Source organism: Ewingella sp. C233 (assembly GCF_055407225.1).
The window spans coordinates 2,360,464-2,418,134 of record NZ_JBUZRI010000001.1 but is presented as its reverse complement, the minus strand read 5'-3'; the positions used below and the strand labels follow the sequence as shown (position 1 = coordinate 2,418,134).

The following is a 57,671-nucleotide window of genomic DNA, read 5'->3' as shown; positions in this document are numbered from 1 at the left end:
CGACGACATAGGCTTTTTTGCCTTCCTGACGTTTAAGAAAATCAGCGGTCGCCATGGCGGAGGTGTAAAACGCGCTTTCAGGCACATCAAGACCGGCGGCGGAGAAGCGATTGGCTAAGTCCTGTGCGGTCTGCGAAGGGTAGTTGGTCAGCACCACCAACGGCATACCCTGTTCCTGAATACGAGCGAGAAACAGGTCGGCGCCCGGTACCGGGGTATTGTCGTGCAACAGTACGCCGTCAATGTCACAAATTACGTTTTTGATCGTCATGTAAACTCATCCATCCTTTGCAATGCGCCAATATAACACGCCTTAACTTTCCATCAGACGTTGCAGCAGCACGCCATTGAGCATAGCCCGCTTGACCAGCGCAAAAGCGCCAATCGCAGACTGGTGATTCAGTTCAGATTTTACAATCGGCAGATTGCGGCGGAAATCCTTTAATACCTGGGTGTTTATACAACTCTGGATGGCCGGCAGCAGCACTTTTTCTGCGTCGGTTATCTCTCCGGCGATCACGACTTTTTGCGGATTGAACAGGTTGATGGCAATCGCTACGCCTTTGCCCAAATGGCGGCCGACATACTCGATGACTTCGCAGGCCAGCCCGTCACTGCGGTTGGCTGCTTTGCAGATGGCACCGATGGAACAGTCGTCCAGCGTCAGTTTGCTTGGATAACCTTGGGTCAACAGATGACGGACGCGGTTTTCTATTGCTGAGTTAGCGGCCACCGTTTCCAGACAGCCAAAGTTACCGCAGTGGCAACGCTCACCTAACGGGTCAACCTGAATGTGGCCAATCTCGCCGACGTTACCGTTGCTGCCGAGGAATATCTGCCCGTTAACGATGATCCCCGCACCGGTACCGCGGTGTAAACGAACCAAAATGGAGTCCTGACAGTCGCGTGTTGCACCGAAATAGTGCTCTGCCAGTGCCAGACTACGGATATCGTGGCCGACAAAACTGGTGACTTTAAATTTTGCTTCCAGCGCATCGACTAATTTCCAGTTACCCACACTGATATGCGGCATGTAGCGCACGATACCTTTGTTCGGGTCAACCAGGCCGGGGAGGATCACTGAGATAGCGATCAGCTCGCGGATTTTTCGCTGATTTAATTCGATGAACTGGGCGATAGCGGCGATCAGGGCGTTTTCCAGCGTCTCCTGAGTGCGTTCCGGCAGGGCGTAATGCTGTTCTGCCAGGGCTTTGGCGCTGAGATCGTATAATGTGATGGTCGCATCATGGCGGCCAAGACGAATGGCAACGGTATGGAAAGGGCGGGTTTCGGTGATAATCGAAATGGCGCGGCGGCCCCCGGTGGAAGCCTGCTGATCGACCTCTTTGATCAGCCCGCGCTCTAATAACTGGCGAGTGATTTTGGTGACGCTGGCCGGTGCCAGCTGGCTGTGATCCGCAATCTGTATGCGGGAAATCGGCCCCTGCTGATCAATCAGGCGGTAAACCGCCGCGCCGTTTAACTGCTTAACCAGATCAACGTTGCCGATTTGTGCCTGTCCGCCAGTCGTCATCAATACCTTATCCGCTCAATTAAACTTCGTCACCATTAACGATAGTTTTCGTGATGTTGAAATCATGAGTAAAGGCGGTGAGATTCGCTACTTTTCCGGCTTCAATTGTGCCGAGTTGCCCGTCTACACCTATCGCGCGTGCTGCATACAACGTCGCCATTCGCAACGCTTCGTCCAGCGCAATCCCCACGTGTTCAACACTGTTTTGTACCGCTTCGATCATGGTCAGCGCCGATCCGCTGAGGGTGCCATGCTCGTCTACACAGAGTCCATCACGATAGTATATTGTTTTGCCTGCAAAAATGAACTCTTGAATGTCAGCGCCAGCCGGTGCTGTTGCATCGGTCACCAGAACCAGTTTCTCGCCTTTGAGTTTTTTAGCATTGCGCACGTTTGCCCAGGCAACGTGGTGCCCGTCAACGATGATACCGGTATAAACTTCTGGCGTATCAAAGATAGCGCTGACCAGGCCTGGTTCGCGGCCGGTAATAGCAGGCATAGCGTTGAACAAGTGAGTTGAGAAGGTGATCCCAGCGGCAAAGCCTTTACGCGCTTCTTCGTACGTCGAGTTGGAGTGCCCGGCGGAAACAATGATGCCGGCCGCGCGCAACTGATGAATAAATTTGTCTTCAACCTGCTCTGGCGCCAGCGTCACTTTGGTGATGACATCGGCATTGGCACAGAGATAGTCGATCATCGCGCTGTCAGGCTTGCGGATGAAAATCGGGTTATGGGTGCCTTTTTTCAGCGGGCTGAGGTACGGCCCCTCTAAGTGCAGGCCCAGCGCCTGATTCGGGTATTTTTCCAAATAAGTGCGCATCACGCTGATACCATGCTTCATGTACTCGTCGCTACAAGTAATAAGCGTCGGTAAATAGCTGGTACAGCCTGATTTTTCATTGGCTTGTTGCATGATTTCTAACGTTTCAACGGAAATGGCTTCCAGTGAATCGTTGAACTGTACACCGCCACAGCCGTTGAGCTGCAGGTCGATGAATCCGGGAGCAAGACGTGCGCCGTCCAGATCGCGGGTTTCCATATTGGCCGGCAGATCTGCTGCCGGACAGACACGTTCGATCTTACCGTCTGCAATCACCACCGCGTGGTTATCCAGAACGTCGTGGCCGGTGTATACCCGGCCGTTAATCAATGCGTACATCATGCCCCCTCGTACGTTTGCCCTTCTTCAGTCACGCTGCTGCTGCGTTGGCTGCCTCACTCACTCCGGTCACTTACTTCAGTAAGCTCCCGGAGGTTCGCTTCGTTGCCGCCTTGCCGCAACGTGACTGGCTTTGGGCATAATTTGTTAGTTAAGACCTTTCATGCTTTCCGCTTCTAACTCGCGGAAATACTTAACGGTTTTCATTTTGAGTTCCATGGTGGAAGGCTCATCACAAACGACAACCGCTTTGGCGTGCAGCTGCAGACAGCTGATGGTCCACATGTGGTTAATATTGCCTTCCACAGCGGCCGCCAGTGCTTGCGCTTTCGCATGACCGGTAACCAGGATCATCACTTCTTCGGCATCCAGCAGTGTACCCACACCGACGGTCAGGGCAAATTTTGGCACCTGAGAAACATCGTTATCGAAGAAACGTGAGTTAGCGATACGGGTATCGTGGGTCAGCGTTTTGATACGGGTGCGTGAAGCCAGAGAGGAAGCCGGTTCGTTGAACGCGATGTGGCCATCGTTACCCACGCCACCCATGAACAGGTTGATTTTGCCGTACGACTTAATTTTTTCTTCGTACTGACGGCACTCTTCATTCACATCCGGTGCATTACCGTTGAGCAAGTTTATGTTTTCTTTAGGAATGTCAACGTGATTGAAGAAGTTGTTGTACATGAAAGTGTGGTAGCTCTCAGGGTGTTCCTGCGGCAGACCCACATATTCATCCATATTGAAGGTTACCACGTTTTTGAAGCTGATCTGGCCCGCTTTGTGCATAGCAACAAGGTGTTTGTAGGCTTCAAGCGGCGTACCGCCGGTAGGCAGGCCCAAAACAAAAGGACGCTCTGCAGTTGGCTTGAAAGCATTAATACGTTCAACGATATGACGTGCTGCCCATTTGCCAACTTCGGTCGTGTTATTTAAAGGAATTAATCGCATTACACACCTCTTAGTTTTCAGAACTTGAATATACTGTATGGGATTCTAAAGCTGTGGTTCAAAAGTTCATCATTGTAAGCGTAAACCAGACTTCAGGTTTGCGGAGTGGCATAAAACCACCTAGATTTTTTTAATGATAAAATAAGTTTTGTATGTTGACCAGTGTTGTGGCCTGTTAAGACTGTTTTTTGGTGACAATTATCACAAAAAAGGAGGATTTAATTTGCGATACGAAATAATTTTTTTACACTCGGCAGTGCAGTTGGTGAATTCAGATTTTCTATAAGGTTTTTATAAAGGTAGTAACCATAGTTATTAAACTACTTAGGTGATTCGCTTTGGGCGAATAGGGGGAAATGTTGAACATTCTTAGTTACTTGCAAAAAGTCGGTCGAGCCTTGATGGTTCCGGTCGCTACGCTGCCCGCCGCGGCCATTTTAATGGGCGTTGGCTATTGGATCGACCCGGTAAGTTGGGGTGGTGACAATGCACTGGCGGCACTTTTCATAAAGTCCGGTTCGGCAATTATTGAACATATGTCGGTTCTGTTCGCCATTGGTGTGGCTTACGGTATGTCTAAAGACAAAGACGGAGCGGCTGCACTGACCGGTTTTGTCGGGTTCCTGGTCGTGACCACATTGTGTTCACCGGCTGCTGTATCAATGATTCAGAAAATTCCTCTCGATCAGGTTCCTGCCGCCTTTGGCAAGATTGAGAACCAGTTCGTGGGCATCCTGGTGGGTATCATCTCTGCCGAAGTCTACAACCGCTTCAGTCACGTTGAACTGCCTAAAGCGCTGTCGTTCTTCAGCGGTCGCCGTTTGGTGCCAATCCTGGTCTCTTTCCTGATGATCCTGGTTGCCTTCATCCTGATGTACATCTGGCCGGTGGTCTTCAACGGTCTGGTGAGCTTCGGTGAGCACATCCAAAAACTCGGCTCTGCCGGTGCGGGTATCTACGCGTTCTTCAACCGTCTGTTAATTCCGGTCGGTCTGCACCACGCGCTGAACTCAGTATTCTGGTTTGACGTTGCCGGTATCAATGATATCCCTAACTTCCTGGGCGGTCAGCAATCTATCGAAGCGGGTAAAGCCGTTGTCGGTATCACTGGTCGTTATCAGGCGGGCTTCTTCCCGATCATGATGTTCGGTCTGCCGGGTGCAGCACTGGCTATCTACCACTGCGCACGTCCTGAGAACAAAGCGAAAGTACTGGGTATCATGATGGCGGGGGCGTTTGCTGCCTTCTTCACCGGTATCACCGAACCGCTGGAATTCTCCTTCATGTTCGTGGCTCCGGTTCTTTATGTGATCCACGCCGTGCTGACCGGTATTTCCGTGTATATCGCTGCAAGCATGCATTGGATCGCCGGTTTCGGCTTCAGCGCCGGTCTGGTGGATATGGTGCTCTCCTCGCGTAACCCGCTGGCGACCCACTGGTACATGCTGATCCCACAAGGTCTGGTGTTCTTCGTTATTTACTACGTAGTGTTCCGCTTCACCATCAACAAATTCAACCTGTTGACCCCAGGTCGTGAACTGGCTGTTGCCGGTGACGAAACTGACGGTTATGACGTTGATGTTGAATCTGGTGGTAATAAAACTGACGAAACTGTGGCTCTGGCGCGTCGTTACATCAGCGCGATTGGCGGTTCAGATAACCTGACCGGCATCGATGCTTGTATCACCCGTCTGCGTCTGAACGTGAAAGACTCCGCGCTGGTGAATGATTCCCTGGCTAAACGCCTGGGTGCTTCAGGTGTTATCCGTCTGAACAAACAAAGCGTTCAGGTGATTGTAGGTACGCGCGCTGAAATCATTGCAGGCGCAATGCGCACTGCCATGACGGCTGGCCCGATTGCTGCTGCAACCGCAACCCCTGTTGTGCCAGCGGCTGACGTAAAGCCTCAGGCCGTGCCGAACGGCCCTAAAACAGTAGTTGAAACGCTGGTATCACCGGTGACCGGTGATATCGTGGCGCTGGAACAGGTTCCTGATGAAGCCTTTGCCAGCAAAGCGGTAGGTGACGGTGTGGCGATTCGCCCAACTGACAAAACCGTAGTTTCTCCTGCTAACGGCACCGTGGTGAAAATCTTCAACACTAATCACGCTTTCTGTCTGGAAACAGACACTGGCGCTGAGATTGTGGTGCATATGGGGATTGATACCGTTGCGCTGGGAGGCAAAGGCTTCACCCGTCTGGTTGAAGAGGGCGCAACGGTGAAAGCCGGTCAGCCTGTACTTGAATTGGATCTGGACTTCCTGAACGCCAACGCCCGTTCAATGATTAGCCCGGTTGTGGTCAGTAATATTGACGACTATTCAGGCGTTGCTTCACTGGCGACTGGCTCAGTGGTGGCAGGTCAGACTAAGCTGTTCGACATCCAGGGCAAATAATTCCCTGTCTTGCAGAACTGTTTTGAAGCAAACCGCAGCGGGAAGAGAGCAATCTCTTCCCGTTTTTTTGTTTCAAATCCGGTTAAGCCCTATTTTCTGTAACTAACGGTTGTTTCCCGACGTGGCTTGTTGGAACATAAGCGGTTATCTGTAGAGCCAATGTCGCGTAGAGGAATTGCATAATGAGTGAGGCAGAAGCCCGCCCAACAAATTTTATCCGTCAGATTATCGATGAAGATCTGGCGTCAGGGAAACACAACACGGTCCATACCCGTTTTCCTCCTGAGCCAAATGGTTATTTGCATATCGGCCATGCGAAGTCTATCTGCCTGAATTTCGGTATTGCGCAAGACTATCAGGGGCAATGCAACCTGCGTTTTGACGATACCAACCCGGCTAAAGAAGATATTGAATTCGTTGAGTCCATCAAGCATGACGTGCAGTGGCTAGGTTTCCAGTGGAGCGGAGAGATTCAGTACTCTTCCAACTACTTTGATCAGTTACATGACTATGCGCTGGAACTTATCAACAAAGGCCTGGCCTACGTTGACGAACTGTCACCGGATCAGATCCGTGAATACCGCGGTTCGCTGACGGCACCGGGCAAAAACAGCCCGTATCGAGATCGCAGTGTGGAAGAGAACATCGCACTGTTTGCCAAAATGCGTAACGGTGAATTTGCCGAAGGTGCTGCGTGCCTGCGCGCTAAAATCGACATGGCGTCGCCGTTCTTCGTCATGCGTGACCCGGTTATCTACCGTATTAAATTTGCCCATCATCACCAGACGGCCGACAAATGGTGCATCTACCCGATGTACGATTTCACCCATTGCATTTCCGATGCGCTGGAAGGGATCACCCATTCGCTCTGTACGCTGGAATTCCAGGACAACCGCCGTCTGTATGACTGGGTACTGGATAACATCACCATCCCTTGCCACCCGCGTCAGTACGAGTTCTCCCGTCTGAATCTCGAATACGCCATCATGTCCAAGCGTAAGCTGCAATTGCTGGTGTCTGAGAACGTTGTAGAGAGCTGGGATGACCCGCGTATGCCAACGGTGTCAGGTTTGCGTCGTCGTGGCTACAGCGCCGCGTCTATCCGCGAATTCTGCCGTCGTATCGGTGTAACGAAACAGGACAACAACGTCGAGATGATGGCGCTGGAATCCTGTATCCGTGATGACCTCAATGAAAATGCGCCGCGGGCGATGGCCGTGATCAATCCGGTGAAAGTCGTGATTGAGAACTTCACCGGCGATGCGGTGCAAATGGTCAAAATGCCTAACCATCCGAACAAACCGGAAATGGGTAGCCGTGACGTTCCGTTTACCCGGGAGATTTACATCGATCAGGCTGACTTCCGCGAAGAAGCGAATAAGCAGTACAAACGTCTGGTGCTGGGTAAAGAAGTGCGTCTGCGTAATGCGTTTGTGATTAAAGCTGAGCGCGTTGAAAAAGATGCCGATGGCAATATTACGACCATTTTCTGTAGCTATGATGTTGATACATTGAGCAAAGATCCTGCCGATGGCCGCAAGGTTAAAGGTGTTATCCACTGGGTTTCAGCGACAGAAGGCAAACCGGCTGAATTCCGCCTGTATGACCGTCTGTTCAGCGTAGCGAACCCGGCACAGGCAGAAGATTTCCTGACGACAATCAATCCGGAATCTCTGGTCATTGCGCAGGGCTTTGTTGAGCCTGGTTTGGGTGACGCTCAGCCTGAAGTGAGTTTCCAGTTCGAACGTGAAGGTTATTTCTGTGCTGATAACCGCTATTCCAGCGCTGACCATTTGGTGTTTAACCGCACCGTAGGTCTGCGTGATACCTGGGAAAGCAAACCTGCTGTTTGATTACTCTCTGTGATCACCGTACGAAAAAAACGCAGCTACGGCTGCGTTTTTTTCGTTGAAATTCTGCCTGTGCGTTCTGTTTTATCTGCAATGATTGGATGATAAAAAGCAAAATTATAATTTTCCACGCGAATTAATACCGTTTAAACCTCTTCTGTAGAAATGCTCTCATTTTCGATATATTTCAGTAAAAGGCGCTTTAATGACGTCGATTTGAAGTTATCTATCTGATTTAATTAATTTACCTCTCCTTGTTTTGCATGTTTTAGCTGTTTTCTTAATCTGTAACAGAAATACACATTTATGTGCACTTTGTCATGTTTCAGATATTAATCTTAAATTACCGATTGATAATTCGCGTCGCGAAAAATAGTCTTAACCTTGCTTCTTGTACCGGTTTCGCTGATTGGCGTCCGGTCTGTTACCCGTTTGGGTTTGCGTTAACTTTACATGTCAAAGAGGATTTACTATGTCTAAGCACCTTAACGGGGGCAGGGCTGCGGCTGGCCTGAACCCGCCAGCCAGAATAAAACCTGTCGCCTTAGCACTTGCCGGTACGTTACTTGGCGGCGGTATGATGGCCACGCCTGACGTGCAGGCTGCGGGCTTTATTGATGATTCAACGCTCACCGGTGGCGTCTACTACTGGCAGCGCGAACGCGACCGTAAAGACCTGAATAAAACCAAAGAAGAAACCCGTCCCGACGGCAGCAAAGTGACGGTGAACAACCCCGATTACAATAAGTACGCCACTAATCTTTCACACTCCACGGCTAACCTGAATCTGGACTTCTCCTCCGGCTATGCCTGGGACATGTTTGGGCTCGACATCGCAGCGTTTACCGCCGTTGAATTAGCTGAGGCCAGTGACAGCGGTCATCCGAACGAAATTGCATTTTCCTCCAGCAACCACGCTTATAACGAAGATTACTCCGGTGATAAAGGCGGCGTCAGCCTGTATAAAGCGGCAGGTAAATTTAAATATGGCGACTTTTGGGGCCACGCCGGTTATATCCAGCCGACAGGACAAACGCTGATTGCGCCACACTGGAGCTTTATGCCAGGTACCTATCGCGGTGCTGAAGCCGGTTACAAGCATGATTTCGGCGAACCAGGTGAGCTGAGTTTCTCCTATATGTGGGCGGACAAATACAAGTCACCATGGCATCTGGAGATGGATGATTTCCGTCAGAACGATAAAACAACCGGCGTCTCTTACATCCACTCCCTCGGCGCCAAATATGATTTCAAAAATGATGTCGTACTGGAAGCGGCTTACGGCCAGGCTGAAAGCTACGTCGATCAATACTTCGCTAAAGCCTCTTATAAAATGGAATTGGCGGGTAACCCGCTGACCACCAGCTACCAGTTCTACGGTGCGGAAGACCGCATCAACAACCAGAACGATCCGAACAGTCTGTATGACGGTCTGGCGTGGTTGCAGGCGCTGACTTTCGGCTACACCACCGGTCAGTTTAACTGGCGCCTGGAAGGGACGATGGTCAAGGCTGATGGTAATCAGGGCTACTTCCTGCAACGCATGACACCAACCTATTCCTCCTCTAATGGACGCCTTGATGTGTGGTGGGATAACCGCTCAGACTTCAACGCCAACGGCGAGAAAGCCGTCTATGCCGGTGTGCTTTACGACCTGGCTAAGTGGGATCTTCCTGGTCTGGCCGTCGGCGGTTCCTACGTCTACGCCTGGGATGCCAAACCTAGCAGCAACCCGATGTATGACCAAAGCCAACGCCTGAAAGAGAGCGCCTGGAGTCTGGATGGCCTGTACACCATTCAGGAAGGTCGTGCCAAAGGCACCTTATTCAAACTGCACTACACGCAATACGACAACCATTCCGACATCCCAAGCTGGGGCGGCGGTTACGGCAATATCTTCCAGGATGAGAAAGACGTGAAGTTTATCGTCATCGCTCCGTTCACTATCTTCTGAGGCCCGCTGTCGTGATGAAAAATACTATGAAAATGAAATCAATCAAAAATGGTTTGTTTATGTTGGCTGCGGTCGCGGTACTGAGCGCTTGTGCGGATCCGTCAGCTTCTGCAGAAAAAGCGGAAAAAGCAAAATTACGCCAGTCGTACAGTAACTGTATTAACACCGCAGATGGTGCACCGGACAAACTCGCCACCTGCCAGGCGATACTTGAACAGCTAAAAACCATCAAAGAGCATCAAGCCTTTGCTGAGAAAGAAACCGTTCGCGTCGTGGATTACCAGCGTTGCCTGACTGCACGTAAGACCGGTGATGGCCAAGCCTATGCGCAAGATTGCGGAAAAATCTGGCAGGAAATCAGAGCGAACAATTCGCCTGCGCCAACAAATTAAGGATGATGCTGAGATGGGGAAATTAAAAATAAAAGCGCTGGCTGTCGCCACCCTGATGGGGGGCATGCTTGGCGGAGCCGGCAGTGCGATGGCTGACCAAAAGCTGGTGGATCAACTTAGCCAGTTAAAAGTGAACTATGCGCTGCAGGATAATCAGGCCGGAGAGCATGGGACCCATTGCAGCGTGCTGGGTGCCGACTGGGCATCTTGTAATACGGCCACCATCACGCTGACCAACGCCGGTCAGGAGATCAAAGCCAAAGACTGGGCGATCTATTTCCATAACGTGCGCCGCATTTTAAAAGTGGATAACGATCAGTTCACGATCACGCGCATCACCGGTGATCTGCACAAACTTGAACCGACCGATAAGTTTACCGGTTTTGCGGCCAATCAGACCGTCACCATTCCGATTGTCGGTGAATACTGGCAGCTGTTCGAAAGTGACCTGATCCCGCGCTGGTATGCGACTTCCGGCAATGCTCAGCCAAAAGTGCTGACCAATACCGATACCGAAGATTTACATCAGTTTATTACGCCGTTTAAAGGCGATCAGTGGAAACGTACCTCCACCGATAACAACGTGCTGATGACACCTGCCAGCCGTTTTGTGAAGAACGAAACGCTGGCAGTATTACCGGCTGCAACGCTGCGCGGGCAGATAGTGCCCACGCCGCTGGAAGTTAAGATCCATGCCGGTGATGTTGACCTCGCCAAAGGTGTCGCGTTGGATCTCACCGCGCTGGAAAAACCGGCGGCCGATGCGGTCATCAAACGCTTCAACCTGTTGGGTATTGCTGAAAATCCGTCGGGATACCCGATTCATACGCAAATTTCTAAGGCTAAGTTTGCCGGGAAACAGGCTGTTTCTGGTGCGTATATTCTGAATGTCGGCAAGAAAGGCGCTGAAATAACGGGTTATGATCAGGCAGGGGTATTTTATGGTCTGCAATCGATCCTGAGTTTGGTACCGTCTGACGGCAGCAAAAAAATTGCCCAGCTTGACGCCAAAGATGCACCGCGCTTTGATTACCGTGCGATTTTCCTCGACGTGGGGCGCAACTTCCACACCAAAGCGGCTGTATTACGCCTGCTGGATCAAATGTCGGCTTATAAGCTGAATACTTTCCACTTCCATCTCAGTGATGATGAAGGATGGCGTATCGAAATTCCGGGCCTGCCGGAGCTAACGGAAGTTGGCGGTAAGCGCTGTCACGACCTGACAGAAACGACATGCCTGTTACCGCAACTGGGTTCAGGGCCGGATAGCACCAATAACGGCAGCGGTTTCTTCTCGCGTCAGGATTATATCGACATCGTGAAGTACGCTAAGGCGCGCCAGATTGAGGTTATTCCTGAAATCGATATGCCAGCACACGCCCGTGCCGCTGTGATCTCGATGGAAGCGCGCTATAAAAAACTCATGGAAGAAGGTAAGGAGAAAGAGGCTAACGAGTTCCGCCTGCTGGACCCTACCGATACGTCTAACACCACCGGCGTACAGTTCTACGATCGTCACGGTTATCTGAACCCATGTCTGGATTCGTCAAAACGCTTTGTTGATAAAGTGATTGGCGAAATCGCTGGCATGCATAAAGCCGCTGGGCAGCCGTTAACCACCTGGCATTTTGGTGGCGATGAAGCCAAAAATATCTTCCTCGGCCCAGGCTATCAGGACAAAAATGGCAAAATCGAACCGGGTAAAGGCATTATTGATCTGAGCAAGCAGGACAAACCCTGGGCGCAATCCCAGGTTTGCCAGGCGATGGTAAAAGAGGGCAAAGTGCAGGACGTTGAGCACTTGCCAAGCTACTTCGCGGTTGAAGTCAGCAAGCTGGTGAATGCCCACGGTATTGAGAAAATGCAGGCCTGGCAGGATGGTCTGAAAGATGCCAAAGACGCTTCCTCGTTCGCGACTAAACGTACCGGTGTAAACTTCTGGGATACCCTCTACTGGGGCGGTTTTGACACAGCAAACGACTGGGCCAACAAAGGTTATGAAGTGGTTATTTCTAACCCGGACTACGTCTACTTCGATTTCCCGTATGAAGTGAATCCGCAGGAAAAAGGGTACTACTGGGGCACGCGTTTCAGTGACGAAGCTAAAGTGTTCAGCTTTGCGCCGGACAACCTGCCGCAGAACGCCGAAACCTCGGTTGACCGCGACGGCAACGCCTTCGAAGCGAAAAGCGATAAAGCGTGGCCAGGTGCTCACGGGATCTCCGCGCAGCTATGGAGCGAAGTGGTCCGCACCGATGATCGTATGGAGTACATGATCTATCCGCGTCTGCTGCCACTGGCTGAGCGCGCATGGCACCGTGCGGACTGGGAAATGGATTATAAAGCCGGGCGTGAATTCTCTGGTGGTAAAACGCATCACGTTAACACTGAGGCGCTGCATAAAGAGTGGCTGCTGTTCGCGAACCTGATGGGCCAGCGTGAATTGCCGAAGATGGATGCGGCCGGTGTCGCTTACCGTCTGCCGGTGCCGGGAGCCCGCGTTGCGGGAGGGAAACTGGAGGCCAACGTTTCGCTGCCGGGGCTGGCTATTGAGTATTCACTGGATGGCGGCAAGCAGTGGCAGCGTTACGATGACGCACAAAAACCACAGGTCAGCGGCGATGTTTGGGTTCGCTCCGCGTCCGCCGACGGCAAACGTTTCAGCCGTGCTGAACACGTTGACGGCAAAGTCTGACACTGAATCTCTGCCTTATCAGACCCCGGCTTGCCGGGGTTTTTTTATGTCTGCGGTAATGGTGACATGAAACCGCAGGCATAAAAAAACCGCTTTTCAGCGGTTAATGGATGTTCTGCATGACAGAACGCATGACGGCAAAATTCTGGCTTACAGCGCAGGTTTATCGTTATGCAGGTTTTCGTCTTCGCGGCAGTCACCCAGTTCGCAGTGGCCGTAAAGATAAAGACTGTGGTTGGTCAGTTTGATGCCATGTCTCTTGGCAATTTCGCGCTGACGTCCTTCGATGTACTCATCACGGAATTCGATCACACGGCCACAATCCAGGCAGATCAGGTGATCATGGTGATGTTGCTGGGTCAGTTCGAAAACAGATTTTCCCCCTTCGAAGTTGTGACGGGTCACGATCCCGGCATCATCAAACTGGTTCAGTACGCGGTAAACCGTCGCAAGACCAATTTCTTCACCCATATCAATCAGTTGCTTGTATAAATCTTCCGCACTGACGTGATGACCTTCCGGCGCTTGCAGCACTTCCAGGATCTTAAGTCGCGGAAGCGTGACTTTTAAGCCAGCTTTCTTCAGTGCGGTATTGTTGTCAGTCATGCGGATTCAGTCCTGTTACTATGGTAATCACGTTGAGGCATGAAGCCTGTGATGGCGGTTCATGATGAAACGGTAGTCTGTTAACAAAGATCGCATCTTTCATTGCCATAGCGAAAAGATCGCAACGGCTTGATCAATAGAAAAAACACCTAAACTTAGTGTACCTTGATACCGAAGAAAGTTACAATTTTGTAGCGGTTAAATTGTTAATTTCAGTAATAGTTTGGCCCTTTCAATGGAGAATCAATCACTCAGGAGCGGTATCCTGTCGTTCGATCATTTCGCCAGTTCGTCAGGGCCAATTCAGGCTTAGCCAATAATCTCTGCCAAACTCAACTCTGCTGAAATCTGCTTAACCCAGCCATCCACACGTTCGTTGGTCAGTTCAGGTTGACGATCTTCGTCAATGGCCAGACCGATGAAATGTTTGTCATCAGCCAGACCTTTAGAAGCTTCGAAGTGGTAACCGGCCGTTGGCCAGTGACCGACGATCACCGCGCCGCGTGGCTCGATGATGTCACGCACGGTGCCCATCGCGTCACAGAAATACTCGGCATAATCTTCCTGGTCACCACAGCCAAACAGAGCAACCAGCTTACCTTCGAAATCTATCTCTTCCAGCGTTGGGAAAAAGTCGTCCCAGTCACACTGTGCTTCACCGTAATACCAGGTAGGAATGCCGATCAGCAAAATATCGAATTTTTCCAGATCCTCTTTGCTGCTTTTGGCGATGTCATGTATCTCGGCAACGTCTTTACCCAGCTGCTTTTGGATCATTTTAGCGATGTTTTCGGTGTTACCTGTATCGGATCCAAAGAAGATTCCTACTACGGCCATAAGATTTCTAACCTCTTGTTCTCAATGAAGTGCTCTGCATAGCAGGCAGTAATGCTGCAGATAATAGCAAACTCGCCGCCTGGAGAATATGCCTGTGCATCCCAGTACGGATCGGACAATAAGTCTATCGGGCATTAATGCGAAGCGTTATCGCCTTCGTGTGTTTTATGCCCTTTGTAGGGATATAAGCCTTGTCCCTGCTGGAAATCTGGTTATTCGCAATTGTGAAATAATTTCACCTTGGTCCTAAATTTTACTCATGTAGCGCCGATAGAAGATGCGAGAGGAATCTCAACATAATAAAGAAATCGATGCCCGGAGAGGTGTTCAACCATGTCCCGGGCTGATGCCAGACGGTGATCTGTTTGATTCTCTGCATCCCCGTTAATCTCATAAAAAGAAACGTAAACGTTTCACGAGAGGCACATTGTGCAATTTTTGAAAAACATTACCATCAGGAAAGCGATGTTAGGGATCCTTGGCGTTTTTTGCGTCATGTGGGCTTGCGTTGCGATCTACACCATTTCTTCACTTAACTCACTGACCAAAAATGCTGAAATTAACGTCGCCTTAGTCAATGATCTGACACTGGTACATAAAGGCAGCGACCAGTATTTCCGTTCACAAACCCGTCTGACCCGTGCGATGGCTATGCTTCAGGATGATCCGACGAAAGGCCCTGAAATCTTCGACAGCGCAAAACTGGCGCTGATGAACATGACTCAGGCGCTGGCAGCGTTTAAAAACACGGCCCATCCGGGGCTGGATGATGCGGTGGTACAGGAGCTGGTCACTGACTGGTCTGCATTGGCAGAGCAGGGCGCGACGCCACTGTTTAATGCCGCCCGCAGTAAAAACGTTGAGGCATACAAGCAGATTTCCAATGTGTCGGTGGTTCCTCTGAGCGTCAAATTTGGTGCCTCAGTTGAGAAGGTCAATGGTCTGATCGCCAGTGCGCTACAGAAATCGGAACAGGAATCCAGCCGCCTGACCCGGATGAGCAAAATCATCCTGTTAGTCGCGTTTGGTCTGGGCATTGTGATCCTCTTCCTAACCGATCGCTATCTGGTCTGGGGACTGGTCAATCCGCTGAACAAGATCCGCGACCAGTTTGCGGTCATTGCCCGGGGTGACCTGACGCATGATCTGGAAGAGTTCGGCAAGAACTGCGCCGGAAAACTCATCCCGCTGCTCAACGCCATGCAAGGCAGCCTGATCAATACCGTGCAAACTATCCGTAACTGTACCAATAACATTTATCAGGGAGCGTCCGAAATTTCTGCAGGAAACAACGATCTCTCCTCGCGCACCGAGCAACAAGCTTCCGCTCTCGAAGAGACGGCGGCCAGCATGGAGCAACTCACCGCGACCGTGAAACATAATGCCGACAACGCCCATCACGCCAGCCAACTGGTGGTGGAAGCCTCTGCCACGGCCCGTAAAGGCGGCAACATCGTGGCCGATGTGGTCAGTACCATGAAAGAGATCTCAGGCAGCTCGAAGAAGATTGCTGAGATCACCTCCGTCATTAACAGCATTGCTTTCCAGACCAACATTCTGGCGCTCAATGCCGCAGTAGAAGCCGCGCGTGCGGGCGAACAGGGGCGCGGTTTTGCCGTGGTTGCCAGCGAAGTGCGTAATTTGGCTCAGCGCAGCGCGCAGGCCGCCAAAGAGATTGAACAGCTGATCAGCGAGTCAGTATCCAGAGTCGACAGCGGCTCAAAACTGGTGGAAAACGCCGGTTCAACCATGGATGACGTGGTGCGCTCGATAACACATGTTACTGATATTATGGCTGAAATCGCCTCGGCATCGGATGAGCAGAGTAAAGGGATCAGTCAGGTTGCTATTGCAGTGACACAGATGGATAGCGTCACTCAGCAGAATGCCGCGCTGGTGGAAGAGGCATCACAGGCAGCCGTTTCGCTGGAAGAGCAGGCATCACTGCTCAATAACGCCGTCGCGACATTTAAGCTTAAAGACAGCGTGACGAGGGTCAGCCAGAAGGCAGCCGCAGCAAATAAATCGCCTTTATTGCGCCCGCAAACCGCATTGGCAGATGGCAGAAACAGTGAGAATTGGGAAACGTTTTAAGAAGGAAGTGTGCTGAACATCAGGGAAGAAAAACGTGCGGGTACCGGAAACGGCTACCCGCTTTCGTGTTAGCTATTCTGACCGTTAAGATGTGCGAGCAGCATCTCTTCAATCAGTTCGCTGCGACTGATATTGCGTTCTTCCGCCAGCTTGTTGAGTGTATCAACGGCATCGGCGTTCATTTTCAGCTCTACGCGTCGCAAGCCACTCGCTTTATCACGGCGCAGCTGGTTACGCTTGTTGATTCTGAGCTGTTCATCGCGGGAAAGCGGATTTGTTTTCGGACGCCCCGGACGGCGATCATCTGCGAACAGATCTAGCGTCGTGCGATCCAGTTGTTCTTTTGCCATAGGTAGCGGTAAAACCAGGGAAGTTACATCGGAAAACGGCACGCCGTTTCAGACGATTGCCTTACATATTTCGGGCTAAACACCCTAACCCTTCTTGCCTCCCACAAAACGCTTCGGCGCAGTAAACGCCTTTCTGCGGGGGCAAAATTTCAGCGCGCAATCATACCCCAGCCGCACCGGGGTTCACAACGGTTAAAAGCCCGGAATTATGGCTAAGTGACTAAGTTATGCAGCCTTTTTGCACAATTTATCCCCAGCTTATCCCAGATCAGGCTTCATCGATGAAACGGTGTACAGCACGCAGCACGGCTTCGGGTTTTTCGGCATGAACCCAATGACCGGTTCCGGCGACGACATGTGCCCGCGCCTGCGGAAACTGGCTGGCAATGGCGTCGCGATATTTGTCCTGTACATAAGGCGACAGACCTCCGCGGATAAACAGCGCCGGATGTGGCCACGCAGGGATGTTCTCCCAGCCGGTGATCTTGTCATATTCCGCCATCAGCACCGGCACATTAAAGCGCCATTCGCCCTGCTGGAATGATTTGAGCAGGAACTGAATCACACCTTCTTCTTTTATATACTCGCGCATGCGCTCTGCTGCCGCGCTTCGCTCTGTCGCACCGGCATCGGTAACCGCATTAACGGCGGCAAAAATTTCATCATGTCGGCGCGTCTGGTAATCCACCGGGGCGACGTCAATCACCACCAGTTTGGCAACACGCTCCGGCGCCAGCGCCGTCATCGCCATCGCGGCTTTACCGCCCATGGAGTGGCCGATAACAATGGCTTTTTGGAAACCGGCGTCATCCATAGTTTCCAGTAAATCCCGCGCCATTGCGGCGTAGGACATCTCGTCTGACCTTTCAGACTGGCCGTGATTACGCATATCAACCTGCAACACGCTATGCTGTTGTTTCAGGTCGCGGGCCAGAACGCCGAGGTTGTCCAGCGTGCCGAACAAACCGTGGATCAGCAAAACCGGTAAGGTTTCGCTATCAGGTGTGGCAGATTCTTGCAGGCGATAATGTAATTTCATGGTGAACTTCATGCAGATAAACAATCTCATTAGGTTATCATGAGTGGCGGATAATTTTTAAAACGGAAAGTTTTCTGCCAGATGCCTGAGCGGGATTTCACTACGTGGAGCAGAACAGGCCGGGGCCAGCATGCAGCGAAAGGTAATAATTCTGCTTTTTGCTTCGCGGCACAATTCCCCTGTTCGTAAACGCGTAGAAATTTGTATAATCCTTTTGAACAAATTAAGTAGAAAAAACAGTACTGGAAAAAGATGAAAACTATTGAGGTTGACGAAGAACTCTACCGCTATATTGCCAGCCATACGCAGCATATCGGTGAAACAGCGTCGGATATTTTGCGCCGTATGCTGAAGTTTTCTGCCGGTCAGGAAGTGAAGTCCACACCTGCCGCTGCGGGCGCACCGGTTTCGGGTGCCGCTGCCCAGGAAAAAGCGCCAGCCGTCGCCGCTAATACTGCTCGCGATAAAGTCCGTGCAGTACGTGAATTACTGCTTTCTGATGAGTATGCAGAGCAGACTAAAGCGGTAAATCGTTTCATGCTGGTTCTGTCTACGCTGTATTGCCTGAGCCCTAAAGAATTCGCTGCCGCGACTGATTCTCTTCGTGGCCGCACGCGTACCTATTTCGCCGGTGACCAGCAGACATTGCTGCAAAACGGAATCCATACCAAACCTAAACACGTTCCCGGAACGCCGTATTGGGTTATCACGAATACCAACACAGGCCGCAAACGCAGCATGATCGAACACATCATGCAATTGATGCAGTTCCCCGCGGAACTGACTGACAAAGTGTGCGGTACCCTCTAATTTCAGCGTCAGGGAGAAGCGCCAGTGGCCAATAACCCTCGTGCAGGGCAACCTGCTCAGCAAAGCGATTTGATTAACGTGGCGCAGTTGACGTCACAATATTACGTTCTGCAACCGGACCCGACGAATACTGCTCATGCGGTGAAATTCGGTACGTCCGGCCACCGTGGCAGCGCAGAGCGCCACAGCTTTAACGAAAATCACATTCTGGCGATTGCTCAGGCGATTGCCGAAGTGCGTAAAGAGCAGGGCACCACCGGCCCGTGCTACGTGGGTAAAGATACCCACGCACTGTCCGAACCGGCGTTTATTTCTGTGCTGGAAGTGCTGACGGCGAATGGCGTTGACGTCATTGTGCAGGAAGATAACGGATTCACCCCCACTCCGGCGGTATCTCACGCGATCCTGACCCATAACCGCAAAGGCGGCGCGAAGGCCGATGGTATTGTTATCACGCCATCGCACAACCCGCCGGAAGACGGTGGCATTAAATACAATCCGACCAACGGCGGACCGGCTGATACCGATCTGACCTCGGTGATTGAAAAACGCGCCAATGCGCTGCTAGCGGCAAAACTTGCCGGTGTTCAGCGCCAGACGCTGGATGCCGCTTGGAAAAGCGGTCATCTGACAGCGATAGATTTGGTTCAGCCTTATATTGAAGGTTTGGGCGACATCGTTGACATGAAAGCGATTCAGAAAGCGGGTCTGAAGCTGGGCGTTGATCCGCTCGGCGGTTCCGGTATCGAATACTGGAAACGCATCGCTGCGTATTATGAGCTGGACTTAACGTTGGTGAATGACTCTGTCGATCAGACTTTCCGTTTCATGCATCTCGACCACGACGGCGTGATCCGCATGGACTGCTCGTCTGAATCGGCGATGGCCGGTCTGCTGGCGCTGCGCGATAAGTTTGATCTGGCGTTCGCCAATGACCCTGACTACGACCGTCACGGTATCGTCACGCCGAAAGGTCTGATGAACCCGAACCACTATCTGGCTGTGGCTATCCAGTACCTGTTCCAGCATCGTCCTAAATGGGGCAAAGACGTGGCCGTCGGTAAAACGCTGGTTTCCAGCGCGATGATCGACCGCGTTGTGGAAGACCTGGGCCGTAAGCTGGTGGAAGTGCCGGTGGGCTTCAAATGGTTTGTTGATGGTCTGTTCGACGGCAGCTTTGGTTTCGGTGGCGAAGAGAGCGCAGGGGCTTCGTTCCTGCGTTTTGACGGCACACCGTGGTCTACTGACAAAGACGGCATCATCATGTGCCTGCTGGCCGCAGAGATCACTGCCGTCACCGGTAAGAATCCGCAGGAACATTACGATGAGCTGGCCGCCCGTTTTGGTGCACCAAGCTACAACCGTATTCAGGCACCTGCTACCCACGCGCAAAAAGCCGCGCTGGCGAAGCTTTCTCCTGAACAGGTGAAAGCAGACACCTTGGCCGGTGACCCAATCACCGCACGCCTGACCAATGCGCCGGGTAACGGAGCATCCATTGGTGGTCTGAAAGTGATGACCAAAAATGGCTGGTTCGCCGCGCGTCCGTCCGGTACTGAAGAAGCTTACAAGATCTATTGTGAAAGCTTCCTCGGCGCAGAACACCGCGAAAAAATTGAGAAAGAAGCCGTGGATATCGTCAGCAAAGTACTCGCCGACGCTAAATAACGCCCGATACCTTCTGACAATAAAGCGCTGAATCTTCAGCGCTTTTTTTTTGCCTTTTTTCCAGCCATGAAAAAGATATATCTAAATGCAGATTTGAACTTGCCAGCGGCCAAAATTCGATTTAGTTTAGATATATCGAAATAACTTCGATATATCTAAATGACATCAATTTTAAGGATCGAACCTATGTTCAGTAAACTGTTTGAAGGCCGCCATCGCGGTCACGGATGTGATGAAGAGCGCGGTGATCGTCATTGCCGCCACGATATGCGCCGTGGTGGCCGTCACCACTTTGGCGACCACGGCGATCGCCATGAAAGGGGTGAACGCGGTGAAGGACGTCGCGGCGGACGTGGGGAAGGGCGTCACGGCGAACGCGTACAGCGTCTGTTTGAACACGGCGATCTGCGCCGCGTCCTGCTGGCGCTGGTAGCGAAAAAGCCGAGCCACGGTTATGAGTTGATCAAGGCGATTGAAGAAGCGTCATCTGGCTTGTATGTCCCAAGCCCCGGCGTAATCTACCCGACGCTGACGCTGCTGGAAGAGCAGGATTTCCTCGAAGCGGTGGCTACCGGTAATGGGCGTAAAAGCTATCAAATTACCGAAGCCGGTAAAGTAGAACTGGCGCAGCATCAGGCGGCTGTAGATGTGATTTTCGCCCGGCTGGCAGGCGCTACGCGTCCACGCGGTGGCAATCTGGCGGAAGAAATTTCAGACGCCATGCACCGTCTGAGAAGCGTACTGCGCGCGAACTTTATGCGCGGCGACCTCAGCGCTGAACACGTAGCCCGTGTGAATGCCACGCTGGTCAAAGCGGCCGACAGCATTGAAACCGAATTTGCCGCTATCGACGCCGAACTGGCAGCAAAAGCGGCGCAGGAAAAGCGTGAGGCTTAAGGCAGAAAACGGTAGCCGACCCCTGTCTCGGTCAGCAGATGCCGCGGGCGGGTGGCATCGGCTTCCAGTTTCTGGCGCAAATGTCCCATGTAAATACGCAAGTAATGACTGTGTTCGACGTAATTCGGTCCCCAGACGTGGCTCAGCAGTTGACGCTGGGTGATCACTTTACCGCTGTTGGCCAGCAGTTCCGCCAGCAGACGAAATTCAATCGGCGTCAGGTGTAAATCTTCGCCGTTACGTTGAACGCGGCGATTAATCAGATCAACCGTTACATCGGAGAAGCTCACCAGCGGGCTTTCCTGATTATTACCCGCATGACGGCGCAGGGCGACGCGCACGCGGGCCAGTAACTCCCCTACGCCAAACGGCTTGGTGAGGAAGTCATCGGCTCCGGCGTCCAGCGCGGCAATTTTGTCCTCTTCGCTGGTACGTGCCGACAGCACAATCACCGGAATGGCGCTCCAGTGGCGTAAGTCACGGATGTAAGTCAGGCCGTCACCGTCCGGCAAACCGAGATCGAGAATAATCAGATCCGGTTTGCGGGTGCCGGCTTCAATCAGCCCGCGTTGCAGCGTATCGCTCTCAAAAACCCGCAAGCCTTCCCCCTCCAGCGCTGTGCGGACAAAGCGTCGGATCTCTTTTTCATCTTCAACAATCAAAATATTAATGGGGGATGCAGTCACAGTTCCTCGTTAATGTCAGTGTCCATCTCAGGCAATTTTTCCAGCGGTAACCGGAAGCGAAAACGTGCACCGCCGTTCGGACCGTTTTCTGCCCAAATCCGTCCGTCGTGCACATCAATAATGGCACGACAAATCGCTAACCCCAAGCCCACGCCCGGTATTGCGGACTCTTTATTGCCTCGCGAGAATTTGTCGAAGATGGCGCGTTCACCGCCGGGGGCGATTCCCGGACCGTTATCCCACACTTCCATCTCCAGCCAGTCGTCGAGCGGCGTGGCGCGGATACCAATCGTTGCGCCAGATCCCGCATATTTATGGGCGTTTTCCAGCAGGTTGATAAACACCCGCTCGATCAGGCTGCCGTCGCAGTTCACCAGCAGCAACTCCTCTGGTAGCTCGATTTTTATCTCGTGGGAACTGAGCACAGTTTCCAGCATACGCAGGGCGCTGCCGACGATCTCTTCCACCGACTGCCACTCTTTGCGCAGGTTAAATCCGCCGGACTGAATGCGCGCCATATCCAGTAAATTATTCACCAGCCGCGTGGTACTCAGCACCTGCTGGCGGATCTGATTAGCCTGTGGTGCATGTTTAGAACCTTCCGACGCCAGATCCAGCGTGAGGATCTCCGCCTGACCAAACAGCACAGTCAGCGGAGTACGTAAATCATGGGAAAGCGCGGAGAGCAGCGAGTTACGCAGCTGTTCGCGCTGGGCGTCGAGTCGGGCGGTTTCGGCGCTGGCGGAGAGATGCAGACGGTCAAGGGCGTTGGCGATAAGCACCGTAAACGTCTGCAACAGACGCTGTTGCTCCGGCACCATTAGCTGGCGTACGTTGGCGGGTTCTACCGCCAGCAGGCCACGTGACTGGCCGGAAGCCACCAGTGGCAGCAACTGATAGGGCACACCGGCGAGCGTATCGGTGCCGGCACCGGCGGGCATCTGTTTGTCAAAACTCCAGCGGGCAATGGCATCATCTACCACGATGCTGGTACCTTCGTCAGACCCGGCTGGCTGCAAACTGCCGTTTTCCTGCGGCAATAAAACCGCCGTTTTGGCATGTAAACTGGAGGAGATAAAGTGGCGGCTGGTCTGCGCGATGGCGTCCGGCGTCATCGCCTGGCTCAGCCCTTTCGACATCTCATACAGATGCTGCGCTCGTTTTTCGCGGTGGCGGGCGATACGCGCCTGATAACGCACACCGGCGGTCAGATTGCCGATCAGAATGCCGACAATCAGCATCACCGCAAAGGTCACCAGATATTGTGCGTCCGTCACTGCCAGCGATCCTCGCGGCTGTACGAAGAACAGATCAAAACTGACGACGTTGATCACCGCCGCCAGCGCCGACGGCCAGCGGCCATAAAACAGCGCCACAATCACCACGCCGAGCAGGTAAACCATGACAAGGTTAGCCTGATCAAACGCCGGAACCAGCCACTGGGAAAATACGGTGATCATCGCACACAGCGCGACGGCCACCGCGCAGCCCTGCAATTGACGGCTAAATTTTTCCGCAAAAGTGCGGGCATCGTGCTCTTTACGCGTCGCGACCTGTGGGGCATCTTCCAGCCCGACAATCACCAGATCCAGATCCGGACCGATGCGCGCCAGCCGGTCAGCAAAACTGCCGCCCAGCCTCCAGCGCTGCTCTTTACGGCGGCCCATCATGATTTTGCCCAGCCGGTGTTCACGGGCATAGCGTAAAATCGCCTGCTCTTCCTGAGGGTCTGAAAGGGTCGCGGTTTCTGCCCCCAACTCCTGCGCCAGTTTCAGCGAGCGTAAAATGGCCCGGCGTTGTCCTTCCGGCAGACGGTGCAGACGGGGTGTTTCGACATAAACCGCATGCCAGACGCAGCCCAGACGGGCCGCCAGACGTGACGCCACGCGAATCAGCTTCTCATTGCCGCCGCCGTGACCAATACAAAGCAGCAGTGCGTCGCGGGTATGCCATACGCGGTGAACGCCGCGGTCATCGCGGTATTCGCGCATCTGATCGTCTACGCGGTCGGCGGTGCGGCGCAGCGCCAGTTCGCGCAGGGCGATCAGGTTGCCTTTACGGAAGAAGTGTTCGATGGCGCGCTCAGCCTGACCGGGAATATAAACCTTGCCCTCTTTGAGGCGCTGGCGCAGAGAGTCGGGCGGCAGATCCACCAGCACCACTTCGGTGGCGTCATCAAACAAACGGTCGGGGACGGTTTCACGAATAAGAATACCGGTGACGCCGCTGACCACATCATTCAGGCTTTCCAGGTGCTGGACGTTGACGGTGGTGAACACGTCAATGCCCGCGTCGAGTAGCTCTTCGATATCCTGCCAGCGTTTCGGATGGCGCGAACCGGTCGCGTTACTGTGCGCCAGTTCATCCATCAGGATCAGCGCCGGATGGCGGGCGAGGGCGGCATCAAGATCAAACTCCTGTACCAGACGCCCGCGGTGCTGAATACGTTTTGGCGCTAACTGGCTCAGGCCCGGCAGCATGGCTTCGGTCTCCGCGCGCCCGTGGGTTTCCACCACGCCGATCAGTACGTCCAGACCGGTCGCCCGCAGCCGCTGTGCTTCCTGCAACATGGCGTACGTTTTCCCGACGCCTGCGCAGGCACCGAAAAAGACCTTTAACTGCCCGCGTGGCTTCTCATTGGCAATAGCCAGAAGACTGTCCGGGTCGGGGCGTTGCGATTCTTCAACCATGTTAATCCCTGTTTAATTGAAAGCCGAACGGGCGCAGCATGTTGCGTCTTCCAGTTGTTTCTCTGAAAGGTGCAGCATGTTGCGCCCTGATACGGCTATATGTCCGGCCAGTTACTGTGCTTTCACCTGATCCAAAGCATGATTCAATTGAACCACGTTCACGACGGTCGGGCCGAGGAAATTCACCAGCGGCGAGACGGTATTATCATCAATCAGTTTATTTACCTGCGCCACCGTTAAACCACGGGCGCTGGCAACACGTGGAGCCTGCCACTGCGCTGCTTCCACCGAGATTTGCGGGTCCAGACCACTGCCGGAAGCCGTCACCAGATCCACCGGTACCTGTGGCGAACTTTGTGGATTCGCCAGACGCAGTGCCGCCACGCGATCCGCCACGGCTTTGTCCAGCGCCGGATTGCTGACCGCCAGGTTGCTGCCGCCGGAGGCCATCGGATTATAGGGCGAATCTGACGTTGCTGACGGGCGTCCCCAGAAATAGTTGGTGTGGGTAAAGTTCTGACCAATCAGTTCAGAACCGATCAACACGCCGTTATCGCGGATAAGCGACCCTTCAGCACGGTAGCTAAATGCCGCAGAAGAGATCCCGGTGGTCACAAACGGGTAGATAACCCCGGTTGCCAGCGTCAGGAAAACTGTCATCACAATCGCAGGGCGAAGGTAGCTCATGCATTCTGCTTTGGGTGCCCGATTAACAGACTGAGTACGTAACACAGACATTGTCTCTTCCCCTTAACTTAAATGTAAAACGGTGAGGATCACGTCGATCACCTTGATACCGATGAAAGGCACTATCAGACCACCCACACCATAAATCCATAGGTTGCGGCGCAATAAGGACGCGGCACTCATGGCTTTATAGCTGACACCGCGTAACGCCAGTGGGATCAGGAACACAATCACCAGGGCGTTGAAAATAACCGCCGACAAAATCGCGGAGGCAGGGGAGTGCAGATGCATAACGTTAAGCGCATTCAACTGCGGATAGGTTGCTGCGAACGCCGCCGGAATGATGGCGAAGTATTTGGCAACGTCGTTGGCGATACTGAACGTCGTCAGGGAGCCGCGCGTCATCAGCATCTGTTTACCGATATGCACCACTTCAATCAGCTTGGTCGGGTTGGAATCCAGATCCACCATGTTTCCGGCTTCTTTCGCTGCCTGTGTCCCGGAGTTCATGGCAACCGCGACGTCAGCCTGCGCCAGTGCCGGGGCGTCGTTGGTACCGTCGCCGGTCATCGCCACCAGGCGACCTTCGGATTGGTATTGACGAATCAGTGCCAGTTTGGCTTCCGGTGTGGCTTCTGACAGGAAGTCATCCACACCGGCTTCCGCCGCGATAGCCGCCGCGGTCAACCGGTTGTCACCGGTGATCATCACGGTTTTGATGCCCATTTTACGCAGCTCGCCAAAGCGCTCTTTAATGCCGCCTTTGACGATATCCTTCAGCTCAACCACGCCCAGCACGCGGGCATCCTCGGCCACCACCAGCGGTGTTCCGCCTTTGCGGGCCACGGTTTCTACCAGCCCTTCGATAGCCAGCGGGAAGCTGCCGCCGTTGGTTTCAACGTGACGACGGATAGCATCGACAGAGCCTTTACGGATACAGCGATCACCGATGTTCACGCCGCTCATACGGGTTTGCGCCGAGAACGGAACAAAGGTGGCATTCAGCGAGTGAATGTCGCGTTCACGCAGGTTAAAGCGCTGTTTCGCCAGAACCACAATACTGCGGCCTTCTGGCGTTTCGTCAGCCAATGAAGATAACTGCGCGACATCAGCCAGTTCCTGTTCCGTCACGCCCGGTGCGGGCAGGAACTGTGATGCCTGGCGGTTACCGAGCGTGATGGTCCCGGTTTTATCCAGCAACAGCACGTCTACGTCACCAGCCGCTTCAACCGCACGGCCACTGGTGGCAATCACGTTCGCTTCCAGCATGCGGCTCATACCGGCCACACCGATGGCCGACAGCAAGCCACCGATAGTGGTTGGAATAAGGCAAACCAGCAGCGCCACTAATACCGTCACGGTTACCGGTACGCCGACATGGCTGGCGTCAACGCTAAACAGTGAGAACGGATATAGCGTGGCCGTCGCCAGTACGAACACCAGCGTCAGCGCCACCAGCAGAATGGTCAGCGCCACTTCGTTTGGCGTTTTGCGACGTTTAGCGCCTTCCACCATGGCGATCATCCGGTCAAGGAAGGTGTCGCCCGGGTTAGCGGAGCACTGCACCACCAGCCAGTCAGACAGTACGCGGGTACCGCCGGTGACGGAGGAGAAATCACCGCCGGACTCGCGGATCACCGGTGCAGACTCACCGGTGATGGCGCTTTCATCGACTGATGCGCCGCCGACTAAGACTTCACCGTCGCACGGTACGGTATCACCAGCTTCGATCAGTACCATGTCGCCTTTACGCAGGGAGTCGGCCGCCACTTTGATCACCGGTGATTCCGGGCGCGGTTCATAAATCTTCTTCGCCCAGCTGGTTTTCTGTACCCCTTTCAGGCTCTGCGCCTGGGCCTTACTGCGGCCTTCAGCCAGTGCTTCAGCAAAGTTGGCAAACAGTACGGTGAACCACAGCCACAGTGACACGCTGCCGGTAAACCCGGCGCTGCCGTCGGTTTGTTTGAAAAGAATAGCCAGCCAGATGATCGTGGTCAGAATACTGCCCAGATAGACCACGAACATCACGGGATTACGCCACTGGACGCGCGGATCCAGTTTCTTCACCGAGTCAAGCAGGGCGGTGCGGATCAGGCGCGGTTCAAACAGCGCACGTTGTTTACGAGTCATTTTATTTATCTCACTCATCATCAGTTCAACGGGTTACGCGGCATTATTGGCCGGACCACACCTGCAAATGTTCAGCGACAGGACCAAGGGCCAGCGCAGGAACGAAGGTCAGCGCACCGACCAGCAGAACCGTACCGACCAGCAGGCCGATAAACAGTGGGCCGGAAGTTGGCAGCGTACCGTTGCCCGCTTTCTGACGTTTTTTCGCAACCAGAGAACCTGCAATCGCCAGTACCGGTAAAATCACCCCAAAACGACCAAAGAACATACATACCGCTAACAGAATGTTGTAGAACGGCGTGTTGACGCTCAGGCCACCAAAGGCGCTGCCGTTGTTGTTGGCGGCAGACGAAACGGCATACAGCACTTCGCTGAAACCGTGTGCGCCTGGGTTAGCAATACCGGCCTTACCTGCATCAGTGACTAATGCCAGCGCGGTCCCCAGCAATACCAGTGTCGGTGTGACCAGAATCGCCAGCGCGGTCATCTTCATGTCATAAACGTCAATCTTCTTACCGAGATATTCCGGCGTGCGGCCAATCATCAGACCGGCGATAAACACCGTCAGCAGCACGAACAACAACATGCCGTACAGACCAGAACCCACGCCGCCGAAGACCACTTCACCGATTTGCATCAGCCACATCGGCACCATCCCGCCGAGCGCGGTGAAGGAGTCATGCATGGCGTTAACCGCACCGCATGACGCCGCCGTCGTGACCGCAGCAAAGAAGCTGGAAGCCAGAATACCGAAGCGGCTCTCCTTGCCTTCCATATTGATGTTGCTGGTGGCACCGAGCTGCGTGAAGTGCGGGTTGCCCTGCAATTCGGCGTACATGATAACGACCACCGACACCACGAAGATGATGGACATTGCCCACACCAGCGCATGACCCTGACGGTTATCACCGACCACACGACCAAAGGCGAAGCACAGCGCACAAGGGATGAGGAAAATCGACAGCATCTGCACCATATTGGTCATGGCCGTCGGGTTCTCAAACGGATGCGCCGAGTTAGCGCCGAAGAAGCCACCGCCGTTGGTGCCTATCATCTTGATCGCTTCCTGCGACGCTACTGGCCCCATCGGCAGCGTCTGCTGCAAGCCTTCCAGCGTCGTGACATGCTGATAGGCTTCGAAGTTCTGCAACACGCCCTGGCTGACGTAATAGAGTGCGATCAGCAGACAGATAGGGATCAGCAGATACATCGTGATGCGCCACAAATCGGCCCAGGCGTTACCGATGGTGTGCGCGCAAGGGCGTGCAAACGCACGGATCAGCGCAAAGGCCACGGCAATCCCGGTAGCCGCCGACAAGAAGTTCTGTACGGTCAGACCCACCATCTGGCTGAAGTAGCTCAGCGTGCTTTCGCCGCTGTAAGCCTGCCAGTTGGTGTTACTCACAAAACTGACGGCGGTGTTGAAGGCCAGATCCCATGACAACCCGCCGAAGTTCTGCGGGTTCATCGGTAACGCGCCTTGCGCCATCAGCAGCGCCATTAAAATCACTATCCCCAGAATGTTGAAAACCATGATGGCCAGTGCGTATTGCCACCAGTTCATCTCGGTTTCGGAACTGCCTGCTGTGCGAAGTACCCCACGATCAAAACGCTGTAAAAACCCTATGGGCTGACCTTCAATCAGCTGAGCAATAAAATTTCCCAGTGGTTTAGAGAGCAGCAATAGCACCAGCATAAAACTGGCGATCATTAAAAAACCCGAAGCTGCCATTTTTAAAACTCCTCCGCATTAAGCAGGGCATAAACCAAGTAGCCGAGTAACAACAGGACCAGCAGTGAGCCGCAAATTACGCCAACAGTCACATTCCACCTCCACAGGTGATTTTTATGTTGCAGCGAGGATATGAAAACGCAGGAAAAGATCCTGAAAAGATAAAGGCCCCTCGTGTAAAGAAAGTATAAAAATCCCATCGCGCCTGGTGCCGTCCCTGCGGTGGCTACGCTGACTCACCCCAGTCACTTACCTGAATAGCGCCCGGAGATTCACTCTATTGCCGGCTTGCTACAACGCGAATGGCTAGGGATTGGGCTGAGGAGAGTAAATAACAGGGTTGGCTTATTTATTTTTTCATTGTTGAAACATAAAAATGTATTTATTTAACTTTTATGTAACTCAATTACAGGTGTAGGCCAAAACTGTCGTTTTTTTACGCTTTAAGTGGTCAGATGAGTAGTAAACTTTCATCCGTTGCGGTAAAATTTTGTTCAATTTACAGGTTCAGGGTGTTTCTGAATCTAACTTAAAACTTTCCGAAAGGAGCAACGCTATGTCTGATTACACGCCGTATACGCTGACCCGCATCATCACCCGCCGCGCTCTGGTGCTGGCCGCAGGTTTGCTGGCATTACCGGTGATGCTTTTCCGCCAGGACCGCGCCCGTTTTTACAGCTATTTACACCGTATTTGGCTGAAAACCAGTGACAAGCCAGTGTGGCTGGCGCATGCGGAAGTCGCAGCGCAAGACTTCTACTAAATCCACTAAGTCCTTGACGCTACAGCGGCGTTAGCTTCGCGCCCTCACCCGAATCACTGACTTGAGTCAGCTCATCGGGGTTCATGCACTTGCTGCCTTGCTGTATCGCCAATGACTTAGTGGATTCCTGTGTTCCACCTTTTCAAATTCTTTCCTAAACCCCGGTTAACTGGCCGGGGTTTTTTATTGTCTGAATCTCAAACCTGTACAACATTATTTTGTTGTATAACTTATACTGGATCATAACCGGGGTTGATGAGTGTTTCTTCAGCCCTCTTTCCACAACATCGTCAGGGAGTCGCCAATGAGTGAACATATTCCGGTTGGGATCAGCGCCTGTCTGGTGGGGGAAAAAGTCCGTTTTGATGGCGGTCATAAGCGGCTGGCGTTCGCCGTCGAGCAGTTGGCGCCTTATGTGCGTTTCGAACCGATCTGTCCGGAGATGGCGATAGGCCTGCCGACACCACGGCCTGCGCTGCGTCTGGTCCGGCAGGGTGAGGGTGTCGCCATGCGCTTCAGTAATGATGAAAGCATTGATGTGACGGAGCTGATGCAGAGCTACGCCGAAAAACGTACCGAGTCGCTCGGGCATTTATGCGGGTACATCCTTTGTGCTAAATCGCCAAGCTGCGGTATGGAGCGGGTGCGGGTCTACAGCGCTAACGGGAAAGACGGGCAGAAATGCGGCGTGGGTATTTATGCCGCCGAGCTGATGAAACGTTTTCCGTGGCTGCCGGTGGAAGAGGATGGACGCCTGAATGATCCGGTACTGCGTGAGAACTTTGTCGAGCGGGTATTTGCGCTGTATGAGCTTAACCAGCTACGTGCCGGTGGCCTGACGCGCGGCAAACTGATGGAGTTTCACAGCCGCTACAAACTCTCTCTGCTGTCGCACTCCCAGTTGCAGTACCGGGAACTGGGCCGTTTTGTTGCTGGTATGGCCGGATGGGAATCACTGGAGGATTATTTTACTGAATACCGCCAGCGGCTGATGACGCTGTTACAACAAAAAGCCACGCGCCGTAACCACACCAATGTGCTGATGCACGTTCAGGGTTATTTCCGCCGCCAGCTTAATGCACATCAGCGCCAGGAACTGACCCAGCTCATCGACCGCTACCGTCAGGGTGTGCAGCCCTTATTGGCTCCCATTACGTTGCTCAAACATTACATGTCGGAATATCCCGATGCCTATCTTGCAGGCCAGCGTTATTTCGAACCGTATCCGGAAGCTCTGAGACTGAGATACGGACATTAAGGGATATTTATGACGACGAATTTAGTCTGGTTTCGCAATGACTTGCGCATGACCGATAACCGCGCGCTGCATGCTGCCTGCGAAGATCCGCAGGCAAAGGTGATGGCCGTGTTTGTCGCTACGCCAAAACAGTGGGAAAGCCATGTGATGGCACCGCGTCAGGCGGCTTTTATTTATCAGCATTTACAGGCGTTGCAGGTTTCGCTGGCCGAACGTGGCATTGAACTGTTTTATCACCAGTGCGATGACTTCGCGGCAGGTAATCTTTGGCTGAAAGATTTCTGCCAGCAGCAGAACGTCGATGCGCTGTTCTATAACAAACAATATGAAATCAACGAACGCGAGCGGGATACCGCGCTGGAAAGCGCATTAAAGAGCAGCGTGATCACGCGAAGTTTTGATGACAGCCTGCTGTTACCTCCCGGCTCAGTCACGACCGGTGAAGGCACGATGTACAAGGTCTACACGCCATTTCGCCGGGCCTTTCTTGAGCGCCTGACCGAGTCAGAGAGTCGCTCACTGCCTGCGCCGAAACGCCGCGACATTGACGGCGACGTCGCCCTGCATCCGCTGAACCCGTACGATATGGCGCAGCAGGAGATCGGCGACGATTTTCCGGTGGGCGAAGAAGCAGCACGTGAGCGCCTGCGCACCTTCTGCCGGGAAACCGTGCAGGATTATCTTGAGCAGCGGGACCTGCCCGCCGTGGAGGGCACCAGTTCGCTGTCGCCTTATCTGGCTATCGGCGTACTCTCCCCGCGCCAGTGTTTCAACCGCCTGCGCACCGAATGCCCTGACGTACTTGAACGCCGCGACGGCGGTGCGTTCGGCTGGCTCAATGAGCTGGTGTGGCGCGAATTTTACCGCCATTTGCTGGTGGCCTGGCCGACGCTTTGCATGCATCAGCCGTTTATCGCCTGGACTGACAATGTGCGCTGGCGACATGCACCGCAGGATTTGCAGGCGTGGAAAGCGGGGAAAACCGGCTATCCCATTGTCGATGCCGCGATGCGCCAGCTCAACGCCACCGGCTGGATGCACAACCGCTTGCGGATGATCGTCGCCAGTTTTCTGGTCAAAGATTTATTGATCGACTGGCGTGAAGGCGAGCGCTATTTCATGTCGCAACTGCTCGATGGGGATCTGGCGGCCAACAACGGCGGCTGGCAGTGGGGGGCATCCACCGGCACCGACGCCGCGCCTTATTTTCGTATTTTCAACCCGACCACTCAGGGCGAGCGCTTCGACAAAGACGGGCGATTCATTAAAGCCTGGGTGCCGGAGTTGACCGACGTCCCAGAAAAAGAGATCCACCAGCCGCATCGGTGGGCTGAGAAACAACATCGCGTGCTAGACTACCCGACGCCGGTTATCGATCACTCCCACGCCCGCAAAGACACGCTGGCGGCGTTCGAATCGGCAAAACGAGGGAGTCAGCCCGCGGGCTGACCACCAACAGAAATCTTCACCACACACGGAGCGATGTGATGAGAAACAAAATGTTGGCGCTGATCCTGGCGTGTTCGGCCAGTCAGGCCATGGCCGGTTTTGATGTTGTGGCGCTTGGCGTGCACGGCGGCGTGGAAGAGGGAAATCTCACCTCGTATTTGATTCGCAGCGACGATCAAAAATTGTACCTCGGGCTGGATGCCGGTTCGGTTCTGCCGGGCATCAGCAAGGCGCTGGAAAAAGGCGCATTCCCACAGGTGACGGTGGAAAACTCTGCCCCTTATACCCCGCAGGGCGCAGTGTTTCGTAATCTGATCGGCGGTTACTTCATCAGCCACGGTCATCTGGATCACCTGGCCGGGCTAATCATCAGCTCGCCGGAAGACAGCCATAAACCCCTTTATGGCACGGCAGACACCATCGGCACCCTGCGTCAACACTACTTCAATGGAAAGGTCTGGCCCAATTTTACCGATGCGGGCAGCGGTTTACGCATTGGTACTTACCGGCTGAATTCTCCGCGTCCGGCGCAACGCTTTTCCCTCGGCCTGACAGGGCTGGACGGCGTTATCTATCCGCTGAGTCACGGCGGCACGCCATCGAGTATGATTTTAGTCAGTCGCAAAGATGAGTCATTTGCCTTCTTTGGGGACACGGGGCCGGATCAGGTCGAGAAGTCGAAAAATCTGGAGACGGTCTGGCGCGTGCTGGGAGATGAAGTAAAAGCTAAGCGCCTGAAGGGGATCATCATAGAAACCTCTTATCCGGACGGCGTACCGGACAGCAAACTGTTCGGTCATCTCACGCCGGAATGGTTGCTCAAAGAGCTGAAAGTGTTTGAAACCGCCAGCGGCGGCGCGGGCTCGCTCCAGGGCTTGACGGTTGTCATCAGCCACGTTAAACCAAGCCTCAAAGCGGGAGCCGATCCTGAAACCGAAATCATGCAGCAGCTGAACAAAGGCAATGATTTGGGCGTGAAGTTTGTCAGGATGCAGCAGGGCGATGCGTTGTCGTTGTAACTTATCGTCTATGAGAAAAAGGGGAAACCGACGTTTCCCCGTAAGAAAAACCTAGTCGACCAGCGGGCTCAGTGCCTGCAACAGCGGGTCGAGCTGCGAATTGACCCGCTGATAAACCTGCTGATTGAGTGCGCAATACAGCGCATGGTTTTGTGCATCCGGGGTGAAGTGTTCACCCATGCGCACCATTTTCTGCGTGGCTTGCTCATAATCGCTGAAAACTCCCACGGCCATTCCCGCATTAACTGCGCAACCTACGGCGGCTGAGCCTTTCATGGCATTACGCCGGGTAGGAACGCCAAAGATGTCGGCAAAGATCTGCATGAACAGGTCGCTGTTGGCGCCGCCGCCCGAAATAATCAGATTTTTAAACGGCACGCCTAACTCCTGCGCCATCTTATCCATGTGATTTTTCATGGTGAAAGCGATCCCTTCCAGCATTGAGCGGTACATATGCGCCCGCGTGTGGCGGCCATCAAACCCGATCATCGCGCCTTTGCGGAATTCTGCTTCTGACGGCGGCGCCCAGTCATGTACGGTGAGCAAGCCCTCACACCCGGCGGGAACCCGGCTGGCTTCCTGATTGAGCAGGTCTTCAATACTGAGATCGTTTTGCTGCGCATCGGCCTGAGCGGCAGCGCCGAACTGGTCGCGGAACCAACTGATGGTCCACATGCCGCGCCGTACACCCATGCATTCGTACAGATAGCGGCCCGGCACCGAAGCCTGGAACGGCCAGAAGTGTTGGGCATTTTTGACATTGGCCTGACCGTGTACCATTGCGCCGATGTACGTACCCAGCGAAATCAGCGCCACACCGGGTTCGAGCGTGCCAGCTCCCAGCGCTTCTACTGCCTTGTCGTGCGCGGTGGCAATCACGGGGATCCCGGCCGGCAATCCCAGATGCTGTGCCGCTTTGTCACTCAGATGCCCCAGAACCTCTCCGGGTTTAACAACGTCGAATACGGCGTTTAGCGTCAGGTTGCAGCTTTTCCATTGGGCCGGGTCCCGGCTCCAGTCGAGCGTGTCGTTATCCATCGGCCACCAGCCAATGTAATTGGCGCAGGTATCGCGGAATTCGCCGGTCAGCCGATGGGTAATATATCCAGACGTGGTGGTGACATATTTCACCCCCTGATAAGCGTCGAGGTATTCATAAGGTTTATTCAGGCGTTTATCCATCCAGTTGAGCACCGGATAGGCCAGCTCGCCATTTTCTTTCAGCAGCACGCGGCAGCAACGGATCACGCATACGCCCATTGCCAGAATATTCTGCGGCTTGCCGCCCAGCCTGTTGAAGTTCGCCATCACTTTGTGAAACGCGACGGTGAGAGCGTCCCAAAGGTCATCATCGGGATGCTCCGCAAGCAGCGGAGCCGGGATCTCCAGTTTGCGCAGCGCCTGTTTTCCTTCACACACCACATTGCCATCGGTATCGAAAATGACCACTTTGGCGCTTTGCGTACCGACATCTACGCCCATTAAATACGTCTTATCCATGTTTAAGGCCTCCGATAAAGAAATAAATTTAGTCTGTCAGGTGTATTGATGTCAGCGGCTGCGCTGCTGCAGTGCGGCAGCGTTTAATATTCTTGAACAGCAAGCTGGTGAAGATCAGCACCACGGCGGTAGCGGCTATCCCCATCAGCCACATATTCCGATAGGCTTCGGCAGCGGGCAGAGTGTCCTGCCAGTGACCGACCAGCGGATAGACGAAGACGTCGGGCAAAAATCCAATGACTGAACAAATCCCGACGGTGGTACCCATAATATATTTGGGGGTACGCGCTTCGCCGATGCAGGCGAAATAGAGGCCGCGCGAGGCATAGCAAGTAAACGCCAGCAGCAAAATCAGGCCAATGCCCACCGCGACCGATTGCGGATGTTGGTTAGTGATCAGCAAAATACCGAGCGTGGCTATGCTCACCAATGCCAGTAATTGAATGGCGCGCGTCGGGGACTTCAGGCGGCTGTAGGTGGTGATAATTCCGCCCAATGGCCCACACAGTGCGCGGAAAATCTTGTTGATCACAATGCCCATGTAACTGGCGGCGACTAACGTCATACCGTACATTTCGGTCAAATAATTCGTTGAATAGCTGAGAATGGCGTAGATGGTGTACACGCCAAAAATGATCATGCTGCAATACCAGGTGGTACTGATTTTCAGCACTGAAGTGATGTCTTTGAGGCTGAACTTTTCTTTTTCCGGTGCGTCACTGGCTGGCGTAAAACCGTCGGTGACAAAAAACCAGCACAGAATACCGAGCAGGATGTATACCGCACTGTAAATCAGGATCACGGCTTTCAGGCTGGACGGATTATCGGGGGCGAAAAGGGAAAAGACCCACATGCTGAACACCGCCAGTGCCATCACACCCACACCGCGCAGGCCTTCCATCCAGCCCATGATCTTGCCCTGTTCGTCATGGTTGCCCAACAGTGAAGCCGCTTTGATCGACACTGACCACAGCAGCAGGATAGTGGTGACGGCGAAAGCGATTTGAATCAGGATCATCACCCAGAACGGCGGATAGACGGCCATTAATAAACCCAGCAGGCCGGTGGCTATCATTGAAAAAGTCATCATTTTTTTATGGGAGAATTTATCGGCCATAATACCGCTGGGGGCGTAAAGAATAATGGCAGTAATACCAAATGTGCTCATAATTAAGCCAATTTCGGTATTGTTAAAACCCATAAATTTTGCCATGGGGATTTGATAAATATAACGCAGGTATGCCAAATCGAAACTAACGCCGCCGCTGATACTAATTATTGCCAGTGTCAGCCAGCGGTGAAAATTGGATTTCTCCATGGTGTATCCCCGATATTGTTAAATGTCTTCAGGCAAAAAAAAAGAGAAAAGCAGACTTCCCAAAAGCTGGGAAGTTACTTTTCTCTTCATCTCTGGTAACTGCCCACAGTAGTAACATGGCGCTTTGATGACATACCGTGAGAATACTCACAGATTGAGTAAAGATTTTTTATGTGAAATAAATCACAGAATGTCGCCAGGGGTTCATGGTACTTCTTTTAGCCAGTTACTAGAGACGATGAGAAAAGTAGCTTCCCTTAAGGGGGAAGTGTGCTTTTCTCTTTTTTTTTGGATTTTTTCAGGCAAGGAATTTCATCATGTCATTAAATGCGCTCAATGAATTCTCTCTGGACTTCTTTTCCCTCAAGGGCAAAACAGCGATTGTCACCGGTGGCAACAGTGGTTTAGGTCAGGCCTTTGCTGTTGCGCTGGCGAAAGCCGGGGCCAATTTGTTTATTCCCAGCTTCATTATGGATAAAGGCGAAACCCGCGACCTGATTGAAAAACAAGGCGTTCGCGTTGAGTTCATGCAAGTGGATATTACTGAGGCAGGGGCGCCAGCCAGGGTGATTTCCCAATGTCTGGAAACCTTCGGCACGGTGGACATTCTGGTGAATAATGCCGGGATTTGTAAGCTGAATAAAGTGCTGGATTTCGGCCGCGCAGATTGGGATCCGATGATCGCAATTAATCTCACGGCGGCCTTTGAATTAAGCCATGAAGCGGCAAAAGTCATGATCCCAAATAAACAGGGGAAAATTATTAATATTTGTTCACTGTTTTCCTATCTGGGAGGGCAATGGTCACCGGCTTATTCTGCGACGAAACATGCGCTGGCGGGATTCACCAAAGCCTATTGTGATGAACTCGGCCAATACAATATTCAGGTTAACGGTATCGCCCCAGGATATTACGCAACAGAAATTACCGTTGAAACACGGAAAAACCCGGTCACTAATCAACGCGTGTTAGACCATATTCCGGCTAACCGTTGGGGGGAGACTCAGGATTTAATGGGTGCAATGGTGTTTTTAGCCAGTCGCGCATCCAACTATGTTAACGGTCATCTTCTGGTGGTCGATGGTGGATATTTAGTCCGCTAATTCTGCTCATTTTTATTTTTCAGACTCAAAGGATTATTTATGTCGTTATCACGCGAAGCTATTGTTGAACATTTAAAAGAGATCGTCGGGCCTGCACAGGTTATTACTGACGAAGCCGTGTTAAAGAAAAACAGTATTGACCGTTTTCGTAAATACGCAGATATCCATAATGTTTACACGTTGCCATTACCGGCTGCGGTAGTAAAACTGCAAAATGTGCAGCAGGTGTCTGCGGTGCTGGCTTTTCTTAATAAGCATCAGATTAACTGTGTGCCCCGTACCGGCGCTTCCGCCACCGAAGGCGGGCTGGAAACCGCAGTAAAAAATTCAGTGGTCCTCGACGGTTCCGGGCTGAACCGCGTTCTGAAGATCGATATTCGCAATATGCAGGCCACCGCCGAGTGCGGCGTTCCGCTGGAAGTGCTGGAAAATCAACTGCGCGCTCAGGGTTACACCACGGGGCACTCGCCGCAGTCGAAGCCGCTGGCGCAGATGGGCGGCCTGGTGGCCACCCGCAGTATCGGGCAATTTTCGACGCTGTACGGCGCTATCGAAGATATGGTGGTGGGGCTGGAAGCGGTGTTCCCGGATGGCACGATAACCCGCATCAAAAATGTCCCGCGCCGCGCCGCCGGGCCGGATATTCGCCATGTGATCATCGGTAACGAAGGGGCGTTGTGCTACATCACCGAAGTGACGGTGAAAATCTTCAAATATATGCCGGAAAACAATCTGTTCTACGGTTACACCCTCGACAACATGCAGACCGGTTTCGATATTCTGCGCGAAGTGATGGTGGACGGTTATCGCCCGTCAATTGCCCGTCTTTATGATGCTGAAGACGGTAGCCAGCACTTTACTCACTTTGCCGACGGAAAATGCGTATTGATCTTCATGGCCGAAGGCACGCCGGGGATTGCCCGCGCGACAGGCGACGGCATTGAAGCCATTGTTGCCCGCCACGCAGAGTGCAAAAAAGTCGACAGCACGCTGATTGAGCGTTGGTTCAATCACCTGAACTGGGGACCGGAGAAAGTGGCTGCCGAACGCGCGCAGATTCTCAAAACCAACAATATGGGTTTCACTACCGAAGTGTCCGGGGACTGGTCGAGCATTAATACCATTTATGAAAATGTTATTCGTCGCATTCGCCATGAATTCCCACACGCAGACGACATCACCATGCTGGGCGGCCATTCATCCCACAGCTACATCAACGGCACCAACATGTATTTCGTGTATGACTACAACGTCGTTGACTGCAAACCTGAGGCGGAGATTGATAAATACCATAATCCGCTGAATAAAATCATCGTGGAGGAAACCATTAAGCAGGGCGGTTCAATGGTGCACCATCACGGTATCGGTAAACACCGCGCGCACTGGACGCAGGATGAGCACGGCAGTGCCTATTACATTCTGAAAGCGCTGAAAGAGGCGTATGACCCGAAAGGGATTATGAATGCGGGGACGATTTATCCGCTGGAAAAATAGTTTGTTAATGAAGGGGCGCGGCTTACGACTGTGCCCCACCGCTGATTGAAAACGGAGTTTATCATGGCCGCTATTCAGCCCGCTCAGATCAGCATGGATGACATCCCTCTCAACGCTTTCCACATCAAAATGGCCGGGCTGACCTTTGGTGCACATCTGACCGATGGTTATGTGCTGGGGATGATCGGTTTTGCGCTGGTCCAGCTAACACCGCAAATGGGCCTGACTCCGTTCTGGCAGGGAATGATCGGGAGTTCTGCGCTGGTCGGTCTGTTTCTTGGCAGTTTGCTGCTGGGATGGTTGTCTGATCATATCGGGCGGCAAAAGATTTTCAGTTGCAGCTTTATCATTATCACGCTGGCCTCGCTCGGTCAGTTTTTTGCCCAGACGCCGGAGCAGTTGTTCTGGCTGCGTGTGCTGGTTGGGGTCGGGTTGGGAGGAGATTACTCGGTAGGCCACACCTTGCTGGCCGAGTTATCCCCGCGCAAACACCGCGGCGTTCTGCTCGGCTCTTTTAGCGTTATCTGGACGCTGGGCTATGTCAGCGCTACTTTCGTCGGCCACATGATGGCAGATTTCGGCCCGGATGCCTGGCGCTGGTTACTGGCATCGGCTGCATTGCCGTCATCGCTGATCATGCTGTTACGTATTGGAACGCCGGAATCACCGCGCTGGCTGATGCAAAAAGGCCATATTTCGGCAGCACATCGCGTGGTTCGCCGCTGTTTTGGCCCACATGTCACCCTCAATGATGAGATCGCAGTCGCCACGTCGCACCATCTTAAAACGCTGTTTTCCGCACGGTACTGGCGGCGGACTGCCTTCAATAGCCTGTTTTTTGTTTGCCTGGTGGTGCCGTACTTTGCCATTTATACCTTTCTGCCGTCGATTATGGCGATCATGGGCCTCAACCCCGGTCTGTCTACCGATCTGCTGCTTAATGCGCTGCTGGTGGTGGGATCGTTGGCCGGAATTTGTATGACGCTTTATTGCTCACGACGGGGATTTTTGATCGGTGCATTTGTCCTGTTGACGCTGTGCCTGCTGGCTATGGGGCTGATGCCTTCCGGCCACGCGACGTGGGTTCTGCTGTTATTCGCCCTGTTTACTCTGACAATTTCGGCGGTGAGTAATCTTGTCGGTGTGTTCCCGGCAGAAAGTTTCCCGACCGATATCCGTTCGCTGGGGGTCGGATTCTCGACCTCGATGAGCCGCCTTGGTTCGGCCATTGGCACCGGCCTGCTGCCGTTGTCGATCCTGTCTCTGGGTATTCATGTCACCACGCTGATACTGGCAGGCGTGCTATTGCTCGGCGCGATCGTGTCGATTCTTTGGGCGCCGGAAACCAAAGGGCTGACGCTGGTGGGGGCGTCGTCGGTGCGGCATGCCCCGTCTCCCGTGACGCTAGGTGAAGGGCAAGGAGCCTGAAGATGAACATTATGCTGTGTATGAAAATCGAACCGGATTTCAGCATGCTGGCTGACAGTGATTGGCAGGCAAACGAGCAAGGGCAGATTGAATGCCGTTATGCCCGCCGTCAGCTCAATGTGTTTGATCAGAGCGCTGCCGAACTGGCGCTGATGCTGGCAGACGACGTTCCGGCGAATCAGCTGACTGCCGTGACCGTGGGGGGAGACGATGTTGAACCGGTGCTGAAAAATCTGCTGGCGCTCAATATCACCAAAACGGTGCGTATTGCGCCGCCGGTTGAGGGCGATTTACGCTTCAATGCGCACGGCGTGGCGCAGTTGCTGGCGGCGTTTCATCAGTCGCAACCGTTGCACGAGGTGGTGATCCTGGGGTCGCAAAGCGGCGAAGGCCAAAACCGCCAAACGGGGCCACTGTTAGCTGAAATGCTCGGCTGGCCCTGTGTCACGCAGGTGACGGATATTCGCGTGACGGGCGAAAACCTGTTGCTGGTGACGCGGCAAACGGCTGACCATCAGCAAAAAATAACGTTGCGCCCGCCGATCGTTCTGGTCAGCGGTCAGGGAGAACAAGCCCGTTTGTTGCGTATTCCTACCCTGAAACAGAAACTGGCGGCGGCGCGTAAATTTTCCGAATTGCTGACGCCGGAGAATCTGGCGCTAACCCCTGCCGGGCTTCAATTCAGCCCGCCGATCCTTCACCTGAAACATACCGCGCCGCGCCGCGCGGGGGTCATGATTGAGGGGCCTGGTCCGGTGGAAAAAGCCCGTATATTGTACGAGAAATTTTTACGTCACAGGTTGCAGCCATGAAAATCGCCCTGATCCTCGATTGTGGCCATTCTGCATTTTTGACGCAGGCGCAGGAAATAAACGCGTTTTTACAGGCCAGCCAACTGGCATATAACGAGGCTGAACTGTGGCTGTTCTACAGTGAAAATAAGCCGCAGTTACTACCTGAAATCGTCTGCCCCTTGAACACACTGCGCTGGATAAAACAGCCGTCATTTGCGCTGGGGGAACAGCAGATTACGGCGCTGATGCTCGTCCAGCAGGGTGCCGCCGCAGACACACTTATTTTCAGCAGCGATGCGAGTGCCGCCGAACTGGCAACGCGACTGGCATACCGTTTACAGGGCGAATCTTTTACGGGGGTGACGCAGATGCATTCTGTCGCCCGTGCCTGGCAGGTGTGCAAAGCGGTGTACGGGCAGCAGATGGTGTTGACGCTGGCCGTGACTGCTACGCCTTGCTGTTTGTCGGTCGCCCCCGGTGGGGGGCCGGCGGCGACCTGTGCCGATTTCGCGGGCAAGCAGATTGATGAAAGCCTGCCGGTGGAACTTCTTCCCTGGCTGGTGGCGTTTGAACAGCAGCCTTTGACCGTGGAAAATCAGCTACAGCGCGCCCGCTGCATACTGGTTCTGGGGCAGGGGGTGGGCAGCGGCGCACAAGTGCAGGCGTTGCAGGCATTGGCCGGGAAACTGGGAGCGGAAATGGGCGTCAGCCGCCCGCTGGCAATGAACGGCTGGTGTGAGATGTCACGAATGGTCGGCATGTCAGGGCAGAATGTGGCACCGCAGGTGTGTATTGCCGCCGGTGTTTCTGGCGCAGCGGCGCTGATGGCCGGTATTCATCACAGCGAATTCATCGTGGCGATTAACACCGATCCGCAGGCGGCGATTTTTGCACAGGCGGATGTCGGTATTGTGGGAGATTTAAAGGAGGTATTAACCGGATTGCACAACTGTTTTCAATCCGGTTAACACCGTTAGAATTTAAGCTGCCAGACGCCGGTATTGGTGGTGGAAACGGCCACTGCTCCGGCATTAAGTGCGCTGGTCGCATCTTCCATATCGCACACCAGGCCGCCTGCAATGATCGGTAAATTGATTTTTTCCGATACCCATCCCAGAACTTTCGGCATACAGCCGGGCAGGATTTCCACGCAGTCCGGATTGGATTGAGCGACCTGCTTATCAATGTTGTGAAATGAAATCGAATCGAGCAGAAACATACGATGAATGCCGAAAAAGCCCTGCGCTTTGGCGGCTTTGATCATTGAGGCTTTGGTACTGATGATGCCATCGGCGGTGGTCACAATTTTAAGAAAATTAATCACGATCTCTTTGTTTGAGGTGCCGTCCAGCAGGTCGACATGGATGAACGCATACTTATCCGCTTTCTTGATGCGTTGAACGATGGCGCCAATGTTGCAGATGTTGCCATACAGCACGGAGATGATTTTACAGTCGGACTGGAGGGCGGCGTTGAGACTTTCAGTATCTTTTACGGCAGCGATCACAGGGTGCTGGTTAAGTAATTGCAAAATGGACACGGTCGTTAGCTCCGTTGCTAGTGTGTTTTACCGTCGTGCGGTATTTTATAGGGCCTTATTTCCAGTCAAAAACATAACAGCTTTAGCCTGTTACAACGCCGCGCCACTTCACACCACGGCTTCAACTTTATCCGAAACGAAAGATGACCCCTGAACCGGCTTGCGGGTAGTGCCAGTGAGCAATCACGTTATTACCGCACAGTATCCGGCAGGTGCCGCACTCCAGACAGCCGTGGGGTTCAAAGCGGACATCGCCCTGTTCATTTATCCGGTATAAACCCGCCGGACAGGCGTAGACCAGTTGTTTAAGCGCCGCGTGCTGCGGTTCACTCACCAGCATAATGGGCGCGGGCAGTGATGGCGGAAGGTAGTGGTTCTTGCTCAGTTTGTCGTTCAGATTGAGGTCACTCACAGGCTTCGCGCTCCTTTCAGGCTATCTTTCAATAATCGCCATATTCCGGCCTTGCGGGCATGCCGCCACAACAGTTTGCGCAGCGGCAGAGAGGGCTTTGCACTGACATCAAACAGGCTGTACAGAAGGTCGGCAGACAGTTGCGGGTAGTCGTTGAACAGATGCGGTGACGCCAGCAGCAGCTCGGGCAGATGCCGGTATTGATGCATCAGTGGCCACAGCGCACTGCGTCGAAGGTGTTGTGAATAGGCGGCCAGTGCGCTGGCGCTGAAGCCATACATCCGGGCGTTAATCAAGGTCGTGGAGGCGGCCTGTGCGGAGGTCACCGCCAAATCCATGCCCCGCACGGTGTGGCCCGTATGCAAACATAATCTCGCCGCATCACCGACGAGCAACCAGCCATCCCCCGACAGCGGAGGCAGATGATTGAAGCCACCCTCGGGGATCATATGCGCGCTGTACTCCATCAGTTCACAACCTTTAAGCAGCGGGCGGAGCAGGGGATGCTTTTTAAACGTTTCCAGCATATTCGGCAGACTTTGCTGCCCGTTACCCAGCGCTGACAGGTTACACACTACGCCCAGAGACAGGCTGTCACGGTTGGTATAAAGGAAACCCCCTCCGACTTTTCCGCCGGTTGGCTGACCGGCAAACAGCCATGCGCAGCCCTGATTATCCTCCAGCCCAAAACGTTCTTCGATTCTCTCCCTGGGCAGAGCAAGAATTTCTTTTACCCCTGTACTCATGGCCTGCGGCGCGGGTTTGGGGATGAGTTGATGCTGTTCGGCCAGCAGCGTATTGGCACCTTCGGCCAAAATAACTATCCCAGCGTACAGTGTGTCGTCACCTATATTTACACCAACAACTTTCCCTTGTTCCATGGCCAGGCTGTCAACGCGCACATCTGTCAGGCATTGTGCGCCAGCTGTTTCTGCCTGCATCATCAACCATGGGTCAAAGCGGGCTCGCAGCACTGACCATGAGCACGCTTGAGCAACTGATTGGCGGTGATCCAGCGAGGTCATGCTGTGGTCCGTCAGCAGGGAGAGCCTTTCTTGCGTGATCACTCTTTCGAGTGGCGCGGTTTTCGCAAAACCGGGATGAATAAGGTCCAGGCTGTGCGTATAAAGCCGACCACCTGAACAGTTTTTACTCCCGGCCTGGGGACCTCTTTCCAGCAGCAGTACGCTGAATCCCGCGCGAGCTAACAGCAGGGCGCAGGTCGACCCGGCGATCCCCCCGCCGACAATAATGATGTTGTTCCTTTCCTCTTCCATGGCAATCATTCCATTGAGATGCGGAGCAATCAGAATAACAATCAACCTGTTCGGGGTATTGATTCTGCACAGGGTTGGGGCATTGTCTTTTGTCGGTTATCATCGGAAGAATCAGCCCAAATGAAGAGATGGTATCGGATGAATAACCTCCAGCTAGAAACCTTGATCAATCAAAAACTCGAGGTGAACACCTTCCAGGATTACGCTCCGAACGGCTTACAGGTGGAAGGCCGCGCAGAGGTCAAACGTATTGTCACCGGCGTGACGGCCTCGCAGGCTTTGCTCGACGCGGCGGTAGAGCATAAGGCTGATGCCATCGTGGTGCATCACGGTTATTTCTGGAAAAACGAACCGGCGGTGGTGCGTGGCATGAAGCGTAACCGTCTGAAAACCTTGCTGCTCAACGATATTAATCTCTACGGCTACCATCTCCCGCTCGATGCCCATCCGCAACTGGGAAACAATGCCCAGCTGGCGAAAATGTTTGGCATTACCGTGCAGGGTGAAGTGATGCCGCTGGTGCCGTACGGTGAGCTGGATACACCGCTGAGCGGTGAAGCACTGCGCCAGCGCATTGAAGTACTGCTCGACAGAAACGTATTGCACAGTGCGCAGGGCGGGCCGGAGGAAATCCGTCGCGTGGCGTGGTGCTCCGGTGGCGGTCAGGGCTTTATTCAGCAGGCGGCAGAATTTGGTGTTGATGCGTTTATCAGCGGGGAAGTGTCAGAGCAAACCATTCATATCGCCCGTGAAATGGGCCTGCATTTTTATGCAGCAGGCCATCACGCCACAGAACGTTATGGCGTGAAAGCGCTGGGTGAATGGCTGGCTGCTGAACATGGGTTTGAAATCAAGTTCATCGACATCGATAACCCGGCTTAAAAGGCTAAACTATTTTACGCGGTTTTCCCCTTCAGGCAGCGCTTCTTCCGGTGCGCTGTCTTCCAGCAGGGTAAAGGCGCGCTGCAGGCCGGTGTCGGCATCCGGGTCCGCACCCTGCGGCGCGAACGGACTCTCCTCTTCAGTTTCCGCGGGTGACGTATTGTCATTGATCACGTCATTGGCGGCAGCATCTTCACTGCTCATTTCCGGCGCAGGCATGGTGTCCTGAATGAGTTGCTCATCAAACGCCGGGTTCAGCGCCGGTGACAGCGGTGAACTGCTCAGGCTGTCCGGCATGGCGATATGCGGCAGTGGGGCATCCACGGCCATAACCGTCTCTTCTTCTTTGGCAGACGTCCGGCTCAGCGCCACAATCCCCGCACCACACAGCGCGAAGAACGCGTAAAGAATATTCCCGCCTAAGGGTTCAATCAGCGCACCGACCGCCAGTGGCCCGATACAGGCCCCGACACCAAATGCCATCAGCAGACAGGCAGAAAGCGACACGCGCCGTTCCGGTTCTATCATATCGTTGGCCAGCGCGACTACCAGCGGATAGAGCGTAAATTGCATCAGACTGACCACAAATCCGATGCCCAGCAGCACCGGGAAGGATATATGTGTCAGGACAGCCAGCGGCAGGGCCGCCACCGCCAGCAATATGGCGTTGATGCGCATCAGCATGTTGCGATTATAGTGATCCGACAGCCAGCTCAGCGGGAACTGAGCCAGCAGCCCGGCGAAAATCGCCAGTGCCATAAACAGGCCGGTTTGCTGAGTGGTGAATTCCTGCTGGCTGGAGTAAATCGGCGCCAGCCCATAGAACGAACCAACCACCATGCCAATCAGCAACGTGATCGCCAGTACTTTGGGAATGGCATTGATAAAGAATTTCAGTTCCATTGGCGCCGGGGACATATGCCCGACATTGGTTCGCGTGGTCAGCGCAATCGGCACCAGACAGAGCGCGAAACAGAGTGCGATGATGATAAGCGTGCTCATCCCCAGGCCGTCGCTGAGCATCAGAACGATCTGACCGAGTGCCATCCCGAGATAGGACGCCACCATATAAAACCCAAACACGACACCGCGCTGGGCCGATTCTGCCTGATCGTTCAGCCAGCTCTCCAGCACCATATATTGCACCATCATGCACAGCCCGATGATCAGACGAAGCACCACCCACACCGGGATGATTTCGGTTAAACCGTGGCCGAGTACGGCGGCGGTGATAATGCCCGAACAGGAGACATAAGCGCGGATATGACCCACGCGGGCAATCAGGATATGGCCGATTTTTCCGCCAATCACCAGCCCTGCGTAGTTGGCAGCAATGATCGCCCCGATCATTGCGCCGCTGACGTGAATGGCCGACAGCCGTAAAGAGATGTAGGTAGTGAGTAAGCCTGAGCCGAGCAGCATCAGCAGCGTAGTGGTATATAGCGGAAAAAACAGGGCCAACGGCTTCTTCACTCTCTTCCCTTCGTACTTGAATTTGCAGCAACGTTCGCTGCACTCAAGAACCCGAATCACTTACTTGAGTAAGCTCATCGGGATTCTTTCCCTTGCTGCCTTGCCGCAACGCCAATGACTTGGGTTGAGAAAACAGCGATATAGGGGAGAGTAGCAGTTGAAACCCGCGGGCGAAACCCGAAGGGGTGTTTTGGCCGCGGCAGATGAGTTGACATTGCGGGTCGCTTTCCAGCATAACTGTTTACAACTTAACTATTTTTAGCATAACGATTTTCTTTCCGTTGATGGTTTATCACGGCAACCTTTTCTTAGGAGTGTTTTGTGCAACGAGCACGATGTTATCTGCTGGGCGAACGCGCAGTCGTACTGGAACTTGAACCGCCGGTTTCGCTGGCAAGCCAGCAGCGGATCTGGGGTCTGGCGCAGCGTTTGCAGGACCACGAGGTTTATCCGGGCGTACGTGAAACCATCCCCGGCATGAATAATCTGACGGTGCTGCTGTCAGATGCGCAGAGTTCCGCGCTGGACGCTATTGAACGTTTGCAGCGCTGGTGGGAAGAGAGCGAGGCGGTCGAGCCAGATTCGCGGCTGATTGAGATCCCGGTGGTGTACGGCGGCAACGGTGGCCCCGATCTGGATTTCGTGGCGCAACATACCGGCATGAGCCCGCGTCAGGTGGTCGAGTTGCACTCCGGTGCTGACTACATCGTCTATTTCCTCGGTTTTCAGCCCGGTTTCCCTTACCTCGGCGGTATGCCAGAAGCCCTGACGACGCCACGTCATGCTGAGCCGCGTCTGGCGGTTCCTGCGGGATCAGTCGGCATTGGCGGCAGTCAGACCGGGATTTACCCGCTGATCACCCCTGGCGGCTGGCAGGTGATTGGTCATACGTCACTGGCTATGTTTGACCCGAAAAAATCGCAGCCAAGTCTGTTATGTCCGGGCGACAAAGTCCGCTTTGTTCCGCTGAAGGAGGGCATATGTTAAACATTCTTCGCGCCGGAATATTTACCACCGTGCAGGATTTAGGCCGCAGCGGCTACCGCCAGCTTGGGGTTAGTCAGACGGGCGCGCTGGACGCTCCTGCACTGCGCATCGGCAATTTGCTGGTGGGTAATGATGAGAACGCAGCGGGACTGGAAATCACTCTCGGGCAGTTCAGCACAGAATTTAACCGTGCGGGCTGGATAGCACTGACTGGCGCCGGCTGCCACGCCGAATTGGACGGTAAACCCTTGTGGACCGGCTGGCGTTACGCCGTGAAGCCCGGCCAGATCCTGACCATGAAAACCCCGACGCGTGGTATGCGCAGCTATCTGACGGTTTCGGGCGGTATTGATGTACCTGAGGTACTGGGTTCACGCAGTACCGATCTCAAAACCGGCTTTGGCGGCCTGTCCGGGCATCCGCTGCGCGACGGCGACCATCTGCCGGTTGGCAAAAAAGGACCGGAGCCGAAGCAGCCTATTGGTATCAAACAGTTGCTGTTCGGCAACCGTATTCGTGCGTTGCCGGGGCCGGAGTATCAAGAATTCAGTGCGGAATCGCGCGATTCGTTCTGGCGTACGTCATGGCAGCTTAGTCCGCAAAGTAACCGTATGGGATACCGCCTGCACGGCCACGCGCTTAAGCGTGACACAGACCGTGAGATGCTCTCGCACGGTCTGTTGCCGGGCGTGGTGCAGGTTCCTCACGGTGGCCAGCCGATTGTGCTGATGGCCGATGCCCAGACAACCGGTGGCTATCCGCGCATCGCCTGTGTTATCGAAGCGGATTTGTACAATCTGGCCCAGATCCGTCTGGGCGAGCCGGTGCATTTTGTGAAGTGTTCACTCGATGAAGCGCAAACAGCGTTACATGAGCAGCAACGCTTTATTGAACAGATAAAGTGGGGTCTGCATGGTCGCTAAAATCACTGTCGATCTGAACGCCGATCTCGGTGAGGGTTGCGCCAACGATGAAGCCTTATTGCAGTTGGTCAGCTCAGCCAATATCGCCTGCGGATTTCACGCCGGTGATGCACAGACCATGCAGCAATCGGTGCGATGGGCGCTGAAATATAGCGTGGCGATTGGCGCACACCCGAGTTTCCCGGACCGTGAAAACTTCGGGCGTACCGCCATGCAGCTGCCGCCGGAAACGGTATTTGCGCAGGTGGTCTATCAGCTCGGCGCGTTGGCAGCACTCTGTCAGGCTGAAGGCGCAAAAATGGTTCACGTCAAACCGCACGGTATGCTTTACAACCAGGCGGCGACTGACTCCGCGCTTGCCGACGCTATCGCCCATGCTGTGCATGCGGTCGATCCGACATTGCGGCTGGTGGGGCTGGCGGGCAGTGAATTAATTCGTGCCGGTGAACGTTTGGGCCTGACAACGCGCCAGGAAGTGTTCGCTGACCGTGGCTATCGAAGCGATGGCACGTTAGTGCCGCGCAGCCAGCCCGGTGCACTTATTGAAAGCGATGAGCTGGCCTTACAGCAAACGCTGATGATGGTGCAGCAGCAGGCGGTAAACAGTCGCGATGCAGTCCGCGTTCAGGTAAAAGCCGATACCGTTTGTCTACATGGTGACGGTGAACACGCTCTCGACTTTGCCCGCCGTCTGCGGGGCGCGTTTCGTGAACAAGATATTTTGGTCAGCGCGGGCTGATTTTCTTAACAATATCAGGAGTAGCTATGCGTAAAGTTCTGGTTACCGGATTCGAACCCTTTGGCGGCGAACGTCTGAATCCGTCATGGGAAGTGGTGAAGCAGCTCGAAGATCTGGAACTCTCGGGGGCCCGCATTGTGATCCGCCAGCTTCCTTGCGTTTTTGGCAAAGCTATCGACGCGCTGAATGCGGCGATTGATGAAGTTGACCCTATGATGGTGATTGCGGTGGGGCAGGCCGGTGGCCGGGCTGATTTCAGTGTTGAACGGGTAGCCATCAACGTTGATGACGCGCGCATTCCTGATAACGACGGTAATCAGCCGGTTGACCGGCCAATTATTAGTGAGGGTCCGGCGGCCTATTTTTCCCTACTGCCCATTAAGGCGATTGTGAACGGGTTACGTGAAGCGGGTATTCCGGCCTCGGTTTCGCAAACGGCGGGAACCTATGTCTGCAATCACATTATGTATGGCCTGTTGCACCGTTTGGCGCAGCCGAGCTGCAAAGTCGTGAAGGGCGGATTTATCCATATTCCGTATCTGCCGGAGCAGGCGGCGGCGCACCCCGGCCAGCCGAGCATGTCGGTAAAAACTGTGCTTGAGGCACTTGAGCTGACCATCGCGATTGCCCTGCATACCGAGCAGGATTTACGGGTGGCGGAAGGCGCAACACACTGATGCCTGAAGGCCCTGAAATTCGCCGCGCGGCCGATTTGCTGGTACGCGCGGTCGTCAATAAACCGCTCACCGATGTCTGGTTTGCGTTTCCCTCGCTAAAACCTTACCAGTCAGCGCTCAGGGGTACCAAAGTCACGGCGATTGAAACCCGTGGCAAAGCGCTGCTGACTCACTTTTCCAACGGTCTGACGCTCTATAGCCACAATCAGCTGTACGGTGTCTGGCGGGTGGTCAACGCCGGCGAAGCACCTAAAGAAACCCAGCGTTCACTGCGGGTGAAACTGGAAACCCCCGATGCGTCTATCCTGTTGTACAGCGCATCGGAGATCGGTATTTACGATACGACGGAGATCGAAAACCATCCGTTTCTGCAACGTATCGGACCGGATGTGCTAGACGGCACCCTGACGATCGCTCAGGTACGTGAGCGGTTACTTTCTCCTAAGTTCTGCAATCGTCAGCTTGGCGGTATGTTGCTGGATCAGGCATTTCTGGCCGGATTGGGCAATTATCTGCGTGCAGAGATCCTGTGGCTGGCAAAGCTGCTGCCGGGGCATAAGCCGAAAGAGCTCAATGATGCCGAACTTGATGCGCTGGCCGATGCCTGTTTGTCCGTCGCCCGTTTGTCGTATGCAACGCGCGGTACGATGGATGAAAATGTGCATCACGGCGCGCTGTTTCGCTTCAATGTGTTTGGCCGCACCGGGAAACCCTGCGCACGCTGCGACGACCCGATAGTGAAAGGCAGCGTGTCATCGCGGCCTTTCTTTTGGTGTCCGGTTTGTCAGGTTTAATAATAGTAAATATGTTGTGCCATTGATGAATAAGCTAATAATAATTTTAGTGTTGTCGCTGAAGAATATACTGAGAAGGAAGCAATGAATTCCCTTTGTTGCTCTTTCTTAATTTAATGATGTGAGGATATTCTATGCGTCAATATACTAAGATCTTATTGATATCAACTTGCAGTCTGAGTCTTATTCCCTTTGCAACTTATGCGGATAACTATCAAACGAGTGTGAAGTGTTCATATAGTCATACTTTGGGTGATGACGCTATTTTAATGTTCGGAATGCCTGGTCGTGCTATGTGGCATGATTTTTTTGGTAATACCAGTACAGATGCATCATCGACTTATAATACTTTACAGCAAAAACCCACTACAACCTGTACCGATCTGGCTGATTCATCGGCTTATTGGGCCCCGTCGCTGAGATTACCCGATGGTATGGAAGTTCGCCCTGCGTACCAAAAGACGTATTATCAGACCGTCAACAGTACTGAATATCCACTGACGTCATTTCCGGATGGTTTACAACTTCTGGCCGGAGATCACAAAGGCACCGGGCCTAATTCTGTTATTAATTTTCTTTGTAATGACGGTAAAGGCTATAGCCATAGCGCGGACCGTACTTGTCTGCCGCCATCCGCCACTCAACCGATCCAGTTAAATATTGCCATTCAGTTCCCCAATTGCTGGGATGGCACGACGATTACCGCCAAACCGTCGGGTTCGACGCATAAACCTAACGCCGTTTATGCCGATTCCAGCGGCGCCTGCCCCGCTGATTACCCAAAGCACATTCCTACGGTTAATATGAATATTGCCTATCTGTTCCCCGGACTGGCTTCGCTGGATTTGAAGAACGTTCAGCTATCACTGGACCCCATTATGAATGGCGATCAGCGTATTGATCAATGGGGCAGTATTTATACAGCGCATGGCGATTTTATCAATGGTTGGACTCCAGATGCTGCTAAATTCATGACTGAGCGCTGCATGAATAATAATTATGATTGCACCAGCTATATGCCTTATCATTATGTCGATCCTATTGCCGATACGTATGTGAGTAATAAAGAAGACAGTGATAAGAATTTTGGCGGCTCTCAGGATTTAATTATTCAGGGCGATACCTCTAACGCCAGTGAAAGTGGCAATCCGGAAAAAATAACATTGCTGAAATATCAGATTCCAGAAATGCCTGAAAATTACTCTGCTGAGCAAGCTGCATTATTTAAATACAGTGTTCATTTGTATGGTGCAAGAACAACGTTAAGTGGTGCTCAAACGATTTATATTTATCCGACAACAACCGATTGGGATGAAAATACGGTCACCTGGAATAATCATCCTGTCTGTAATTATAAAACCTATTCAGGATTGTATCTGGACGAAGAAAAACAATATCGCGATTTTGATGTTACTAGCATGGTGAAACAAGCTCAGCAACAAGGCAAAAAACAAATTGCATTTTGTATTAGTGGGGATACGAAAAAGAATGGGGATACTTATACGTTTGATTCTAAAGAAACCCATTATCCTCCCCAGTTGACACTCGTCGGCGTTCAGAATGAGTAAATACTTACTTTAAGGCAGCCAAAAAAACGCCAACCTAAAAGTTGGCGTTTTTCAGCTATGACAAAAGAGTCATTACTTTTTCAGCTGAGAGTGGAAATCACGTTTGTCGTAGCCGGTATAGAGCTGACGCGGACGGGCGATTTTAATGCCATCCTGGTGCATTTCGTTCCAGTGAGCGATCCAACCTACGGTACGCGCCATCGCGAAAATCACGGTGAACATAGAAGACGGAATACCCATGGCTTTTAGAATAATGCCTGAGTAGAAGTCGACGTTCGGGTACAGTTTCTTCTCGATAAAGTACGGGTCGTTCAGCGCGATGTGTTCCAGCTCCATCGCCACTTCCAGCAGGTTATTGTCTTTCAGGTCGAGTTCTTTCAGCACTTCATGACAGGTATCACGCATCACAGTCGCGCGCGGGTCGTAGTTTTTGTAAACACGGTGACCGAAGCCCATCAGACGGAACGAATCATTTTTATCTTTCGCACGTTTGATGAATTCCGGGATGTGATCAACGCTGCTGATCTCTTCAAGCATTTTCAGTGCGGCTTCGTTGGCACCGCCGTGAGCCGGTCCCCACAGGGAGGCAATCCCGGCAGCGATACAGGCGAACGGGTTAGCGCCAGATGAACCGGCAGTACGCACGGTAGAGGTAGAGGCGTTCTGTTCGTGGTCAGCGTGAAGGATCAAAATACGGTCCATGGCGCGTTCCAGAACCGGGTTTACCACATACTCTTCGCACGGTGTGGCGAACATCATATGCAGGAAGTTACCGGCATAGGAGAGGTCGTTACGTGGGTAAACGAAAGGCTGGCCGATGGAATATTTGTAACACATGGCGGCGACGGTCGGCATTTTGGACAGCAGACGGTACGCGGCGATTTCACGGTGACGTTCGTTTTCAACATCGATGGAGTCGTGATAGAACGCAGCCAGCGCGCCGGTCACACCGCACAGCACAGCCATCGGGTGTGAGTCACGGCGAAAACCGTGGAACAGGCGGGTGATCTGCTCGTGAACCATCGTGTGCCGTTCGACGATTTTTTTGAAATCTTCGTACTGTTTCTGGGTTGGCGCTTCGCCATACAGCAGCAAGTAGCTCACTTCCAGGAAGTTGGACTCTTTGGCCAACTGGTCGATTGGGAACCCACGGTGCAGCAAGATACCTTCGTCACCGTCGATATAGGTAATTTTAGATTCACAGGATGCAGTAGAGGTAAAGCCGGGGTCAAAGGTGAACAAGCCTTTTGAGCCGAGGGTACGAATATCAATTTCGTCCTGGCCCAATGTGCCGGATAGCACGTCGAGTTCAATAGGGTCTTGACCTTGTAGGGTAAGTGTCGCTTTCTTATCAGCCATTTACAGTCTCCTTAGCGCCTTTATTTTAAAAATCCTCAACAACTGAACAGCCTGAAATGCGACCCGAAGCTCCGTCATTATTATTTCGGCGGCTCTGCGATCGATTTGGGAAGGGAGCGTAGAGCGCAGTCGGTTTGTGGCCTTAGACCACTATTTGACGGACAAGCGGCGTTTCATCGTTGTTAAAGATTCGATAGATCATTATTTTCTTGTGCTCAATTTGAAGATAACTCGCGACGACATTGAGGTTTTACACCATCCCCACTTTTGCATAACTTGGCCTAACAGGGAAGCGCGGATGTGTCTGTCGAAGTCATCACGGAAGCGAGCGAATGGGTAATATGTAATGGAAATGTTGATCCAATGTCAAACTACATAATTTATTTTGTATTGATTGTGAAAAATGCGAGTCAAATCACTGTTTCGCAGAAATGTGACCAAAGCGTTTGTAGGGGAATTGTAATAGGAATGTGATCAACCTATACTTTGCCGCAGGTCTCCGGGTTACCCTGAAGTAGGAGCACCCAGCAACATTTTTTATCATTCGAAAATGCACTCTTTGCGCTGCTTATTCACAATGGATGTCGTTGTTTGAGCGCAATAAGGTGAGGGCTTTTGCCCTGATTGCTGTCTGACACCGCCCAGGCCGGGGGAAGGAAAATAATAAGTGCCTTCGTCATCAACGCGCTCGCCGCGATACGAAAAGGCTCTATGAGGTGTGTGGGCATAACCGTGAAAAAACAAAGACCTGTCAATCTGGATCTGCAAACGATCCGGTTTCCTGTTACTGCGATAGCGTCCATCTTACATCGTGTCTCCGGCGTAATTACCTTCGTCGCTGTAGGTATCCTCCTCTGGCTGCTCGGCATGTCGCTCTCTTCTCCCGAAGGGTTTGCACACGCAGCTGAAATCATGAATGGCTTCGTCGTTAAATTCATCTTCTGGGGAATACTCACTGCTCTGGCCTATCACGTCTGCGGTGGCATCCGCCATTTGCTGATGGATTTTGGCTATCTCGAAGAGAATTTGGCTGTCGGTACCCGTTCTGCCCAAGTGGTGATCGGTCTTACCGTCCTGCTGTCAATTCTGGCTGGAGTCTTTGTATGGTAAACAATGTTTCGGCATTAGGACGCAATGGCGTGCACGACTGGCTACTGCTGCGTGCCTCGGCTATCGTCATTACTCTTTATATCCTCTATATCGTAGGCTTTGTTGTCATTGCTCAGGACATTACGTTTGATGTCTGGCAAGGCTTCTTTGCTTCCTCCATTACCAAAGTATTTACCCTGCTGACGCTGTTGTCGATTTTGATCCACGCGTGGATTGGTATGTGGCAGGTGTTAACGGATTACGTCAAGCCGCTGGCTGTACGACTGGTGCTGCAACTGGCCATTATCGTGACGTTAGTCGTTTATCTACTTTATGGAACGATCGTTGTTTGGGGAGCGTAGTCAATGAACCTGCCAGTCAGAGAGTTTGATGCAGTGGTTATCGGTGCGGGTGGCGCCGGTATGCGTGCCGCATTACAGATTTCACAAACGGGCCAGACCTGTGCCCTGATTTCCAAAGTATTCCCGACCCGCTCCCATACGGTGTCAGCGCAGGGCGGTATTACCGTTGCGCTGGGTAACACCCATGAGGATGACTGGGAATGGCATATGTACGATACCGTCAAAGGCTCCGACTACATCGGTGACCAGGACGCGATTGAATATATGTGCAAAACCGGCCCGGAAGCGATTCTTGAGCTGGAACATATGGGCCTGCCATTCTCCCGTCTTGATGACGGCCGAATTTATCAGCGTCCGTTTGGCGGCCAGTCGAAAAACTTCGGCGGCGAACAAGCGGCACGTACTGCGGCAGCGGCCGACCGTACCGGTCACGCGTTGCTGCACACGCTGTATCAGCAAAACCTGAAAAACGGCACCACGATTTTCTCCGAATGGTACTCGCTGGATCTGGTGAAAAACCAGGATGGTGCGATTGTCGGTTGTACAGCAATCTGTATCGAAACCGGTGAAGTGGTCTACTTCAAAGCCAAGGCCACCGTGCTGGCGACTGGCGGTGCAGGCCGTATTTACCAGTCCACCACGAACGCACACATCAACACCGGCGACGGCGTGGGTATGGCGCTGCGCGCAGGCGTGCCGGTGCAGGATATGGAAATGTGGCAGTTTCACCCGACGGGTATCGCGGGTGCCGGTGTTCTGGTGACAGAAGGCTGTCGCGGTGAAGGGGGTTATCTGCTGAACAAAGATGGCGAACGCTTCATGGAGCGTTACGCGCCGAATGCTAAAGACCTGGCGGGTCGTGACGTGGTGGCGCGTTCCATCATGATCGAAATCCGCGAAGGCCGTGGCTGTGAAGGTCCGTGGGGCCCGCACGTGAAGTTGAAACTTGATCATCTGGGACGTGACGTTCTGGAATCCCGCCTGCCGGGTATTCTTGAGCTTTCGCGCACCTTTGCTCACGTTGACCCAATCAAAGAACCTATTCCTGTTCTGCCAACCTGCCACTATATGATGGGCGGAATTCCGACTAAAGTGACCGGTCAGGCGCTGCGCGTGAACGAAAAGGGCGAAGATGTGGTGATCCCTGGCCTGTTCGCCGTCGGCGAAATTGCCTGCGTATCGGTTCACGGTGCCAACCGTCTGGGCGGCAACTCGCTGCTGGATCTGGTGGTGTTTGGCCGTGCGGCAGGTCTGCATTTGCAGGAGTCGATCAACGAGCAGGGCGAAAGCCGTGAAGCGACCCAAGATGACATCGATGTCTCCCTTGAGCGCATGAACCGCTGGAACAATACCCGCTCCGGTGAAGATCCGGTGGCAATCCGCAAAGATCTGCAAACCTGTATGCAACATAACTTCTCGGTCTTCCGCGAAGGTGATGCGATGGCCGAAGGTCTGGAACAGCTGAAAGTGATCCGTGAACGTCTGAAATATGCACGTCTGGATGACACGTCTACGGAGTTTAACACCCAGCGTGTTGAGTGCCTGGAGCTGGATAACCTGATGGAAACAGCTTTCTCTACCGCCGTTTCTGCCAATTACCGCACCGAGAGCCGTGGGGCGCACAGCCGCTTCGACTTCCCTGACCGTGATGACGCCAATTGGCTCTGCCATACGCTTTATCAGCCGGAAACCGAAAGCATGACCCGCCGTGAGGTGAACATGCAGCCTAAGCTTCGTGCGGCTTTCCCGCCGAAAGCGCGTACTTACTAGGGCATGAGCAGGGCAAAATTATGAGACTCGAATTTTCGATTTATCGCTATAACCCGGACATTGACGACGCTCCGCACATGAAAGATTACGTGCTGGAAGCGGAAGAAGGGCGCGACATGATGGTGCTGGACGCGTTAATCCAGCTCAAAGAGCAAGATCCGACGCTCTCTTTCCGTCGCTCCTGCCGTGAGGGCGTTTGTGGTTCTGACGGTGTCAACATGAACGGTAAGAACGGTCTGGCTTGTATCACGCCGGTTTCTGTTTTACAGAAGAATGGCAAAAAGATTGTCATTCGTCCTTTGCCTGGTTTGCCGGTCGTTCGCGACCTGGTAGTGGACATGGGGCAATTCTATAAGCAGTATGAGAAGATTAAGCCTTACTTATTGAATGATGGGAAAAATCCTCCGGCCCGTGAGCATTTACAGATGCCGATCGATCGCGAAAAACTGGACGGATTGTACGAATGTATTCTCTGCGCCTGTTGCTCGACGTCCTGCCCATCCTTCTGGTGGAACCCGGACAAGTTCGTCGGTCCG

General features: G+C 53.3%; 50 protein-coding genes (2 of these 50 only partly in view). 29 read left to right on the top strand and 21 right to left on the bottom strand.

Features of this window, described 5'->3' with window-relative positions; all coding sequences use genetic code 11:
* The 4 genes from ACZRKO_RS10925 to nagB form a co-directional block, all read right to left on the bottom strand.
* A protein-coding gene (locus ACZRKO_RS10925; RefSeq protein ID WP_463737200.1) for an HAD-IIA family hydrolase crosses the window boundary here: on the bottom strand, positions 1-271 show its beginning. The gene continues 482 nt to the left of window position 1, outside the view; the window shows 271 of its 753 coding nt (coding positions 1-271); the start codon lies at positions 269-271; the stop codon falls past the left edge of the window.
* A gap of 42 nt (positions 272-313) precedes the next feature.
* Positions 314-1,534, bottom strand: coding sequence for a DNA-binding transcriptional regulator NagC (gene nagC, locus ACZRKO_RS10920; protein WP_463737534.1), 1,221 nt, complete (start codon positions 1,532-1,534; stop codon positions 314-316).
* 19 nt (positions 1,535-1,553) lie between these two features.
* Positions 1,554-2,693: an N-acetylglucosamine-6-phosphate deacetylase gene (gene nagA / locus ACZRKO_RS10915; RefSeq protein WP_463737199.1), complete on the bottom strand. Its 1,140-nt coding sequence runs from the start codon at positions 2,691-2,693 to the stop codon at positions 1,554-1,556.
* Positions 2,694-2,840: 147 nt separating this feature from the next.
* Positions 2,841-3,644 (bottom strand): glucosamine-6-phosphate deaminase, encoded by an 804-nt coding sequence (nagB, locus tag ACZRKO_RS10910; RefSeq protein WP_463737198.1) that lies wholly within the window; start codon positions 3,642-3,644, stop codon positions 2,841-2,843.
* 359 nt (positions 3,645-4,003) lie between these two features.
* Here nagB and nagE point away from each other — a divergent pair, with 359 nt between their 5' ends.
* The 5 genes from nagE to ACZRKO_RS10885 all read left to right on the top strand — a co-directional run bounded on the left by nagE (position 4,004) and on the right by ACZRKO_RS10885 (position 12,931).
* Positions 4,004-6,040, top strand: coding sequence for an N-acetylglucosamine-specific PTS transporter subunit IIBC (gene nagE, locus ACZRKO_RS10905; protein WP_463737533.1), 2,037 nt, complete (start codon positions 4,004-4,006; stop codon positions 6,038-6,040).
* Positions 6,041-6,222: 182 nt separating this feature from the next.
* A complete protein-coding gene (gene glnS / locus ACZRKO_RS10900) occupies positions 6,223-7,893 on the top strand; it encodes a glutamine--tRNA ligase (RefSeq protein ID WP_463737197.1) in 1,671 nt (556 codons plus the stop codon).
* 469 nt (positions 7,894-8,362) lie between these two features.
* Positions 8,363-9,844 (top strand): chitoporin ChiP, encoded by a 1,482-nt coding sequence (gene chiP / locus ACZRKO_RS10895; protein WP_463737196.1) that lies wholly within the window; start codon positions 8,363-8,365, stop codon positions 9,842-9,844.
* Positions 9,845-9,885: 41 nt separating this feature from the next.
* Entirely contained in the window at positions 9,886-10,236 is a 351-nt protein-coding gene (gene chiQ, locus ACZRKO_RS10890; protein ID WP_463737532.1) for a ChiQ/YbfN family lipoprotein, read from the top strand.
* Positions 10,237-10,249: 13 nt separating this feature from the next.
* Positions 10,250-12,931 carry a beta-N-acetylhexosaminidase gene (locus ACZRKO_RS10885; protein WP_463737195.1) on the top strand — a complete coding sequence of 894 codons (2,682 nt, stop codon included), beginning with the start codon at positions 10,250-10,252 and terminating at the stop codon, positions 12,929-12,931.
* 150 nt (positions 12,932-13,081) lie between these two features.
* On the opposite strand, the gene fur is transcribed toward ACZRKO_RS10885, so the two are convergent.
* A complete protein-coding gene (gene fur, locus ACZRKO_RS10880) occupies positions 13,082-13,537 on the bottom strand; it encodes a ferric iron uptake transcriptional regulator (RefSeq protein ID WP_463737194.1) in 456 nt (151 codons plus the stop codon).
* A 309-nt stretch (positions 13,538-13,846) separates the two neighbouring features.
* Positions 13,847-14,374, bottom strand: a complete 528-nt coding sequence (fldA, locus tag ACZRKO_RS10875) for a flavodoxin FldA (RefSeq protein ID WP_463737193.1) — start codon at positions 14,372-14,374, stop codon at positions 13,847-13,849.
* 429 nt (positions 14,375-14,803) lie between these two features.
* On the opposite strand from fldA, the gene ACZRKO_RS10870 reads away from it, so the two are divergent.
* Positions 14,804-16,468, top strand: coding sequence for a methyl-accepting chemotaxis protein (locus ACZRKO_RS10870; protein WP_463737192.1), 1,665 nt, complete (start codon positions 14,804-14,806; stop codon positions 16,466-16,468).
* A 68-nt stretch (positions 16,469-16,536) separates the two neighbouring features.
* Here the strand turns inward: ACZRKO_RS10870 and ybfE are convergent, their stop codons facing one another.
* Positions 16,537-16,818, bottom strand: a complete 282-nt coding sequence (gene ybfE / locus ACZRKO_RS10865; protein ID WP_463737191.1) for a LexA regulated protein — start codon at positions 16,816-16,818, stop codon at positions 16,537-16,539.
* A gap of 268 nt (positions 16,819-17,086) precedes the next feature.
* A complete protein-coding gene (ybfF, locus tag ACZRKO_RS10860) occupies positions 17,087-17,869 on the bottom strand; it encodes an esterase (RefSeq protein WP_463737531.1) in 783 nt (260 codons plus the stop codon).
* A gap of 240 nt (positions 17,870-18,109) precedes the next feature.
* Here ybfF and seqA point away from each other — a divergent pair, with 240 nt between their 5' ends.
* The 3 genes from seqA (at position 18,110) to ACZRKO_RS10845 (ending at position 21,232) form a co-directional block, all read left to right on the top strand.
* Positions 18,110-18,667, top strand: coding sequence for a replication initiation negative regulator SeqA (gene seqA, locus ACZRKO_RS10855; protein ID WP_463737190.1), 558 nt, complete (start codon positions 18,110-18,112; stop codon positions 18,665-18,667).
* A 24-nt stretch (positions 18,668-18,691) separates the two neighbouring features.
* On the top strand, positions 18,692-20,335 hold the full coding sequence (gene pgm, locus ACZRKO_RS10850; protein ID WP_463737189.1) for a phosphoglucomutase (alpha-D-glucose-1,6-bisphosphate-dependent): 1,644 nt from the start codon (positions 18,692-18,694) through the stop codon (positions 20,333-20,335).
* A gap of 186 nt (positions 20,336-20,521) precedes the next feature.
* Complete coding sequence (locus ACZRKO_RS10845; RefSeq protein ID WP_463737188.1) at positions 20,522-21,232, top strand: PadR family transcriptional regulator; 711 nt, start codon at positions 20,522-20,524, stop codon at positions 21,230-21,232.
* On the opposite strand, the gene kdpE is transcribed toward ACZRKO_RS10845, so the two are convergent.
* The 6 genes from kdpE to ACZRKO_RS10815 form a co-directional block, all read right to left on the bottom strand.
* Entirely contained in the window at positions 21,229-21,918 is a 690-nt protein-coding gene (kdpE, locus tag ACZRKO_RS10840; RefSeq protein WP_463737187.1) for a two-component system response regulator KdpE, read from the bottom strand. The genes ACZRKO_RS10845 and kdpE overlap by 4 nt on opposite strands.
* A complete protein-coding gene (gene kdpD / locus ACZRKO_RS10835; RefSeq protein ID WP_463737186.1) occupies positions 21,915-24,608 on the bottom strand; it encodes a two-component system sensor histidine kinase KdpD in 2,694 nt (897 codons plus the stop codon). Before kdpD ends, kdpE begins: the two co-directional genes overlap by 4 nt.
* 111 nt (positions 24,609-24,719) lie before the next feature.
* Positions 24,720-25,295 (bottom strand): potassium-transporting ATPase subunit KdpC, encoded by a 576-nt coding sequence (gene kdpC / locus ACZRKO_RS10830; RefSeq protein ID WP_463737185.1) that lies wholly within the window; start codon positions 25,293-25,295, stop codon positions 24,720-24,722.
* Positions 25,296-25,358: 63 nt separating this feature from the next.
* On the bottom strand, positions 25,359-27,425 hold the full coding sequence (gene kdpB / locus ACZRKO_RS10825) for a potassium-transporting ATPase subunit KdpB (RefSeq protein ID WP_463737184.1): 2,067 nt from the start codon (positions 27,423-27,425) through the stop codon (positions 25,359-25,361).
* Between the two features lie 43 nt (positions 27,426-27,468).
* On the bottom strand, positions 27,469-29,157 hold the full coding sequence (gene kdpA / locus ACZRKO_RS10820) for a potassium-transporting ATPase subunit KdpA (RefSeq protein WP_463737183.1): 1,689 nt from the start codon (positions 29,155-29,157) through the stop codon (positions 27,469-27,471).
* Positions 29,158-29,159: 2 nt separating this feature from the next.
* The gene (locus tag ACZRKO_RS10815; protein ID WP_463737182.1) at positions 29,160-29,249 is read right to left on the bottom strand and encodes a K(+)-transporting ATPase subunit F; all 90 of its coding nucleotides are present in this window, start codon (positions 29,247-29,249) and stop codon (positions 29,160-29,162) included.
* Positions 29,250-29,713: 464 nt separating this feature from the next.
* Between ACZRKO_RS10815 and ACZRKO_RS10810 the strand changes: the two genes are divergently transcribed.
* The 4 genes from ACZRKO_RS10810 (at position 29,714) to ACZRKO_RS10795 (ending at position 33,646) form a co-directional block, all read left to right on the top strand.
* On the top strand, positions 29,714-29,920 hold the full coding sequence (locus ACZRKO_RS10810; RefSeq protein WP_463737181.1) for a DUF2517 family protein: 207 nt from the start codon (positions 29,714-29,716) through the stop codon (positions 29,918-29,920).
* Positions 29,921-30,224: 304 nt separating this feature from the next.
* The gene (locus tag ACZRKO_RS10805) at positions 30,225-31,178 is read left to right on the top strand and encodes a YbgA family protein (RefSeq protein WP_463737180.1); all 954 of its coding nucleotides are present in this window, start codon (positions 30,225-30,227) and stop codon (positions 31,176-31,178) included.
* 9 nt (positions 31,179-31,187) lie between these two features.
* The gene (gene phrB, locus ACZRKO_RS10800) at positions 31,188-32,627 is read left to right on the top strand and encodes a deoxyribodipyrimidine photo-lyase (protein WP_463737179.1); all 1,440 of its coding nucleotides are present in this window, start codon (positions 31,188-31,190) and stop codon (positions 32,625-32,627) included.
* Positions 32,628-32,665: 38 nt separating this feature from the next.
* Positions 32,666-33,646, top strand: a complete 981-nt coding sequence (locus ACZRKO_RS10795; RefSeq protein ID WP_463737178.1) for an MBL fold metallo-hydrolase — start codon at positions 32,666-32,668, stop codon at positions 33,644-33,646.
* Positions 33,647-33,697: 51 nt separating this feature from the next.
* On the opposite strand, the gene ACZRKO_RS10790 is transcribed toward ACZRKO_RS10795, so the two are convergent.
* Positions 33,698-35,146 carry an FGGY-family carbohydrate kinase gene (locus tag ACZRKO_RS10790; protein WP_463737177.1) on the bottom strand — a complete coding sequence of 483 codons (1,449 nt, stop codon included), beginning with the start codon at positions 35,144-35,146 and terminating at the stop codon, positions 33,698-33,700.
* A 28-nt stretch (positions 35,147-35,174) separates the two neighbouring features.
* On the bottom strand, positions 35,175-36,464 hold the full coding sequence (locus tag ACZRKO_RS10785) for an MFS transporter (RefSeq protein ID WP_463737176.1): 1,290 nt from the start codon (positions 36,462-36,464) through the stop codon (positions 35,175-35,177).
* A 317-nt stretch (positions 36,465-36,781) separates the two neighbouring features.
* On the opposite strand from ACZRKO_RS10785, the gene ACZRKO_RS10780 reads away from it, so the two are divergent.
* From ACZRKO_RS10780 to ACZRKO_RS10760, 5 genes are all read left to right on the top strand, one after another.
* Positions 36,782-37,567, top strand: a complete 786-nt coding sequence (locus ACZRKO_RS10780) for an SDR family oxidoreductase (protein ID WP_463737175.1) — start codon at positions 36,782-36,784, stop codon at positions 37,565-37,567.
* 39 nt (positions 37,568-37,606) lie between these two features.
* The gene (locus ACZRKO_RS10775; RefSeq protein ID WP_463737174.1) at positions 37,607-39,061 is read left to right on the top strand and encodes an FAD-binding oxidoreductase; all 1,455 of its coding nucleotides are present in this window, start codon (positions 37,607-37,609) and stop codon (positions 39,059-39,061) included.
* A 63-nt stretch (positions 39,062-39,124) separates the two neighbouring features.
* Positions 39,125-40,489: an MFS transporter gene (locus ACZRKO_RS10770; RefSeq protein ID WP_463737173.1), complete on the top strand. Its 1,365-nt coding sequence runs from the start codon at positions 39,125-39,127 to the stop codon at positions 40,487-40,489.
* Between the two features lie 2 nt (positions 40,490-40,491).
* Positions 40,492-41,301, top strand: coding sequence for an electron transfer flavoprotein subunit beta/FixA family protein (locus tag ACZRKO_RS10765; protein WP_463737172.1), 810 nt, complete (start codon positions 40,492-40,494; stop codon positions 41,299-41,301).
* A complete protein-coding gene (locus ACZRKO_RS10760; RefSeq protein ID WP_463737171.1) occupies positions 41,298-42,251 on the top strand; it encodes an electron transfer flavoprotein subunit alpha/FixB family protein in 954 nt (317 codons plus the stop codon). The genes ACZRKO_RS10765 and ACZRKO_RS10760 overlap by 4 nt, the downstream gene beginning before the upstream one ends.
* Before the next feature lie 5 nt (positions 42,252-42,256).
* Here ACZRKO_RS10760 and ACZRKO_RS10755 read toward each other — a convergent pair whose 3' ends face one another.
* The 3 genes from ACZRKO_RS10755 to ACZRKO_RS10745 all read right to left on the bottom strand — a co-directional run bounded on the left by ACZRKO_RS10755 (position 42,257) and on the right by ACZRKO_RS10745 (position 44,512).
* A complete protein-coding gene (locus ACZRKO_RS10755; protein WP_463737170.1) occupies positions 42,257-42,823 on the bottom strand; it encodes a glycerol-3-phosphate responsive antiterminator in 567 nt (188 codons plus the stop codon).
* A gap of 127 nt (positions 42,824-42,950) precedes the next feature.
* Entirely contained in the window at positions 42,951-43,235 is a 285-nt protein-coding gene (locus ACZRKO_RS10750; protein ID WP_463737169.1) for a ferredoxin family protein, read from the bottom strand.
* Entirely contained in the window at positions 43,232-44,512 is a 1,281-nt protein-coding gene (locus ACZRKO_RS10745) for an FAD-dependent oxidoreductase (RefSeq protein ID WP_463737168.1), read from the bottom strand. The genes ACZRKO_RS10750 and ACZRKO_RS10745 overlap by 4 nt, the downstream gene beginning before the upstream one ends.
* Positions 44,513-44,650: 138 nt before the next feature.
* On the opposite strand from ACZRKO_RS10745, the gene ACZRKO_RS10740 reads away from it, so the two are divergent.
* Complete coding sequence (locus ACZRKO_RS10740; RefSeq protein WP_463737167.1) at positions 44,651-45,394, top strand: type 2 GTP cyclohydrolase I; 744 nt, start codon at positions 44,651-44,653, stop codon at positions 45,392-45,394.
* 9 nt (positions 45,395-45,403) lie between these two features.
* Here ACZRKO_RS10740 and ACZRKO_RS10735 read toward each other — a convergent pair whose 3' ends face one another.
* Positions 45,404-46,867 carry an MFS transporter gene (locus ACZRKO_RS10735; RefSeq protein ID WP_463737166.1) on the bottom strand — a complete coding sequence of 488 codons (1,464 nt, stop codon included), beginning with the start codon at positions 46,865-46,867 and terminating at the stop codon, positions 45,404-45,406.
* A gap of 321 nt (positions 46,868-47,188) precedes the next feature.
* Here ACZRKO_RS10735 and pxpB point away from each other — a divergent pair, with 321 nt between their 5' ends.
* The 6 genes from pxpB (at position 47,189) to ACZRKO_RS10705 (ending at position 52,555) form a co-directional block, all read left to right on the top strand.
* Positions 47,189-47,854: a 5-oxoprolinase subunit PxpB gene (pxpB, locus tag ACZRKO_RS10730; RefSeq protein ID WP_463737165.1), complete on the top strand. Its 666-nt coding sequence runs from the start codon at positions 47,189-47,191 to the stop codon at positions 47,852-47,854.
* Positions 47,848-48,777 (top strand): 5-oxoprolinase subunit PxpC, encoded by a 930-nt coding sequence (pxpC, locus tag ACZRKO_RS10725; RefSeq protein ID WP_463737164.1) that lies wholly within the window; start codon positions 47,848-47,850, stop codon positions 48,775-48,777. Before pxpB ends, pxpC begins: the two co-directional genes overlap by 7 nt.
* Before the next feature lies 1 nt (position 48,778).
* Positions 48,779-49,516 (top strand): 5-oxoprolinase subunit PxpA, encoded by a 738-nt coding sequence (pxpA, locus tag ACZRKO_RS10720; RefSeq protein ID WP_463737530.1) that lies wholly within the window; start codon positions 48,779-48,781, stop codon positions 49,514-49,516.
* Positions 49,517-49,542: 26 nt separating this feature from the next.
* Positions 49,543-50,193, top strand: coding sequence for a pyroglutamyl-peptidase I (gene pcp, locus ACZRKO_RS10715; protein WP_463737163.1), 651 nt, complete (start codon positions 49,543-49,545; stop codon positions 50,191-50,193).
* A complete protein-coding gene (nei, locus tag ACZRKO_RS10710) occupies positions 50,193-50,987 on the top strand; it encodes an endonuclease VIII (RefSeq protein WP_463737162.1) in 795 nt (264 codons plus the stop codon). The genes pcp and nei overlap by 1 nt, the downstream gene beginning before the upstream one ends.
* A 134-nt stretch (positions 50,988-51,121) precedes the next feature.
* A complete protein-coding gene (locus ACZRKO_RS10705; protein WP_463737161.1) occupies positions 51,122-52,555 on the top strand; it encodes a CBM96 family carbohydrate-binding protein in 1,434 nt (477 codons plus the stop codon).
* A 72-nt stretch (positions 52,556-52,627) separates the two neighbouring features.
* On the opposite strand, the gene ACZRKO_RS10700 is transcribed toward ACZRKO_RS10705, so the two are convergent.
* Positions 52,628-53,914, bottom strand: coding sequence for a citrate synthase (locus ACZRKO_RS10700; RefSeq protein WP_463737160.1), 1,287 nt, complete (start codon positions 53,912-53,914; stop codon positions 52,628-52,630).
* Between the two features lie 720 nt (positions 53,915-54,634).
* Here ACZRKO_RS10700 and sdhC point away from each other — a divergent pair.
* The 4 genes in view from sdhC to ACZRKO_RS10680 are tightly spaced (at most 20 nt apart) and all read left to right on the top strand, a layout consistent with a single transcriptional unit that may run on beyond the window.
* Positions 54,635-55,024, top strand: a complete 390-nt coding sequence (gene sdhC / locus ACZRKO_RS10695; protein ID WP_463737529.1) for a succinate dehydrogenase cytochrome b556 subunit — start codon at positions 54,635-54,637, stop codon at positions 55,022-55,024.
* Positions 55,018-55,365, top strand: coding sequence for a succinate dehydrogenase membrane anchor subunit (gene sdhD / locus ACZRKO_RS10690; protein ID WP_463737159.1), 348 nt, complete (start codon positions 55,018-55,020; stop codon positions 55,363-55,365). Before sdhC ends, sdhD begins: the two co-directional genes overlap by 7 nt.
* A gap of 3 nt (positions 55,366-55,368) precedes the next feature.
* Positions 55,369-57,135, top strand: coding sequence for a succinate dehydrogenase flavoprotein subunit (gene sdhA / locus ACZRKO_RS10685; RefSeq protein WP_463737158.1), 1,767 nt, complete (start codon positions 55,369-55,371; stop codon positions 57,133-57,135).
* A 20-nt stretch (positions 57,136-57,155) separates the two neighbouring features.
* Positions 57,156-57,671: the 5' portion of a succinate dehydrogenase iron-sulfur subunit gene (locus ACZRKO_RS10680; protein ID WP_140470472.1), read on the top strand. It continues 201 nt past the right edge of the window; the window shows 516 of its 717 coding nt (coding positions 1-516); the start codon lies at positions 57,156-57,158; its stop codon lies beyond the right edge, outside the window.

Excerpts from the sequence above, each read along its gene's own strand:
- nagC (WP_463737534.1), bottom strand. The coding sequence starts at position 1,534 with ATGACGACTGGCGGACAGGCACAAATCGGCAACGTTGATCTGGTTAAG.
- nagA (WP_463737199.1), bottom strand. The coding sequence starts at position 2,693 with ATGTACGCATTGATTAACGGCCGGGTATACACCGGCCACGACGTTCTG.
- nagB (WP_463737198.1), bottom strand. The coding sequence starts at position 3,644 with ATGCGATTAATTCCTTTAAATAACACGACCGAAGTTGGCAAATGGGCA.
- glnS (WP_463737197.1), top strand. The coding sequence starts at position 6,223 with ATGAGTGAGGCAGAAGCCCGCCCAACAAATTTTATCCGTCAGATTATC.
- chiP (WP_463737196.1), top strand. The coding sequence starts at position 8,363 with ATGTCTAAGCACCTTAACGGGGGCAGGGCTGCGGCTGGCCTGAACCCG.
- ACZRKO_RS10885 (WP_463737195.1), top strand. The coding sequence starts at position 10,250 with ATGGGGAAATTAAAAATAAAAGCGCTGGCTGTCGCCACCCTGATGGGG.
- fur (WP_463737194.1), bottom strand. The coding sequence starts at position 13,537 with ATGACTGACAACAATACCGCACTGAAGAAAGCTGGCTTAAAAGTCACG.
- fldA (WP_463737193.1), bottom strand. The coding sequence starts at position 14,374 with ATGGCCGTAGTAGGAATCTTCTTTGGATCCGATACAGGTAACACCGAA.
- ybfE (WP_463737191.1), bottom strand. The coding sequence starts at position 16,818 with ATGGCAAAAGAACAACTGGATCGCACGACGCTAGATCTGTTCGCAGAT.
- ybfF (WP_463737531.1), bottom strand. The coding sequence starts at position 17,869 with ATGAAGTTCACCATGAAATTACATTATCGCCTGCAAGAATCTGCCACA.
- seqA (WP_463737190.1), top strand. The coding sequence starts at position 18,110 with ATGAAAACTATTGAGGTTGACGAAGAACTCTACCGCTATATTGCCAGC.
- ACZRKO_RS10845 (WP_463737188.1), top strand. The coding sequence starts at position 20,522 with ATGTTCAGTAAACTGTTTGAAGGCCGCCATCGCGGTCACGGATGTGAT.
- kdpD (WP_463737186.1), bottom strand. The coding sequence starts at position 24,608 with ATGGTTGAAGAATCGCAACGCCCCGACCCGGACAGTCTTCTGGCTATT.
- kdpC (WP_463737185.1), bottom strand. The coding sequence starts at position 25,295 with ATGAGCTACCTTCGCCCTGCGATTGTGATGACAGTTTTCCTGACGCTG.
- kdpB (WP_463737184.1), bottom strand. The coding sequence starts at position 27,425 with ATGACTCGTAAACAACGTGCGCTGTTTGAACCGCGCCTGATCCGCACC.
- kdpA (WP_463737183.1), bottom strand. The coding sequence starts at position 29,157 with ATGGCAGCTTCGGGTTTTTTAATGATCGCCAGTTTTATGCTGGTGCTA.
- ACZRKO_RS10810 (WP_463737181.1), top strand. The coding sequence starts at position 29,714 with ATGTCTGATTACACGCCGTATACGCTGACCCGCATCATCACCCGCCGC.
- ACZRKO_RS10805 (WP_463737180.1), top strand. The coding sequence starts at position 30,225 with ATGAGTGAACATATTCCGGTTGGGATCAGCGCCTGTCTGGTGGGGGAA.
- phrB (WP_463737179.1), top strand. The coding sequence starts at position 31,188 with ATGACGACGAATTTAGTCTGGTTTCGCAATGACTTGCGCATGACCGAT.
- ACZRKO_RS10795 (WP_463737178.1), top strand. The coding sequence starts at position 32,666 with ATGAGAAACAAAATGTTGGCGCTGATCCTGGCGTGTTCGGCCAGTCAG.
- ACZRKO_RS10790 (WP_463737177.1), bottom strand. The coding sequence starts at position 35,146 with ATGGATAAGACGTATTTAATGGGCGTAGATGTCGGTACGCAAAGCGCC.
- ACZRKO_RS10785 (WP_463737176.1), bottom strand. The coding sequence starts at position 36,464 with ATGGAGAAATCCAATTTTCACCGCTGGCTGACACTGGCAATAATTAGT.
- ACZRKO_RS10780 (WP_463737175.1), top strand. The coding sequence starts at position 36,782 with ATGTCATTAAATGCGCTCAATGAATTCTCTCTGGACTTCTTTTCCCTC.
- ACZRKO_RS10775 (WP_463737174.1), top strand. The coding sequence starts at position 37,607 with ATGTCGTTATCACGCGAAGCTATTGTTGAACATTTAAAAGAGATCGTC.
- ACZRKO_RS10770 (WP_463737173.1), top strand. The coding sequence starts at position 39,125 with ATGGCCGCTATTCAGCCCGCTCAGATCAGCATGGATGACATCCCTCTC.
- ACZRKO_RS10765 (WP_463737172.1), top strand. The coding sequence starts at position 40,492 with ATGAACATTATGCTGTGTATGAAAATCGAACCGGATTTCAGCATGCTG.
- ACZRKO_RS10760 (WP_463737171.1), top strand. The coding sequence starts at position 41,298 with ATGAAAATCGCCCTGATCCTCGATTGTGGCCATTCTGCATTTTTGACG.
- ACZRKO_RS10745 (WP_463737168.1), bottom strand. The coding sequence starts at position 44,512 with ATGGAAGAGGAAAGGAACAACATCATTATTGTCGGCGGGGGGATCGCC.
- ACZRKO_RS10740 (WP_463737167.1), top strand. The coding sequence starts at position 44,651 with ATGAATAACCTCCAGCTAGAAACCTTGATCAATCAAAAACTCGAGGTG.
- pxpC (WP_463737164.1), top strand. The coding sequence starts at position 47,848 with ATGTTAAACATTCTTCGCGCCGGAATATTTACCACCGTGCAGGATTTA.
- pcp (WP_463737163.1), top strand. The coding sequence starts at position 49,543 with ATGCGTAAAGTTCTGGTTACCGGATTCGAACCCTTTGGCGGCGAACGT.
- nei (WP_463737162.1), top strand. The coding sequence starts at position 50,193 with ATGCCTGAAGGCCCTGAAATTCGCCGCGCGGCCGATTTGCTGGTACGC.
- ACZRKO_RS10705 (WP_463737161.1), top strand. The coding sequence starts at position 51,122 with ATGCGTCAATATACTAAGATCTTATTGATATCAACTTGCAGTCTGAGT.
- ACZRKO_RS10700 (WP_463737160.1), bottom strand. The coding sequence starts at position 53,914 with ATGGCTGATAAGAAAGCGACACTTACCCTACAAGGTCAAGACCCTATT.
- sdhD (WP_463737159.1), top strand. The coding sequence starts at position 55,018 with ATGGTAAACAATGTTTCGGCATTAGGACGCAATGGCGTGCACGACTGG.
- sdhA (WP_463737158.1), top strand. The coding sequence starts at position 55,369 with ATGAACCTGCCAGTCAGAGAGTTTGATGCAGTGGTTATCGGTGCGGGT.